The sequence below is a fragment of the Halomonas ramblicola genome, from assembly GCF_030409215.1.
GTDB lineage: Bacteria > Pseudomonadota > Gammaproteobacteria > Pseudomonadales > Halomonadaceae > Halomonas > Halomonas ramblicola.
In genome coordinates this window covers 12,504-69,489 of record NZ_JAUFPL010000005.1, presented here as the reverse complement: position 1 = coordinate 69,489, position 56,986 = coordinate 12,504, and the positions used below count along the sequence as shown (strand labels likewise).

The following is a 56,986-nucleotide window of genomic DNA, read 5'->3' as shown; positions in this document are numbered from 1 at the left end:
GTACCAGGCGCAGGCCGCTGCCCTGGTAGTCGCCGAGCACGGCGGCCAGCCAGGCCCGGGCCTCGGCACCCTCGTCCAGGGCCTCGCAGCGGTCGTCCCAGACGTACACCGACAGGCGCTCCTGCCCCTCGCGGGCCAGCGGCACGCGCAACGCCTCGGCCTGCGGGTGAGTGAGCACCAGCGCATCGTCCTCCAGCGTCACCCCGATGCGCGCCATGGCCGGCAGCTGACGCTGGGTGACGAAGCGGCCGACGTCGTCGACCACCATCCAGCGGCGATCCCAGGCCAGCCCCTCGACGGTGAGGCGCGCCTCGCGTAGCGCGATGCCGCCCAGCGACTTGACCGGATAGATATTGAGTGCGGTGATCTGCATCCTCGACTCCCTGGATGGCGACGGCGTGAGCGTCGGTAAGCGGCTAGTCCGACAAGGCCGCCGCCACGGCACTGGCCGCGTGGAGGGCGGTGGTGTCGTAGAGCGGTACCTCGGTATCGGCCTGGCCGACCAGCAAGGCAATCTCGGTGCAACCGAGGATGACGGCCTCGGTGCCGCGACGGCGCAGCCCCTCGATGATGGCCAGGTACTCGGCCCGTGAGGCGGACTCGATCCTCCCCAGGCACAGCTCCTCATAGATGACCCGATGCACGCTGTCGCGCTCGTCCGCCTCGGGCACCAGTACCTCTATCCCGAAGCGTTCCGTCAGGCGATCCTTGTAGAAGGCCTGCTCCATGGTGAAACGCGTGCCCAGCAACCCCACGTGCCGGATGCCGTCCTCACGCAGGCGTTTGGCGGTGGCGTCGGCGATATGCAGCAGGGGGATCCCGACGGACGCCTCGATGGAGGGCGCCACCCTGTGCATGGTGTTGGTGGCGAGCACCAGGAAGTCGGCCCCCCCGGCCTCGACGCGCCGCGCCGCCTCGCCGAGGAGCTCCGCCGTGTCGTCCCAGCGCCCTTGGTGTTGCAACGCCTCGATCTCGGCGAAGTCGACGCTGAGCATGGCGACCCGCGCCGAATGCAGTCCCCCCAGCGCCGCCTTGACGCCCTCGTTGAGGGCACGATAGTAGCTCACCGTGGATTCCCAGCTCATCCCGCCCAGCAGGCCGATGGTCTTCATGGATGACGCCTCCGTGTCGACTGCCAGGCCGAACGGCCGGGCCTTGACGTACCTCGTTGTGCCTCGAACGCTACCGGCTGGTGGTGACCAGGGTGCCCCCGGCCGCCATGAAGAGCCCACCGGTGGCCCGGTTGAAGGCCCGCACCCGGCCGGGGCGATCGAACCAGCGCCCGACGCCGGACCCCATGGCGGTATAGATCGACATCAGGGTGATGTCGATCACCAGCCAGGTCAGCGCCAGGACGACGAACTGCATCGCCTGGGGTTCGCCCACGGTGACGAAGTTGGGAAACAGGGCGGCGAAGAACAGCAGGTCCTTGGGATTGCTGATGCCGACCGTGAAGCCGTGGCGAAACAGTCGGGTTACCGGGGCGTGGTGCCGACACTCTGCCGCCGGCCCCTGCGGCCCCCGGGCGGGCGACTGCGGCTGGGCCCGCCACGCCTGCACGCCGAGGAAGATCAGGTAGGCGCCGCCGACGAGCTTGAGCACCAGGAAGGCCGTTTCCGAGGTCGCCAGGACGGCGCCCAGCCCCAGCGCCGAGAGCAGCATCATCACCAGCGAGGCCAGGGTGCCGCCCAGCACCGTGGCCAGGGCCCGCTGGCGACCGAAACGCAGGCCATGCGTGGTGCACAGCAGCGCCACGGGGCCGGGGAAGCTGATCAGCGCCGTGATCACCCCGACATAGGTCATCCAGGTCCATAGCTCCACGAGGTCCCCCTTCCCTGCCGGTTGCCAACGTTGGCCGAGAGGCACTCGGCCGAACCCCCGAGCATAAGGGAGTCAGCATGGAATGGCGATAGCCAAGGGGGGCGAGTCCGGAAGCGGACGCTGCCCTAGCGGGGAGACGCGGCCGGGAGGGGACTCAGAGCCGGCGGGTCTCGACCACATAGCCGATGATGGGGTAGCCCGCCTTGCGGGCGGCCTTCTCGGCCTCCAACTGGGCCTCGATCTTGGAGATGCTGGAGGAAACATGCTCGAAGACGGTATCCATCTCGAGCTGCTTGGTGCGCACCGCCAGCTTCACCAGGTGGCCGGTCCTGGGGGCACCGGCCGGCTTGCTGCGCTGTGTCTTGTCGGCGGTGCCCATCTCGCCGGGCCATTCGGGGGGCGTATCCCGGGCCTTGCGCCGGGTTTCCTTCTCATGGGTCATGAAGGAATCGATTTCGCGGCGCATCTGCCGCTCGAACTCACTCAGTTCCGTTTCCATCGTGTCTCCGTCAACCACAAAGATGGCGAGAGTGTACCAGAACTCGCGCCGTTGCCATTACCTGCGGCATCATCCGGCGTGCCGCCGTTAGTGATACTAGCCCTCGGTGACAGGCGTCAGGTGGGTCAGCACGCCCTGGTCCACGGCCTGCAGGAATCTCTCTCGAGGTACCGGCCCCGCCTCGGGCGTCACCAACACCCAGTCCTCGGAGAGACAGGCGGATATCCGTTCTGCGTTGTTTGATATGACAGCTCGATTGAAGGTTTGCTCCACGGATTCGAGTTCCTGGAGAAGTGATTCCTCCCTCATATCGCCCTCCCTTGAGCGCCACGATGAACCACCCCCACTTCCGGGTTCATCGGTCACCAGCCTAGCCCATTGCCTGGCAGGAGTCGGGAGAGGCACTCCAGCGCCGGTTTGGCCAGAAGCGAACGTTCCGCAAGACCTGATTTAACGCCGAGCTTACCGGTGCGACGCCAAGAGTATCCAGTAGAGCGAATTGTTAAGAATCAGATGCTCTTGCAGAGCGTATTTTATAGAGCACTTGATCACCTCCCCCAAGATTCAGGAACACAATATCGTCAGACATGGTGAAACCTAACGGCCAAGCGCAGGCGCGTTGCCGCGTCAGAGCGACATCGGCCGGAGCGCCTGGCTGGGCCGCCGTTATGGCTTGCGCCCTCGAACGGCCCATGCACGGGCAATGAGGTGGATCGACCCATCCTTCGAAAGGGGGAGTTCGGCTCGAATCCGCTCCCGGAGCACCGCGCGGCGATCGTCGCTCAACGATACTGCGTAGCCAGGCGCCGGCCCTTGTCCCCCGAGAAATGGGGACCAATAATCGTCGAAATCGCGGAAGTCGGTGGCGACATCGATCGGACATACCTCGACTTCGCTCAATCCGGCCTGCGCGAACAGTTCGGTAAGCGGTGGCGGTTGGCAAATCGGAAAGCGACGGCCTTCATCGAGGTCAATTGCCGAAGCGTCCAAGGCAACCACCGCATTCCAGAAGTAACGCATCAGCTCCATTTTCCCAGCGTAATCCCAGACATACGCCGCAACGACCGCGCCCGGGCGCACAACCCGAGCCATTTCCGCAACCGCCCGGGGCGGCTGTGGCACGAAATTCAAGACGAGGCCTGAAACGGCGGCGTCCAGACTCGCTGTATCCATGGGGAGTGACTGGGCGTCCCCGACCTCGAAGCGTACGCATGGACTCGCGATGCGCGCCTTGGCATACTCGATGTAGCCGGGCGAAGAATCCATACCTATGACCGAGCTTGGATTTCCAGTCTCGATGATGGTTTGGGTCAAGGCTCCGGTTCCACACCCGACATCCAGCCAGGCCTTTTTTTCTGGCACCGCTAGCCAGCCCAAAAACGCCTTGGCCACCTGTCGGCTCCAGCGCCCCACATAGGGTTCATAGAGGTCGCCAGCGGCCCAGACATCTTTCCGCTCAGACTGTTTCATGGTTATCTCCCACTTTGCCTGTAGGATGAGGCCCGACAGGTATTACGCTTTGTCTGAAAACTGCCTGTGCTCGTCCATACGGCGTTAAAAATCGGCTCAAAGTACTCATTTACAGCTCGTAAACTCCGTCTTTTCGCCAATTTTTGCCTTGTCTGCCATCGCTCGCCGACTTTTCAGACAAAGCTTAGACGGCGTCCTATGCGGTGGCATCGAACACCTGCTTGACCAACTCGGCGAGGGTCGGGTGAACGTGGATGCTGTCGCGCACTCGTTGCGCCTTGGCCCCCGGGGTGTTCATGGCGACCACCACCTCGTGAATCAGGTCGGCTGCCTGGGGGCCGATCAGATGGAAGCCCAGGATCCGGTCGCTGCCCTTCTCGACCAGGAGTTTCGCAAAGCCCGGTGGTGAACCGACGATCTTGCCCTTGGCGAAATCGGCGTAATGCTTCCGGGCCACGGTGTAATCGAGGCCCTGGTCGCGGCAGGCGCGCTCGGTCAGCCCGACCGAGCCGATCTGCGGATTGCTGAACACGGCGTGCGGGTTGGCGGTGTAGTCGACAGCAAGGGAGGCACCGTGCGCGTTGCGGTAGGCAAGCTCACCTTCGTAGCTCGAGGTGTGCTTGAACATCCCCTGCCCAATGACGTCGCCATAGGCATAGATGTCGGGGTGCGTGGTCCGCAGCCCGTCGTCGACCACCACGAAGCCGCGGTCGTTAAGCTCGACCCCCGTCTTCTCCAGTGAGAGCCCATCGGTGTTGGGACGCCGACCGGTGGCCAGCAGGAGCTGATCGCCCAGCACGGTACGTTCGCCGTCGTCGGTGGCAACGATCAGGCCACACTGCCCGTCGCGCACCAGCGCCTGGCGTGCCTCGGCTTGCAGCACGAGCTCCACCCGCTTGGCAAGCTCCTGCGTGAACAGCGCCCGCACGTCGTCGTCTTCGGCCAGCAGGCATTCGGAATGGTCGATCACCGTGACGCGGGTGCCCAGGGCGGAGAAAAAATGGGCAAACTCGCAGCCGATGTAGCCGCCTCCGAGGATGATCAGGTGTTCGGGCTGCTCGGTGAGGTCGAAGATGACGGACTCGTTGGTGAGGAACCCGCTCTCCGCCAGCCCGGGGATCGGCGGGATCGCGGGTCGCGCGCCCGCCGCGATGAAGATCCGCTCGCCGGTCAGCCGGCGCCCGTCCTCCATCTCGATCAGCTTGTCGTCCACAAAACGCGCCTGGCCATAGTAGGGGGTGAAGGCGCTCTCCACCCAGCGACGCACGGCAGCGGCGTCGTCCTCGCGCCGGCGGCGGACCGTGTCGAGAACGGCCTGGAAGTCGACGCGAACCGACGACTGATCCAGGTGGATCCCAAAGTTCGCGGCGTGCCGGATCGTCTGCATCACCTCGGCGGCCTGAATCAGGCCCTTCGTCGGGATGCAGCCGCGGTTCACGCAGGTGCCGCCGAGCTGGTCGGGACGGTCATCGACCAGCGCGACCGACTTGCCGTCCTGCTGCGCGTAATAGGCGGCAGTCAGACCGGAGCCGCCGCCGATGCAGATCACGTCGTAGCGCTCAATCGCAGCCATGGTTCCTCCCCGCGTCACTGCGCGGCCCGACACGTCGGACACCAAGGCGACATCCGCCCCCTGCGCCGCGTTCGATGTGGTCCGGCCGGCCCTGTCGAGGTCGGCGATCAGGCTATTAGCGTAGTCCACTTCAGGCTCGCCCCGGGCACAAGGCTTCGGCGAACCTCGCCTGTCGACGGAGGCTCGGCCGCGGAGGCTCATCTGGCGACCTTCCTAGCTTGCAAGATAGCCCTGAGCAATAGAAAAATGACCACAGCTGATCGAATCGACGATGATCAAAGTCTATAACTGAATTCAATCATGTGGAAATCTGCCCCGGTCGTGTCAGACCCATTAACGCCGGCATCGGAATAGTGAAGAAACCGATAACCTAGTCCCAGATTTTTATATAGCGGAACACCGACGCCCAAGGTCAGGGCAAACTGGAAAGGCCCGCCATAATCCTGCGTCCCAAAGCGATACCTACTGAACAGTGCCCCACCTGCTCCCAAATCCAGGGTGAACCGTCCGTCTTCACTCCCCAGGGTCAACTCGGGGATGAGAGAAACGACGAGAGCATTTTCCCCCGCTCCCCGCAAAACTCCGGTGCTCGCCATCAAACGCGTGCCCATACCCCAGCCTGAAGGGGAGTAGCTCTTCCATGGTAACCCGAAGTTCGCCGACACGTCGTACTCCTCAAAATCCTCCGGCGCATCTTCTCCAAGCAAGGTCTTCTCTGAAAGGCGTGCTCGCATGCTGAGACTCTGTAATCTCAGGTCTTCGGAGTAGCTCAGGCTGGGAGCGAGAAGAAAACATATTATGACCAGCCACAATCCGAAAGAAATGCAGTGGTGTGGAAAACCGATTGCTGGCAGCATATCCCCTCCTGAAAGCAAGGTTTTTATTCCAGCCATGCTCATGTTCACTTAACGCTTGCGTGACCGGTTGCCTTGGATCGCCAGCTGCCGAGCCCTATTCATCAGCATAGACTCACATCCGTCATTCGGACAAAAGCGGATCTTTGTCACATTCTTATTGTACGGGCCGCCGTTTGCAAACCGCCGCACAGCTTGAAAAAGGTCGGCCTCCAGGCGCTGCGGATGATCATCGGGCGGGAGAGTAACGACCTCGTCAACAGGGCCTGTCTTCGGTTAGATTCGTCTCAAGTGACATCCGTCCCCGACGACATCCATTCGCCATCGACAACCCGGAGCCCATTCATGTCTCGTGCTATCGAAATCCCCGCTGCCGACGGCACCATCGACGCTCATGTCTTCACGCCCGGGAACGCCGACCGCCCCCTTCCGGCCGTGGTGCTGTTCACCGATATCGGCGGTCTGCGCCCCTGCTATCACGAGAAGGCCCAGCGGATCGCGGACAACGGCTATGCCGTGTTGATGCCCAATGTCTACTACCGCGATGCGAACGGCCCGGTCGTGCCGGAGGGCAAGTCCTTCCGCGACCCGGACGTGCGACCGACGCTGTTGGAGTATGCCGGCCGACTCACGCCCGAGGCACAATCCCGCGACTTCGCCGCCCTACTGGGCTGCATCGATAACGAGGCCGAGTTCGCGGACGGCAAGATAGGCGTGGTCGGCTATTGCATGACCGGGGCCTTCGCGCTGCGCATGGCGGCCGAACACGCCGACCGCGTTGCCGCCGCGGCCGGTTTTCACTCGGCCCGGCTGGCGGAGGCCGACGACCCGAACAGTCCCGTGCACCTGGTCGGCACCATCGAGGGGCGCGTCTATTTCGGCCACGCCGACAAGGACGAGTTGCTGCCCCCCGAGCAGATTGCCCGCATGGACGAGGCGCTGGCCGCAGCCGGCGTGCACTTCACCACCGAGTTCTACAAGGGCGCAGCCCACGGCTTCACGGCCAAGGACGCCCCCTCCTACGACGCGGCCGCCGACGCCCTGCATCACAAGCGACTGTCCCTGCTCCTGGAAGAGACGCTGTAACGGGAGCGCCCCCTCGCTCATCAGCGGCCCCGCTGGCGGGGCAAGATCCACCTTTGGCAAGGGTCAACGGGAGCCGGGCGGAGGCATCCGCCCGGCCGTGGCGCGCGTCAGGACACCTCGAGGGCGACCTTGAGCACGCCGTCGCGCTGATGGGAGAAGAGCTCGTAGGCCTCGACGATCTGCTCGAGCGGGAAGCGGTGGGTGACCATGGGGCCAAGGTCGAGGCGGCCGCTGTCGATGATCTGCATCAGGCGGCGCATGCGCTCCTTGCCGCCGGGGCACAGCGAAGTAATGATGCGGTGGTCGCCCAGGCCGGCGCAGAAGGCGTCCAGCGGGATGGTGAGGTTCTCGGAGTAGACGCCGAGGCTCGACAGGGTGCCGCCGGGCTTGAGCACGCGCAGCGAGGACTCGAAGGTCTGCTGCAGGCCCAGCGCCTCGATGGAAGCGTCGACGCCGCGGCCGCCGGTGAGCTTGTGGATCTCGGAGACCACGTCCACCTCGCGGAAGTTGAGGGTGACGTCGGCGCCCATCCTCCGGGCCATGGCCAGGCGTTCCTCCACACCGTCCACGGCGATGATCAACCCGGCGCCGCGCAGCCGCGCCCCGGCGGTGGCGCACAGGCCGATGGGTCCTTGGGCGAAGATGGCCACGCTGTCGCCGATCCGGATGTTGGCGGATTCGGCCCCGGCGAAGCCGGTGGACATGATGTCGGGGCACATCAGCACCTGGTCGTCGGTGAGGCCGTCGGGCACCGGGGCCAGGTTGGCCTGGGCGTCCGGCACGCGCAGGTATTCGGCCTGGGCGCCGTCGATGGTGTTGCCGAAGCGCCAGCCGCCCATGGGCTTGTAGCCGTGGGCATGGTGGCCACCGTCCTGGGCGCTGCAGCCGTCCTGGCAGGCGTAGGAGGTGAAGCTGGGACAGATCGCCCCGGCGATCACCCGCTGCCCTTCCCGGTAGCCCTGGACGTTGGCGCCCAGCTTCTCGATCACTCCCACCGGCTCGTGGCCGATGATCAGCCCCCGCTCCACCGGGTACTCGCCCTTGAGGATGTGCACGTCGGTGCCGCAGATGGTGGTGGTGGTCACGCGGATCAGGGCGTCATTGGGGCCGATGTCGGGCATCGGGCGGTCGTCGATCTCGATGCGGCCGGGTTCGACGAAGACGGCGGCTTTCATCATGGTCGGCATGGGGCTGGCTCCTGGCGAGTGGCGGGGGATGCCACCAGCTATAGCAGGCCCTGGCGACGAGCGCTTGATCCAGGTCAATCCTGCGTGCTGTCCCCGATCGGGCGGATGACGCGGCAGGGGTTGCCGGCGGCGAAGACGTCGGCGGGTAGGTCCCGGGTCACCGGCGCCACGTCCAGCACCACGCAGTCGAAGTTGAAGAAGACGCCCAGCCTCCTAACTGTTCAGCATTTCTTCGATCACTTCCAGCCCCTCAAGAGGCTGCTCATAACTCCACGCCACATCGGCGTGATCGCCAAACGAGAAGTAGCTGACATCGCCCTTGAACGGGCAGTGAGACACGGTGCTGGAGGGCCTCAGCAGGTCCATCCGCACGTCGTCGCGGGGGAGGAGGTACTGGCGCGGCGGTTAGCCGCGTTCGCTGAGCTCGATGATATTGCCCAGCAGCATCGCTTGTCCCGCATCAAGCCAGTCCGTATGCGACCTTCCGCGCTATTGTCGACACCCTCGGTTCCACCTATGGTCCTATGCCAGACGATGTCGTGACGAACCAGGAGACGCATGCGATGGGGACCGAACCGCCGGCCTGGCACAGCCTGAGCGCCGAACAGGCGCTTGCCTCGGTGCAGACCGACAAGCACGGCCTCCACGCAGAAGAGGCACAGGCACGGCTGCAGCAATACGGCCGCAACGAACTGCCGCCGGCCCGGCAACGCGGCCCGCTGCGGCGCTTTCTGAGCCAGTTCAACAACCTGCTGATCTACGTACTCCTGGTGGCGGCGGCGATCACGCTGGCGATCGGTCACGTCACCGATGCGGTGGTCATCGTGGCCGTGGCCCTGCTCAACGCGGGGATCGGCTTCCTGCAGGAGGGCAAAGCGGAGAAGGCCCTGGGGGCGATCCGGCAGATGCTCTCGTCCCAGGCGTCGGTGTTGCGTGACGGCGCCCGCACCACCGTCCCCGCCGCCGAGCTGGTACCCGGCGACATTGTATTGATCGAGTCCGGCGACCGGGTGCCCGCCGACCTGCGCCTGCTCAAGTGCAAGGGCCTGCAGATCCAGGAGGCCGCGCTGACCGGCGAGTCGGTCGCCGTGACCAAGGACGGCGCAGCGGTCGATGCCGCCGCTGAGCTGGGCGACCGTCGCGGCATGGCCTACTCGGGCACCATGGTCACCTTCGGCCAGGGGGTGGGCGTGGTGATGGCCACCGGCGCCGCCACCGAGATCGGCAAGATCAGCCGCATGCTGGCGGAGACCGAGACCCTGCAGACACCGCTGCTGCGGCAGATGGACAGCCTGGCGCGGCGGCTCACCGCCATCATCCTGGTGGTGGCCGCGGCAGTCTACGCGGTGGCCGTTTATGGGCGTGACTATGCCTTTACCGAGGCCTTCATGGCGGTGGTCAGTCTGGCCGTGGCCGCCATCCCCGAGGGCCTGCCGGCCATCCTCACCATCACCCTGGCCATCGGCGTGCAGCGCATGGCCGCCCGCCGCGCCATCATCCGCCGCCTGCCGGCGGTGGAGACCTTGGGCTCGGTGTCGGTGATCTGTTCGGACAAGACCGGCACGCTGACCCGCAACGAGATGACCGTGCGCGGGCTGGTCACCGCGGCCGCGCATTACCAGACCACCGGCGTGGGCTACGCCCCCCACGGCGATGTGCGCCTGGACGGCGTGGCGGTGGAGTCGGAACGACACCCGGTGTTGGTGGCGCTGATCCGCGCCGGCATGCTCTGCAACGATGCCGCCCTGCGCCAGGATGAGGGCGGCGATTGGCGGGTCGACGGCGACCCCATGGAGGGCGCGCTGATCACCGCCGCCCGCAAGATCGGCCTGGAGGAAGCCTTCGAGCGCAAGGCCCGCCCCCGCAGCGACGAGATCCCCTTCGACGCCGCCCACCGCTTCATGGCCAGCCTCCACCACGATCATGAAGGGCATGGCGAGATCTATCTCAAGGGCGCGCCGGAGCGGGTGCTGAGCATGTGCGATCAGGGCGAGGTGGCACTGGACGCCGATTACTGGCATCGCCGCGTGGCGGAGCTGGCGGCCGAAGGCCAACGCGTGATCGCCGTCGCCGCCCGCCCGGCCGAAGCGGAGCAGTCGACGCTCAGCTTCGAGCACGTGGGGGATGGCATGGTGCTGCTTGGCCTGGTGGGCCTCATCGACCCGCCCCGCGAGGAGGCCGTGCAGGCCGTGGCCGAGTGCCACGAGGCCGGCATCCAGGTGAAGATGATCACCGGCGACCACGCCGGCACCGCCCGTGCCATTGCGGCTCAGTTGGGTCTGGCCAACACGGAGCGGGCGGTGACCGGGGCCGAGATCGAACAGGCCGATGACGAGACCCTGCGCCAGTGGGTGGACGAGGTGGACGTATTCGCTCGAGCCAGTCCGGAGCACAAGCTGCGCCTGGTGCAGGCGTTGCAGGCCAACGGCCGGGTCATCGCCATGACCGGCGACGGCGTCAATGACGCGCCGGCACTGAAGCGAGCCGATGTGGGCATTGCCATGGGGCACAAGGGCACCGAGGCCGCCAAGGAGGCCGCCGAGATGGTGCTGGCCGACGACAACTTCGCCTCCATCGTCAACGCGGTGCGGGAGGGTCGCACCGTCTACGACAACCTGAAAAAGGCCGTCACCTTCCTGCTGCCCATCAACGGCGGCGAGTCCATGGCGGTGATCGCCGCCATCCTGCTGGGCCTGGTCCTGCCGATCACGCCGCTGCAGATCCTCTGGGTGAACATGGTCAGCTCCATCGCCCTGGCGCTGGCGCTGGCCTTCGAGCCCACCGAGCCCAATGTGATGCGCCGTCCGCCCCGTCCCGCCGACGAGCCCATGCTCACCGGCTTTCTGCTATGGCGGGTGACGCTGGTGTCCGGTCTATTCCTGGCCGGCATCTTCGGCATGTTCCAGTGGGCGCTCGCCGCCGGGGCCAGCCTGGAGAACGCGCGCACCGTGGCAGTGAATACGCTGGTGGTGATGGAGGTGTTCTACCTATTCAGCGTGCGCTACATCCACGGCGGCTCACTGACCTGGCAAGGCGTGATAGGCACGCCGGCGGTGCTCTATGCCGTGGGCGCGGTCAGCGTCCTGCAGCTGCTGTTCACCTACACGCCGCTCATGGCGACCTTCTTCGCCACCCGGCCGGTGACGCCGCAACAGGGGGTGTTGATTGTCCTGGTGGGCATGGCCCTGTTCGCAGTGCTTGAAGTGGAGAAAGCCCTGCGCCAGCGACTTGGTTTCACCCGGCCCAGTGAGCGCTGACACGATCGACACCGCCAGCCAGTGAATCGCCCCACGCCTCCTCATGCGCGCCGCCGTCGGCTGGCGATCGCTCAGGAGACCTCGAGGGCGACCTTGAGCACGCCGTCGCGCTGGTGGGAGAAGAGCTCGTAGGCCTCGACGATCTGCTCGAGCGGGAAGCGGCTCTGCCTGGTCGCGCGCCTGGACAACCTCGGCGAGGGCACAGCCGACATTGCGCAGTACGCGATGGTCGCTAGAAGAAGGCCAGCGTGCGGACCTCGATGCTCTCCCGGGGCGGGGCATCCGGCGGCGTTCGGGGGTCCCGGAAGGCGGTATGGGGGGTGAAGCGCACGCGGCCGTCGCAACGCGAGTCATACCCCTTGATCAGCAGGAATTCGTCACGCCGCATGTCCGGGAAACAGTACCAGCGCTGATTGGGGTTGTAGGCCAGGTGGTAGATCTCACCGGTGCGATCCGGGTAGACGAGATCGGTGGCCATCAGGTCATCGAGATCGAGCGACGAGGCATCGAGCAGCGCCAGTGGCGAGCGCTTGACCGGCCCGCTGATCGGCCGCCACAGGTTGATCTGGGCCACCGACACATCGCCCAGCTCAGCGGCCCGGTCCTCGCCCAGCACCTCCCGGATCCTCTCGGGGCCCGAGCGCTCGGTGTAGTCATTGTGCACGCGACTGGCGGGGCCACGAATGGTGCGCTGCTCGGCGTCGCTGCGCCGGGTGTGGTCGAAGATGACCACGCGGCTTGCCCCCGTCAGCTCCCGGATCAGGGTCTCGACCTCGGCATAGTAGGCGCTCTCGACCGCCGCGTCGTCATAGAGATCGTCGACCGCGGTGTCCCGCGCATGCAGCTCGAAGCCCTGCCGGTCAAGCGACAGGCGGTCTGCCAGCGGACGGCCGTCGTGGATGGTGACCTCGCGCTCCTCCTGCTCGGCGAAGTAGTGCGGCTCGCTGTCCCCGGTCAACGCCTCGGTATGCACATAGGGTTTCTCCGCGCACTTGACCAGGTAAGTGAGGGTCGTGGTGACACTCGCGAGCCTGTCCGTCCCGTGCTGCATGGGATACCTCCTCGCCCTCCGGTTGCCTCGAGTATGAGGCTGCTGTAGTTCCACAGTAGCTTGGACGTCGCTGCGCCACCAACCTACGCTGCTCGAAGAACCGCGCGGCGGGTGCGCGGCTACCGTCAAGATCGTGGGCCGCTGGGGCTCTGGGTGCAAGGCGCTTGGGATCGCCCCCGCGTCGACGATGGCTCCCTGGCCGACGACCTGGAACGGGTCATCGAGACGGTGGCCATCACGGCGGGGGAGGAACCCACAAAAAACCGCTGAGGCATGACAGCCAAGAAAAACTATCGACGGCGCTGATCAGCCGTTATCGATCGGGCGGATGACGCGGCAGGGGTTGCCGGCGGCGAAGACGTCGGCGGGCAGGTCCCGGGTCACCACGCTGCCGGCGCCGATCACGCTGCGCGCCCCGATGCTGACGCCGGGGTTGATCACCGCCCCGCCGCCGAGCCAGCAGTCGTCGCCGATGGCGATGGGCCTGCCGGCTTCCAGGCCGCTGCGGCGGGCCGCGGCATCCAGCGGGTGGGTGGCGGTGTAGAGCTGCACCGCCGGGCCGAACAGCACGTGGTCGCCGATGGTCACCGGCGCCACGTCCAGCACCACGCAGTCGAAGTTGAAGAAGACGCCCCGCCCCAGGCGGATATGCGCGCCGTAGTCGCAGAAGAACGGTGGCTCGATCCACAGCCCCTCGCCGGCGTGGGGCAGCAACTCGGCCAGCAGGCGCCGGCGCTCTGCCTCGGCATCGTCGCGAGAGGCGTTGAGTTCATGAATCAGCAGGCGGGCGCGGCGGCGCATACTCTGCAGCTCGGGGTCGCGGGCGTCGTAGAGTTCGCCGGCGAGCATCTTCTCGCGTTCGGTCATCCCTGGCTCCCTGGAGGATTGGCGAAAGCGTCGGAGGACGTCAGACTGTCACGGCAGTATCCCATCCGCAGACAGCCGAGATAAGGAGATTCCCATGACGATTGCCACCGGCGACCGGATCCCCGACGTGACCCTCAAGACCAACGGCCCGGACGGGCCCCAGGACATCTCCACCGGCGAGCTGTTCGCCGGCAAGAAGGTGGTGCTGTTCGCGGTGCCCGGCGCCTTCACGCCCGGTTGCTCCAACACCCATATGCCGGGCTTCGTGGTGAACGCCGACAAGATCCTCGCCAAGGGCGTGGACACCATCGCCTGCCTGTCGGTCAACGACGCCTTCGTGATGGGCGCCTGGCAGAAGGACCAGAACGCCCAGGCCATCACCATGCTGGCCGACGGCAACGCCGAGCTGACCCGGGCCCTGGGGCTGGAGAAGGACGCCACCGCCGGCGGCATGGGCCTGCGTTGCAAGCGCTTCGCCATGATCGTCGACGACGGCGTGGTGAAGACCCTGGGCATCGACGAGAAGGGCGTGGCATCGAGCAGCGCCGAGACGGTGCTCGAGCAGCTGTAGCTGCCGCTCAGCTCCGCGACTCGTTTAGCCGGAAGACGTTGGCGGCCTGGGAGCGGTGCAGGCAGATATCCACCAGCAGGGTGCGATGGGGCTGGAAGAACTCCGCCAGTTGGGCGTCGTCCAGGTAGAGGTCGTCGATGTCCTCGTCGGCCAGGGTGCGGAAGCCCACCGGCGTATGGCGCGCCGACTGCTCGTCCTCCTCGAGCATGGGCTCGGCGGTGATCGACATGCCCAGTTGGGTGCCGGCGCGGGCGACGGCGTCGCACAGTCGGGCGGTGTCGATATAGAGGCTGCGCAGCGAGGCATCGGCCTGGCAGGGATGCACCTTGCGGATCGCCTCCTCGTGGATGGCGCGGGCCAGGCCGCCGCCATCGGGGCGGTTGTCGCGGGGGTCGTAGAACTCGATCAGGTAGTCCTCGACGGGCACGTCGAACTGGTCGCGCACCCGCACCACGGTGTTCTGGAAACCGGGCTTGCCGCGGCGCTCGCCGGGCTGGCGGGTCAGCCGCCGATTGGCCTGCTCGCACTCGTCGCAGAAGTCGTCGAAGGCCGCGTCCTCGAGGTTCAGGGCGCGCTCGATCAGGCCCAGCGCCTCGCGCCGGGCCTGGCTCAACTGGCCATAGGGGTCGTCGAGCTTGATCGCCGAGTGGTGCAGGCCGTCGAGGATGCGGAAGGCGGTGCGCCCGCTGGACGGCCGGTAGTCGACCACCTTCGGCACGGTGACCCAGCCTTCCTCGCGGGCCTCCTCGCGGAAGGCGATGCGCACCTGGGCGCAGTTCAGGTTGGCGGTGGAGAGCCGCACGGTGCCGTCGCCCCCCTCCTCGTTGGCCACCGACCGGATGCCGCCGTAGCCGCTGTTGCCGCACAGCACGGTGCACAGGACGCGCCCCGGGGCGTACATGCCATCGTCTTCGGCGAAGCGGTCGCGCATCGCCAGCTCCCAGCTGTAGGGGCTGGCCAGCTCCAGGCCGTGCAGGATGCCGGCCCCGGTCTCCATCACCGCCTGTCCCGCCTGGCGGCTGAAGAAGCCGTTGGCGATGCGCCCCAGCATCGAGCGGCCCAGGTGGGCCAGCGGCGAGCCGAAGTTGGCCGGGGCCAGCATCACCAGGTGCTTGACCGGGGCGGCGTCGGGGGCGAAGTGGCGCGCCAGCCAGTCGCGGATCACCAGGCCGCCGGTGGAGTGGACGATGACGTCCACGCTGGCGGTGTCGCGCGGCAGGTTGCGCGCCGTCCAGGCGCGGTCCAGGGCGGCCTGCAGGTCGTCGAAGCGCAGGGCGTCGTCCTTGGAGAGGTAGTCGCCAATGGCGATGCGCTGGACGCGCGCGGCGCCCAGGCGAGTGCGCAGGTGCCCGGCCAGCCGCTCGAAGGAGCTGCCCTCGTCGTTCCAGCCGTGCAGCAGGATCAGGGGACGGTCGGTCATGGCATAGCCTCCCGCTGGTAGCGCCGCCCCCGCTGGGGCGTCCCGGCCCATCTCAAACGGCGCCTCACGCCGATCAATACTGCAAGGGTAGTCGCTCAGCCGGAATGCGGTGGGCAAGCGGCGCCGACCGCATCGCGCGCGCCACTCACCCCTCCTGCCGGATCGCCGTCAACCATGCCTCGGGGCGATGCCCGCGGAGCCAGGCGGCATAGTCGGCCTCGGGCAGGGCCCTGGTATAGAGGAAGCCCTGCGCCTGGTCGCAGCCCAGCCGGCACAGCGCGCGGTGCTGCGCCAGGGTCTCGACGCCTTCCGCCGTGACCTCCAGCTCCAGGGCATGCCCGACATCGACCAGGCAGGCCATCAGGCGCTGCGCTCGGGCGTCTTCGGCCACGCCCCTGACGAAGGCCCGGTCGATCTTGAGGCCGGTGATCGGCAGGTGCTGCAGGTACTCGAACGACGAGAAGCCGGTGCCGAAGTCGTCGATGCTGACCCGGATGCCGAAGCCGCGCAGTCGTTCCAGGGCCCGCTTGGCGACGAAGAGGTCGTGCATCAGGGCGCTCTCGGTGATCTCCACCTCCAGGCGTTGCGGAGCGATCCCCTGGCGCTCCACCAGGGCCTGGAGCGCATCGAGCAGTTCGTCGTCGTGCAGGTTGCGCACCGAGAGGTTGATGCTGACGCTCCCGTCGCTGCGGCCGGCGAAGCGGCAGGCCTCGCCCGCCACGAAACGGGTCACCGGCCCGATCAGGGTGGTGTTCTCGACCTTGGGCATGAAGCTGCCGGGAGGGATCAGCCCGCCCGCCTCGTCGTGCCAGCGGATCAGGCCCTCGCAGCCGCACACCCGACCATCGGCCAGGCGCAGCTTGGGCTGGAAGTGCAGCTCGAACTTGCCCGCCTCGAGATCGCGCCGCACCCGCGAGATCAGCTGGATCGTTTCCAGCCGGTGCTGGGTCAGGTCCGCGGTGTAGTGGCAGTGGGAGCGATGCTTCTCGTTGGCCGCCAGCAAGGCGACGCGAGCCTCGCGGATCATGTCCTCCGGGCTCATCGCCTCCGAGGCCTGCCAGCTGCTGCCCATGGCCAGTTGGACCCTCAGCGGCACATCTTGCACCACCAGGTTCTCCTCGCCGGCCTCGGCGAGGCGCAGGGCGATTCGCCGGATCGCCGGTGGGTCGACCGCCTCCAGCAGCAGGAACAGCTCGGCATTACTGTAGCGGAACACCTCGACGATGCGGGCGTCCTGCCGGCGCAGGCGCTCGCCCATGGCCACCACCAGGGCATCCGAGGCCTCCGGACCCAGGGCCTCCAGCACCTCGGCGATATCGGTGATACGCACCAGGATCAGGCCGACCCGTCGGCGCTGGCGCCTGCGGCGCGACAGGCAGCGCCGCAGGGCTTCTTCCAGCGCCACCTGGTTGGGCAGGCCGGTGCGCGGATCGCTGCGGGCGATGATCTCGCTGTCGGAGTGGGCGCGCTTGAGCAGGCTGAACAGCCCACCGGCTACGCCCCCGATGGACAGGTAGAGCCCCAGGCGGATCACCCAGTTGAGGGTGGACTGCGGCTGCTGGGTGACGACGTCGAGGGGCATCGCCGCCATCAACCCCCCGGCCACCACGGCGGCTATCAGGGCCCCGATCAGGCCATAGCAGGCCGCGGCCATCAGCACGGGTACCAGCATCAGGTAGGGGTAGGCGTAGCGTGTGCCGCCGGTGAGATAGACGACCAAGGTGCCCAGGCCCAGCGCGGCTCCGAGGGCGACCAGGATCAGGGTATGTCTCAGCCAGCCGGGCAAGGTACGAAGACGGGATCGGCCCGGACCTCGTCCCCGCCATGCTTCGAGGGCTCTCTCCATGACTTGTCCCCTGCGAATAGAGCGTTATTGTGTTTATAAGCTAGTTAAACACAGTCACCGGCAGTTGACAGGTGCCCGAGGCGATTCCCGGAGTGCGCATGCCCAGTGCCGAGTTCCGCTTCCATGGCGAGCTGAACGACTTCCTGGCGCCGGTGCGGCGCCGGCGTCCCTTCGCCCAAGCCGTGACCCGCCGCGCCTCGGTCAAGGACGTGATCGAGGCGCTGGGCGTGCCCCACACCGAGGTGGACGTCATCGTCGTCGACGGCGTCTCGGTGGGCTTCGACCACCGCCTGGAGGCCGGGGCGTGTCCGCGGGTCGCGGTCTATCCCTGGTCGCTGGCACCGCCGCTGGCCGAGGTGCACCACCTGCGACCGCGGCCGCCGAGGCCGCCGCGCTGGGTGCTCGACGTCCACCTGGGGCGGCTGGCCGGCTACCTGCGCCTGCTGGGCTTCGACTGCCGCTACCGCAACGACCTGCGCGACCCGGAGCTGGCCGCCTGCGCCGCCGAGGAGGGTCGGGTGCTGCTGACCCGCGACCGCCGACTGCTGCAGCGCCGCTGCGTGACCCTGGGCCACTTCGTGCGCGCCGACGCGCCCCGCCGCCAGCTCGAGGAGGTCTGCGCGGTCTTCGACCTCTACGATGCCTTCGCCCCCTTCAGCCGCTGCACACGCTGCAACGGCCGGCTCGCCCCGGTGGAGAAGGCGCGGGTGGTCCACCGCCTGGAGCCGCTGACCCGGCGCTACGTGGAACGCTTCCTGGAGTGCCGCGACTGCGGCCAGCTCTACTGGCACGGCAGCCATATGGGGCCCATGCGCGAGCTGGTGGCGCAGCTGCGCCGAGGCCGCCCCGACAACGATGCACGAGGTCGGTATGTCCCATGATGCACCCCCCGACGACACCGTGACCCTGGCCCTGGCCGGAGACGTGATGCTCGGCCGCGGCATCGACCAGGTGCTGTCCCATTCCGTCTCCCCCGAGCTCCACGAGCCCTACGTGCGTGACGCCCGGGACTATGTGCGCCTGGCGGAACACACCAACGGGCCCATCCCGCGCCCCGTCGACCCCGCCTACCCCTGGGGCGAGGCCCTGGCGGAACTGCGCGAGGCCACGCGGCGCCTGATCAACCTGGAGACCGCCGTCACCACCAGCCCGGCCCCCTGGCCCGACAAGGGCATCAACTACCGGATGCATCCCGCCAATATCGGCTGCCTCGCGGCGGCGGGCATCGACGCCTGCAGCCTGGCCAACAACCATGTGCTGGACTGGGAGCGGCCGGGGCTAACCGAGACCCTGGCGACACTGGACGCGGCGGGCGTCGCCCGTGCCGGCGCCGGGGCCGACGCGGCCGAGGCCGCCCGCCCCGCGGTCGTGCCGCTGCCCGGCGGCGGCCGGCTGCTGGTGTGGGGCCTGGGGCTCGCCGACAGCGGCATCCCCGAGGCCTGGCGGGCCGGCACCGGGCGTTCGGGGGTCAACCTGGTCGAGGCCGACGATGACGGCGTGGCCGGGGCCATCGCCGCCGAGAAGCGCCCCGGGGATCTCGTCGTGGCCTCGGTGCACTGGGGCGGCAACTGGGGCTACGCCGTGCCCGACGCCCATCGCCGCCTGGCCCATCGCCTGATCGACGCCGGCGCCGACCTGATCCACGGCCACTCCTCCCACCACCCCAGGGGGCTGGAGCGCTACCGCGGCCGGCCGATCCTCTACGGCTGCGGCGACCTGATCAATGACTACGAGGGGATCCACGGCCACGAGGGCTACTTCCCCGACCTGGCGATGCTGGTGGGCTGCCGCTGGACGGCCGATCGAGACACCCCGCAGGCGCTCTGGCTGACGCCGCTGCGCCGCCGGCGCTTTACCCTGGAGCGCGCCGCGCCGGAGGAAGCCGACTGGCTGGCCGAGACCCTGAATCGCCACGGCCAGGGGGCCTGCCCGCCGCTGGAGCGGCGGGAAGACAATCGCCTCTGGTGGACGCTCGACTAGGATTCCTCCTCGCGCGGCCGGTAGGCCTCCACCAGGCGCTTCTGCACGTTCTCCGGGGCCGCCTCGTAGTGGCTGAAGCGCAGGTTGTAGGTGCCGGCGCCGCCGGTCATGGCGTTGAGGCGGCTGGGGTAGTCGAGCACCTCGGCGAGCGGCACCAGCGCCTGGAGGCTGACCTGGTCGCCCAGGGTCTGGGTGTCGAGGATGCGTCCGCGACTCGCCGAGAGGTCGGCGGTGAGATCGCCCATGCAGCCCCCGGGTGCCTCCACGCTGAGCTCGGCCAGGGGCTCGAGCAGCAGCGGCCGCGCCTTGCGCACGGCGTCGAGGAAGGCCTTGCGCCCGGCGATCACGAAGGCGATCTCCTTGGAATCCACCGGGTGGGTCTTGCCGTCCAGCACGGTGACGCGCAGGTCCTGCAGCGGGTAACCGGCCAGGGCGCCGCCGGCCAGGGCCTGGCGCACGCCCTTCTCCACCGCCGGCAGCAGCGAACCGGGAATGGCGCCGCCGCGGATGGTATCGGTGAACTCGAAGCCGGCGCCGCGGGGCAACGGCTCCACCCTGAGAAAGACCTCGCCGAACTGGCCGGCGCCGCCGGTCTGCTTCTTGTGGCGGCAGTGGCCCTCGGCGCTGGCGGCGATGGTCTCGCGGTAGGCGATGGAGGGGGTACTGGTCGCCACCTCCACCCTGAAGCGCTGGCCGAGCCGCTCCAGGGCGGTGCGCAAGTGCAGCTCGCCGAGGCCGCGCAGCACCGTCTCCTGGGTGACGGCATCCTGTTCCACGGCCAGCCCCGGGTCCTCCTCCACCAGCCGGGCCAGGGCCTCGGAGAGGCGCTGCTCGTCGCCGTGGCGGGTGGCCTCGATGGCCAGGCCGAACACCGGCGCCGGCAGCGCCACCGGGCGCAGGTGGATGTGGTCCTCGTCGTGGGAGTCGTGAAGCACGCTGTCCAGGGTCGCCTCTTCCACCTTGGTCAGGGCGCACAGCTCGCCCGGGCCGCAGCGCTCGGTCTCCTCGGGGCGGCGCCCGTTCAGGCGGAACAGGGTCCCCACTCGGAAGGCCTTGCGGGCGTCACCGGCGAACAGCCGGGTGTCGCGGGTCACGGTGCCCTGATGGACCCGGAACAGCGCCACCTTGCCCAGGTAGGGGTCGTGCTCGATGCGCACCACATGGGCCAGCACATGGGCCTCGGGGTCCGGCCGGGCCTGGAACTCCGTCTCGCCCCCGGCCTCCTGGCGCAGGAAGGGCGGCGGATTGCCCTCCAGGGGGTTGGGCATCAGCCGCTCGAAGACGCCGAGCAACTCTTGTACCCCGGCACCGCTGGCCGCCGAGGCGAAGCAGACCGGCACCAGGTGGCCCTGGCGCAGGGCCGACTCGAAGGGATCGTGGAGCTGGGCCGGGTCGAGCTCCTCGCCCTGTTCCAGGTAGAGCGCCATCAACTCCTCGTCGAGTTCCACCACCTGGTCCACCAGCCTCTCGTGGGCCTCGGCCACCGAGGCGAAGTCCGCCTCCCCCTCGGGGGTAAAGAAGCAGTCCGCCACCCGGCTGCCTCCCTGGGCCGGCAGGTTCAGCGCCAGGCACTGCGGGCCGAACTGCTCGTGCAGGGCCTCCAGCAGGGCCGGGAGCCGGCCGGGGGCGGCATCGATGCGGTTGACCACGAGCAGCCGGCACAGGCCGCGCTCCTCGGCCCACTGCATCATGCGCCGGGCCGTGGCGTCGATGCCGCGCTCGGCATCGATCACCACCGCCACCGTTTCCACGGCGGGCAGGATGGAGAGCGCCGCGCCCTGGAAGTCGGCGTAGCCAGGGGTATCGATCAGGTTGATCCAGGCCCGCCCCCAGGGGAAGCCCAGCGGGGTAGCGGTGATGGAGTGCTGCAGCGCCTGCTCCTGGGCCTGGGTGTCGCCCAGCGGGGCGCCCTTGCCGCCCTGGTGATTGGTTTCGTCGACCCCGGCGGCGAGCATCAACGCCTCGGCCAGTCGGGTCTTGCCCACCCCGGCCTGGCCCACCAGGGCGATGTTGCGGATCCGCTCGGGGCCCTTCTCGCTCTCGGGCATCGACTCTCCCTCCAGGCGTTGATGACCTTGATAAGGGTAGCAGGCAGAGCGGCGGCGCATCCCTTATCATGGGCCTGACACGACAACCAATGAGGAGCTCCCCATGAGTCTATGCCCCTTCCACCTGGCGATTCCCGTCCACGACCTGCCCGCGGCCCGCGCCTTCTACGGCGAGGTGTTCGGCCTGGAGGAGGGCCGCTCCAGCGACCAGTGGGTCGACTTCAACTTCTTCGGCCACCAGTTGGTCATCCACGAGCACCCCAGGACGCCCGCCCAGGAGCAGGCGCACACCAACCCGGTGGACGGCCACGACGTGCCGGTGCCGCACTTCGGGGTCGTGCTGGAGTGGGACCAATGGGAGGCCCTGGCCGAGCGGCTCGAGTCCCGCGGCACCGAGTTCGTGATCGAGCCCCATGTGCGCTTCAAGGGCCAGGTCGGCGAGCAGGCCACCATGTTCCTGCTCGATCCCTGCGGCAATGCCCTGGAGTTCAAGGCCTTCAAGGACATGAGCCAGCTGTTCGCCAAGTGAGCCCATCGGTGGTGCTGGCGCTCAGGCGGCCCGCAGCGCCCGCTCCTGCTCCCCCTTCAACGCCTCGAAGACCAGGTCACGCACCCTGGCCTCGCCCATGGCCGCGGCCTCGGCGGGGTCGTGCAGGCTGTGCAGCAGGCGCACCACCGCGCCGTGCATGCCGCTCGTCATCGACATGGCCTCGCTGAAGGACGGCGACACGGCCTGACGCATGGACGGCGATGCCGCCCTTCGCCTGGTCGACAAACCCGAGCATTGGGCAGCAGACCGTTCCTGATGAAATCTCTACTTATCAGTGTGTTGAAAGCACCCGTGACGATGAGATAGCCACCTCCGCCCGGCTCTGCCAAGCGGGCCCTCCTTGCCGCTGGCAAACACATGGATCCGTGCCCTTGCGCTGGTACGAGCTCTGGAGTAGGCTTCTTATTGTACATTTGAATTGAAATAAGCAATTATGGTCGTTACCGCCGACTTGTACGACACGCATGCAGCCATGTCACCAGCAGCACACTGCAATTCCAGCAGTTCGGGGCGATAACCGGCTTCGCGGGACACATCAGGACGGTACGGTGCGTCAACGACAATATGCTGATCAAGAAGACGCTACAGGAAGACGCCGACGGCGAGGTACTGATCGTTGACGCAGGGGGCTATTGACGAGGACGGGATCCTGGTAAGCAAAACGGCGCTGTCCTGATACCCAACCAGAGTACTCCATGACAAAGATTTCACTGATCCATGCCACCCCCCTGGCCATCGAGCCAATCCATCGTGCCTTCGAATCCCTATGGCACGATGTCGAGCTCATGAATCTTCTGGACGATTCGTTATCGAAAGATCGTAACCGTATCCTCGATAATGAAGCCTTCTTCGACCAGCGGATCGATTCGCTATCACGCTATGCCATGGACTGTCACGCGGACGGTATCCTGTTCACATGCTCGGCCTTTGGACAAGCCATCGAAAAGGTGGCCAGCGGGCATACGATTCCGATACTCAAACCCAATGAGGCGATGTTCCGACTGGCCCTGGAACAGGGCACCAGAATCGGGCTAGTGGCCACCTTCAAGCCGGCGCTACAAGGAATGATAGAAGAATTTGAAACGATGAAACGGCAATTGGATAAACCGGATGCCGTGCTCGAGACATCGCTGACAGAGGAAGGGCGCTGGGCCCTGGATGAGGGCGATGCCGAGCAACACAATCGACTGGTTGCCCTGGCAGCGGCGGGCATGCCCGAATGCGACGTCTACATGCTGGCGCACTTTTCCACCGCCTGCGCCAAACCGTTAGTTGAAGAAGCAATCGACAAGGTGGTGCTATCCAGCCCGGAAAGTGCCGTATTATTTTTGCGACAACATTTTTCAAAACGCCAATGATGGCGCGGCGAAACTTACAGAGACTCCACTAGCATTTACACCCAACATCAGTCATTTAATCGGTCATGACAAATATTAAACCACCAATCTTCTCATAAAGAAGAAAAAGAAATAACCGATGAAAAAATGCGCACTTTCCCCACTCTCCCGAAACACCATCCATGCCCTACCGCTACGCCATAGGTTGGACATGAATGCCCCCTGTTGACATCCTCCCCACCTACTGCCCTTCCCTTACCCGAGCATGCATGAGGCCGCCTGATGCCAGCTGAGCATCCGGCAGCCGAGATGCCATTGGCCATACACGCCGCAGCATTTACATCTATACATATAATTAAAATTAATATCATCAATAACTCATAGAGACAGACCCAAAAATCCATCCATTCACCAATTAAATCAATATAAACAATGGCTTGATGTTGTATCTGGCGAGAGACAACCCCACATGGATGCGACCAAAGTATAAAATATAATTGCTCTTTTTTGACCAGAAGTACATTGACAGCGAGACACAACACCCCTAGATTGTACATATTGCTCAACAAAGACATTCAATGATTGGGTCCTTGCATCATCAGAGTGCTCGGCATGTGATGCACCTCTGCAACCTGTACAAAGGAGAAGAATTGCAATGAAGCTTCTTGTACTGCCATGTGACGGGATTGGTCCGGAAATCATCCAGGCATCGATGACGGTTCTTGACCGGGTAAACGACCTGTTCTCCCTTGGCTTGGAATACGAATATGACGAGGTAGGTTTTTCCAGCCTGGAAAAATATGGCATCACATTGCGTGATGAAGTTCTGGAAAAAGCCAAGAGATATGATGGCATTATCCTCGGCACACAGTCACACGCCGACTATCCAGAACCCGAGAAAGGTGGCCGGAATGTATCGGCAGGCTTCCGAATCGGACTCGACCTGTATGCCAATGTGAGGCCTGCACGGACACGCCCTTTCCTCGAGTCAAATATGAAACCTGGCAAGAGCATGGACCTGGTGATCATGCGTGAGGCGACGGAAGGTTTCTATCCGGACCGGAACATGACCCGGGGCTGGGGCGAGGTGATGCCGTCCCCGGACATGGCACTATCGACACGCAAGATCACTCGCCACTGCAGTGAACGAATCGCCCGTCGCGCCTTCGAGTTGGCCATGCAGCGCCGCAAGAAAGTGACGGCGATTCACAAGGCCAACAGCTTCCACATGACCGACGGCCTGTTCCTTGAGTCGGTGGCCGATATCTCCAAGGAGTATCCCGAGGTGGAGGTCGACGATCTGCTGATCGATGCCTCTACCGCACACTTGGTGCGCAACCCAGAGCAGTTCGATGTGATCGTGGCCACCAACTTCTACGGCGACATCATCAGCGACCTGGCCAGCGAATTGAGCGGCAGCCTCGGTCTCGCCGGTTCGATGATGGCCAGTGATGTCGCCTGTTGTGCACAGGCGCAACATGGCTCGGCCCCCGATATTCAGGGACAGGACAAGGCCAACCCGACCTCGATGATCCTGTCAGTTGCCATGCTCATCCACTGGCTGGGCGAGAAGAATAAGGAAAACAGGCTGATCGAGGCTGCTGCGAGCATGACACAGGCCGTCGATTCGGCGCTGGAGAATCCGGCAACTCGTACCGCTGACCTCGGCGGAACCATGGGATGTCAGGGATTCGCCGGCGAAGTTGCCAATCATCTGGAAAACAACCGATAAGTCGAAAATTGATTCAACGAATTCCCGGATAGCAGGTAGTGAAGTGTAGGTTTTAATGAGATGGCCACTACCAGGCTTCACCGGAAAGCCGAGCTGCTATTCCTGGCTAAAGAGATGCGCCCTAACCAATATCTAGAAGTTCCCTATGGACTGATCGATATGATAAGAATGCCATCTCCCTAAGAACAAGGACGCTACGAAAACTGCTCTTGTCAACATGGCATCATCGAAACAGGGCACTATCTTCAGTGCAAGTCGATGAGCTGAAGAAAAAACTTCCAGTGATACGTAACACGGGAGGTGATTCACAACACACAAAAGCTTCAAAACCACTCAAACAAGATCAATCATGTTAAATCGATAAGGAAACACTACGATGCACAAGCTCAAGATTATTACGCCGATCGCTACTATCGCCGCACTGTCTATCGCAGGGCATGCCACCGCACAGCAAAATGGGGACATTGCATATCCGGAAGAGACCCTGAACTGGACCGTTGCCTTTGGCCCCGGTGGTGGCAATGACCTGATGTCACGCACGGTAGTAGAGATTCTCAACAAGTATGACCTCTACGGTGACCAGGATATTATCGTGGAAAACCGGGAAGGGGGCAGTGGTGCCGTAGGCTGGAGCTTCGTCAAGAATCAACAAGGCAACAACTATCATATAACTTCGACGAGTGGCAACTTCATTGCGACTCCACTGGTTTCCAACACGGACTGGAACTACGCAGACTTCACGCCTGTCGGCTTGCTGGCGAATGACGCCATGTTCTTCGTGGTACCCGAAGATTCCGAGTTCGAGACAATGGAGGACTTCGTCGAGGCTGCCGAGTCAGAACGCTTGACGGTGGGTGGCATCGGCGCCGCCGGCCCGGACCGTGTCGTGGCGGGCCTGCTGATGGAGTCGGCAGACATCGAATTCGAATACGTCCCCTCCCAGGATGGAGGCCAGGTCGTCACGTCCCTGACATCGGGCAGCGTCGACGCCATCGTCTCCAACCCCTCCGAGGTGGCCGGTCAGATCGAAGCCGGCAACTTCAGGGCGCTGGGCTATACGGAAGCCGAGCGGAGCGATATCTATCCGGATGTTCCGACCTTCGTGGAACAGGGCTATGACTTCTCCTTCTCCCTTCCTAGAGGCGTGGTGCTACCCGGTGGCGTCGACGAGGAGGTTCAGGAGTGGTGGATAGACACCATGAAAGAAGTCGTAGAAACGTCCGAGTGGAAGGACTATCTGAAGACGAACGGCCTGTCCGGCAACACCATTTGGGGTGACGACTTCAGCGACTATCTGGAAAACACCAGCGGTCAATTCGAAAAAACCCTTAAGGACATCGGGGCTACCGAGTAAATAGACAATGGGCAAGGGCGCTTGCCCTTGCCCATATGCAATCCAGGACATACCCATGCGAATCTGGTTTTCACTGACACTATTTGTTTTATCCATATTATATCTAGCGTATGGACTAAGCACTCTATCGATATTCACTTCTGCGGGCCGCCCTGGGCCGGGATTTTTCCCTACCCTTGTAGGAGCGGGCCTGGTCATCTTTACGGCGATCAACTGCTACAAGGATTTCATGGAACGTAGAGCATCTGCCGCCAAGGCACAGCAAACGGCCATGGAAAAGCAGTTATCAAAATTTGATGATGATGATACAAATGACCAAGAAGAAAAAGGCACAAACAGTCAAGGTGAACTATCGGGTCAGAGGTACACAAAGGATGTCGTTTGGGCGATCGCCCTGATAACACTATTCATTGCCGTTCTCAAACCTCTTGGCGCCATTCTTTCCATGGTGGTCTTCATGCTCATCCTTCTCTGGAAATTCAACCCCAAGAGAATGAAATTCAATGTGCTATATAGCGTATTGTTTCCGCTGGGCATCTACCTGCTTTTCGAGGTATGGCTTCGTGCAGGGCTACCCGAAGGCATCCTCGGCTACTAAACTTGTGTAGGAGAATTCGGAAATGATCGCAGACATATTCGGCAACCTCGGCATGGGCCTATCGGTTGCCATCACTCCAATCAACTTGCTTTTCTTGTTCATCGGTGCCTTCGTGGGAATGATCGTCGGGTTGTTTCCCGGATTCGGGCCAGCCGCCGGCATCGCAATTCTACTTCCTTTGACGTTCGGTCTCGACCCCACCACGGCCATCATCATGCTCGCGGGCATCTATTATGGCGCGATGTATGGCGGTACTATCACGTCCATCCTCATCAATACTCCTGGAGAGTCGGCGACGGTAGCCTCCACTCTGGACGGCTATCCATTAGCCCAGCAGGGACGGGCCGGCCCTGCCCTGGTCATGCAGGCCATCGCCTCCTTTGTGGGCGGAACGACCGGCGTCATCCTTATCTGTGCCCTGATTCCCACTCTGGCGAATTTGGCCGCCTCCTTCGGCCCTTCCGAATACTTTCTGATCATTCTCTTCGGTCTACTCCTGCTGGCCACCGTGATGGGTGACAACAAGATCAATGGCATCATCTCCGCCCTGATCGGCTTCGCGGTCGGTATGGTGGGTGTCGATGTTATCAGCGGTTCGCAGCGCTTTACCTTCGGATCCCCTGAACTGATCGGTGGCATCTACTTCGTTCCTGTCGCCATCGGCCTGTTCGGGATCGGCGAACTCCTTTACTGCATCTATATCGGCCAACACAAGATCGAACTCAAGAAGCTTCGGCTCTCGTTTCGCAGCGAAAATTTTTGGCCGACTCGCAAGGATTACTCGGAGTCTAAGTTCACCTTTATCCGTGGTTCAGTGATTGGCTTCATAGCCGGCTTGCTACCGGGTTCCGGCGGCACCCTGGGCTCGATCATGGGTTATTCGATCGAGAAGAAAGTCGCCAAGGACCCCGAGAAATTTGGAAAAGGCGAGATGCGCGGCCTGGTCGCTCCGGAGTGTGCCAACAACGCCGCATCGGCTGGTTCGATGGTCCCCCTGCTGTCCCTGGGGATTCCCGGATCAGGTTCTACGGCCGTGTTGCTGGGTGCCTTCATGATGTGGGGCCTGCGTCCCGGGCCGATGATGATCGTCAACGACCCGGAATTCGTATGGGGCCTGATCGCCAGCATGTACCTGGGCAATATTGTGCTGATCTTCCTCTGCATCGCGGCAATTCCGCTTTTCGTCAAGTTCCTGGATATCCCTTATCGGCTGGTGATTCCCATCATCGTGGTACTGTGTGTGGTGGGTACCTATGCCTTGCATTCCAGTATCATCGAGACCTGGATGCTGGTAGCCGGCGGCCTGTTGGGCTTCGGAATGAAGCTGTATGGATACTCTCCTGCAGCCACCGTACTCGCACTCGTCCTGGGAGGCATGGCCGAGAATACCCTGCTTCAATCGTTGATTGCTTCTGACGGTAGTCTGATGGTCTTTGTGGAACGCCCCATCTCACTGTTTCTGACCTGTGCGGTTGCGGTTGTGCTACTGGCACCTTATGCGCTAAAGCTTTATCGGTACGTTACCAAACGCAATGTCGGGTTGGTCTGAAAGGAAGGACGGGCTCCTGGGCCCGTCCTTCGTTTCCTACGACATCAATTTACCCACCATGCACCTATCACCAATTTGCCTTTATCTGGATCAAGGGATAAAATATCCTTTATATTAAGCAAAATACGAGCCTTGTCTGTATGGAAAACATGATGCAAACTCGCAGATCATACAACAAGAAAGCCAGTTCATCCGAAGTCCTGGCACAGAGTATCTGCGCTCTTATTGTCAATGAAGGGATGATCCTGGGCGACCATCTCAGGGAAGTCCACTTCGCCGACAAGCTCAAGGTATCTCGCACCCTGATAAGATCAGCGTTCAAGATTCTCGAAGAGCAGGGTATCCTGGAGCGCCGTCCTAATCGCGGCTTCTTCCTGCGTGACGTAGATACCGCACGCTCTCAGCTACATGATAAAAACACTCCACAATCGACCGGCATCGATCTTCATCCTTTGTGCTATCAATTGGCACGCGACTATCTGAACAATAATTTGCCTGGGCAGATTACTGAGTCCGACATTGTCAGGAAGTATGATGAGAGTCGTCAAAATGTGCAACAGGCCCTCATCGAGATGGAAAAGGAAGGCTGGATTCAGCGTTTACTCGGCTATGGTTGGGAGTTCGGTGAATTTCTTACCTCATCAGTTTCGTATGAGCAGTGTTACCGGTTTCGCGCCCTGATCGAGCCTGCGGCCTTGCGTGAACCAAACTATCGGCCTGACAAACGAGTGCTGGAAAAACTGAAGCAGCAGCAACAGGAATTGCTCTACTCTACCGATGGCTATCCCCCTAGCCAGATATTCAATGCGGGAGTGGAGTTTCATGAGGCAATTGTAAGTTTCTCGGGCAACTTATTCTTGTTGGAGGGACTTCAAAAAGCCAATCGCCTTCGCCGTTTGCTCGAGTACAGTGTTCACCCGTCCAGGAGGCATCCGCAAAGAGAGTGCGAAGATCACTTGCATATCATTTCACTATTGGAACGCGGCGCCTACAAGGAAGCGGCAAGTTTTCTTGAAACCCATCTAGCGAAAGCAATGAAAGTGAAAACCGGCATCGTAAGAGACCTGCTCGGCTAAGGAGTAGTGTTTTCACATTAGCCACCTGAAGAAAACAATGACAGTCCATGCTGTATCTGCCAAGCGCCGGCCTCCTTACTTTGGCTCATCGGCAGTGGAAACTCCGTAGGCCTATCGTTTGGTCATTGTTTTCTCCTGAGTTCAGCCATGAGCGTTATCGCAGCACGAATACTCGATTGACGAGGCTCCAATAAGCCCGTTGAACCGATTGCTTTAATCTTGCCATGTATCGCGTCACCGTTCGACGCCCAAGGAGAGCCACTCGCATGATCCACTCACAAGCGGCGGTCGCCCCACGCAAGATGACGGTGGAGGGCCGTGAATATCGTTATATCGCCCTGACCGACTTGGCCGACGAGTCGCAGTTACAGCGGATGCCCTACTCGCTGCGCATCCTGCTAGAAAATGTGGCACGCCGTTCCCCCGAGGCCTTTCCCGAGTTTCTCGACTTCCTGGCCGGCCAGGCGACCGAGGGAGAAGTCGGTTACTATCCCAATCGCCTGATGTTTCATGACACCACCTGCCTGCCTGCCCTGGCCGATTTCGCCGGCATGCGCGACGCCGTCGCCGAGATGGGTGGCGAGCCGCAACGCATCAATCCAGCGATTCCCGCCGTGCTGGCGATCGACCACTCGGTGATCGTCGAGCACTTCGACCGCCCGGACGCCTTCGCCCGTAACCTGGACATCGACTTCCACCGCAATGCCGAGCGCTATCGCTTCCTCAAGTGGGCCGAGCGCAGCCTGGACAACTTCAAGGTAGTCCCCCCGGGCACCGGGATCATCCACCAGGTCAACATGGAATCGCTGGCCGAGGTGGTGTGGGTCAGCGAGAGCGATGACGACGGTCCGTCCTGGCTGCACCCCGACAACATGGTGGCCACCGACAGCCATACGCCAATGATCAATGCCTTGGGGGTACTGGCCTGGGGCGTTGGGGGGCTCGAGGGACAGGCGGCGCTGCTCGGCGAACCCGTGACCCTCACCCTGCCCGAGGTGATCGGGATCCACCTCACCGGTCGGCTTGGCCCCTCGGTCACCGCGATGGACCTGGCCCTGCATATCGCCGAACTGCTCCGCGCCGAGGGCGTCGTGGGCAAGTTCGTCGAGTTCTGCGGCCCGGGGCTTGCCGGCCTCGACCTGGCGGCAAGGGCCACGGTGGCCAATATGGCACCGGAGTATGGGGCCACCGTGATGTTCTTCCCCTTCGACGACAGCACCATGGACTACCTCACCCTTAGCGGTCGCGATGCTTCCCTGCGTGCCCGCGTCACGGCCTATCTCGAGGCCCAGGGGCTGTGGCGACACGAGGACTCGCCGGAACCCCGCTTCGACCACTGCCTGGAGATCGACCTGTCACGCATCGAGCCTAGCGTGGCCGGCCCCCATCAGCCCCATCAGCGCCATGCGCTCAGCGAGCTGCCCCGCTCGTATCATGAGCTCGGCCGCCCGACCCGGCCGGCCGCCGACCTGCTGGCCACGACCCAGGGTGACGCCGCCGCTCTCCCCGACTGGGCCCGGACGCTCGACCACGGTGCCGTGGTGATCGCCTCCATCACCAGCTGTACCAATACTGCCAATCCCACCGAGGTGATCCAGGCCGGACTACTGGCACGTCGCGCGCATGAACGCGGCTTGACCCGCAAGCCCTGGGTGAAGACCTCGCTCTCGCCGGGCTCACGAGTGGTGGCGGACTACCTGGAGCACGCCGGCCTCCAGGACGACTTCGACGCCCTGGGCTTCTCCTTGGCGGGCATCGGCTGCATGACCTGCATCGGCAACTCCGGAAGCCTGATCCCGGCCGTCGAGGCACGCGTCGACGCCGGCCTCGACGGGGTCGCGGTCCTCTCCGGCAACCGCAACTTCCAGGGGCGCGTCAATCCGCGACTCTCGTCGGGCTACCTGATGTCGCCCGCCCTGGTGGTGGCCTACGCCATCGCCGGTGATGCGTGCCGCGACCTGACACGCGAGCCGCTGGCGACCGATACCGAGGGGCAGCCAGTGTACCTGGCCGACCTGATGCCCAGCGATGACGAGGTCGCCGCCATGATCCGCGAGTTCGTGACGCCCGAGGGTCATACGGCGCGCAACGCTACCCTCTGGGAGGGAACCGAACATTGGCAGACACTCGATGCCGAGGGCAGCCTGCTCTTCGACTGGCGGCCAGATTCGACCTATCTACGGCGGCCGCGCTACCTGGAAGGCATCGACGAGCGGCCACGCGATTCGTTGTCGCTGACTGATGCCCGCGTGATCATGCAGTTGGGCGACAACGTCACCACCGACCATATCTCCCCGGCCGGGGCGATCCCCGAGGACAGCCAAGCGGGACGCTACCTGATCGAGATGGGTGAGGATCCCGCCAACCTCAACCAGTACTCGACCCGTCGCAGCAACCATGAGGTGATGCTGCGCGGCGCCTTCACCAACCGACGCGTGGACAACCGGCTGCCTGGCATGCCGAGCGGGGACGGCGTCTGGGCCCGCCCCCTCGATGGGGGTGAGCCGCGCCCACTGTTCGATGCCGTGCAGGGCTATATCGAGAACGACATTCCCCTGGTGGTATTCGCCGGCATCAACTATGGCGCCGGGTCGAGCCGCGACTGGGCCGCCAAGGCCCAGGCGCTGATGGGCGTGCGGGCGGTGATCGCCGGCAGCTTCGAGCGTATCCATCGCAGCAACCTGATCGGCATGGGGGTGCTGCCGCTCCAGCTCCCCGAGGGCATCACCGCGGAGCGCTTGGCGTTGACCGGTGACGAAGGGATCGACATCGAGGTCGGCACGTCCCTGTCGACCGGCACGAACCCGGTGCTCCTGTGCATTCATCGACCCACGGGAGATGACACCCGGATCGAGCTGAATCTCCGGATCGATTCCTCCCAGGAGCTGCGTTACTTGATGCACGGCGGCATCCTGCCCTTCATGGTGCGCAAGACCCTGGAGACAGCGGGACACAACCGCTGATCGCGTTTCGCTATTAGGGGACATCTGAGCCTGACTCCCCCACCCCACCACAGCGGAGGTAGATCATGATCCCGCCGAATGACCAGACAGTGCGCCTGTTGGCACCATCGGGCACGCTGAGAGCCGCCATCAACCTGGGTAATCCGGTCCTGGCCCAACAACGCGACGACGGCGAGTTGGCCGGGGTATCCGTGGCCCTGGCCCGGTCCCTGGCCGACTGGCTCGGGGTGCCGCTGCGCCTGGTGCCCTTCGAGGCGGCCGGCCAGGTGGTGGCCGCGCGCGAGGAGGATGCCTGGGACCTGGCCTTCCTGGCCCGGGACCCCAAGCGGGCCGAGACGATCCGCTTCACCGAGCCCTATGTGCTCATCGAGGGTACCTACCTGGTGCCCCGGGACGCCCCCCAGACGAGCGTCGGGGACCTGGACCGCGATGGCACGCGCATCGCCGTGGGCCAGGGGGCCGCCTACGATCTCTTCCTGAGCCGCCACCTGCAGCATGCTTCGCTGGTTCGTGCGCCGACCTCCGCGGCGGCGGTCGAGTGGTTCATCGACCGGGGCCTCGACGCGGCCGCCGGGGTACGCCAGCCCCTGGAACGTTTCGCTCGCGAGCACGCCGGCTACCGCGTCCTGGCGGATGCCTTCACCCAGATCGAGCAGGCCATGGCCCTGCCACGCGAGCGCCAGGCGGTCGCCGAGGTCGTGGAAGACTTCCTCCGCGAGCACAAGGCGAGCGGCTTCGTCGCCGAGGCGCTGGAGGCGAGCGGGCAGGATGCGCGGGTCGCCCCGTGATCGCCCGGAGACCCCGACCCAAGCGGAGCCTCGGCATGCCGCGCGCGTCCTGGGTGGCGATGGGGCGGGCCCTGCTGCTGGGCGTACTGGGCGGCACCCTGTTCCATCTTGCGGCGCTGCCCCTGCCCTGGATGCTGGGGCCACTGGTCGCCAACCTGGCCGCCTCGATGGTGGGGGCGCGCATCGCGGTTCCCGACCGGTTACGCGAACTGGGGCTGGGCATCATGGGCCTGATGCTGGGTGGCCAAGTCACGACGGAACTGGTCGAGCGCCTCCCGGACTGGTCACTCTCCCTGCTGCTTCTCTCCGCCGGGGTAGCCGTGGCCACCTATGTGGTGACCCTCTGGTACCGGCGCTGCGGACTCGAGACCACCGCGGCCTTCTTCTCGGCGCTCCCGGGCGGGATGGCCGCGATGGTGATGCTGGGAGAACGCCTGGGTATCGATGCCCGGGGGATCGCCATCGGTCAGTCGCTGCGCGTGGTCTTCGTGCTGCTGGTGTTGCCGCCGCTCTTCTGGCTGCTGGAGGGCGGCCCCAGCGCGCCACCCGAAGGCGCCGCCGACGCGGGCTGGGAGGATACCTGGCTGCTGTTGCTGCTGGTCGTCGCGCCCCTGGGACGTCACCTTCTCCTGCCCGCCCCCGCCCTGCTCGTCCCCTTGATCCTCGGCGCCGTGCTGTCGGCGAGCGGCATCGGCAGCCTGCAGCTGCCCGACTGGGTCATGGCCGCGGTACTCGTGGTGCTGGGGAGCTCCATCGGCGCCCGTTTCAGCGGCACCTCCTTCTGGCAGCTTATGGCGTATGCCAAGTATGCCCTGGTCGCGACCCTGCTTACCTTGGCCGTGCTCGGCGTCTTCGCGGAGCTGATCCATCGGTTGCTGGGCATTCCGCGGGACATTGCCATGCTGGCGCTGGCCCCCGGCGGCATGGCGGAGATGGCGGTACTCGCCGTGGCCCTGGACATGGATCCCCTCTATGTCACCTTCCACCACCTGTTTCGACTGGTCGCCTTGATGCTGGTGGGCCCCTTCATCGCCCTGCGGATCGACAGGCGATCGGCACCACGCCATCGAGAGTGACAAGGCGTTCATGATGGGCAATCCGACCGGCGTGCGAACGGCCATCGATGCGAACCGGTCGCCTCTGGCGTATTCGTCCACATTGAAATCATGACGCTCGACCCCTACGTCCTCTACCAAGGCCAGCCCGCACGGAAGCGGCATCGCCTGCCCGTGCGGGCTGGCGCATCGAAAAGCCCTTGATCGAGCATCCATGACATTTGATATCTCGCCAACGATGACGGGGTGGCAAGCCGATGCACGCCCCGGAGGAGGCTCACATGATCGATCGCAACGACGCTTACCCCACTCGCCTGAGGGAGTATCACGAACCCTTTCCGCGGCGCGAACCAATCGTGCATGCACGCAAGGAGCGTCGCTGGGACGGCCCCCTGGATGAAGTGTCACTTTCGCGGTACGAACGCGATGGTTTCCTGTGGTTCGAAGGCTTCTTTTCCAAGGATCGTATCACTCCCTTCTTCAAGGAACTCCAGGAGATGGCCAAGGATGAGGCGCTGATGCGCTCCGAACAGGTCATCCAGGATCCCAACAGCGGTGCCATCCGTTCCGTGTTCGGCATGCACGAGTTGTCGGATCGCTTCGACCGGCTGACGCGGGACCCACGCATCCTGGGCATGGTGCGGCAGTTGCTGGGCAGCGAGGTCTACATTCACCAGTCGCGCATCAACGACAAATTCGGCTTTCAGGGCAGCGGCTTCGACTGGCACTCGGACTTCGAGACCTGGCACTCCGAGGACGGCATGCCGAAGATGCGGGCCGTCAGCGCCTCGTTGATGCTGACCGACAACAACGAGTTCAACGGCCCGCTGATGTTGATCCCCGGCTCGCACCGCCTGTTCGTGCCGTGCATGGGGGAGACCCCGGAGATGAACTGGCGGGAATCCCTCAAGGCACAGAGGATCGGGGTACCGGACAAGGACGCCCTGGCGATGCTCGCCGAGAATGGCGGGATCCAGGCGCCCAAGGGGCCGGCGGGGTCGCTGCTGCTGTTCGAGTGCAATACGCTGCACGCCTCGAACGAGAACATGTCCCCCTGGCCGCGCTCCAACCTGTTCTTCGTCTACAACAGCGTGGACAACGCCCTCGAGGAGCCTTTTGCCGCTCCCTCCCCGCGTCCCGAGTTTCTCGGTGCGCGTCGGAATGTTCGCCCCCTGGAGATGCACGACGACTACCCGGAACTCGCCGGGCAAGGCGTCAGCCCGCTGCGTTGAGTGCCTGCGGGTAGAGCCGAACGGCAGTGGCGCCGCCGCCACTGCCGTTGCGGTCTGGCCTGCGCCGTCGAATCAGAAGTTCGGCTTGCGCTTCTCGACGAAGGCGTTCATGCCCTCGGTCTGCTCCTCGCCGGCGAAGCAGAAGGCGAACAGGGCGTTCTCCAGCGCCAGGGCGCTGTCCAGGTCCTGGTCCATGCCGTCGTGAATAGCCTGCTTGGCGGCACGCATCGCCTGGGGGCCGTTGCCGCCGAGTTGCTTGGTGAGTTCCTCCGCATGGGCCTCGAGTTCGCCCTGCGCCATCACCCCGTTGACCAGGCCGATACGCAACGCCTCGGCGGCGTCGATCTTGCGCCCGGTAGTGCACAGGTCCAGGGCCATGGCCGGGCCGACGCGGCGCGGCAGGCGCTGGGTGCCGCCGAAGCCGGGGATCACGCCGAGCTGCACCTCGGGCTGGCCGAAGACGGCGTTGTCGCTGGCCACCGCCCAGTCGCAGGCCAGCGCCAGCTCGCAGCCGCCGCCCAGGCAGAAGCCGTTGACCAGCGCCACGGTGGGCACCGGCAGGGTCTCCAGGCGCTTGAAGGTGGCCAGCGCCTGGCGGGCGAAGTCACGCGCCTGCTCCGGGGTCTTGTCGCGCATCTCGGCGATGTCGGCGCCGGCCACGAAGGCCTTCTCGCCGGCACCGGTGATCAGCACGGCACGCAGGTCGTCGCGTCCCTCCAGCTCGACCAGCACGCGCTCCAGCTCGCCGATCACGGCGCTGTTCAGGGCGTTGAGCGCCTTGGGACGGTTGATGGTCAGGCGTACGATGCCGGCGTCGTCGACGACCTCGATCAGCTTCTCGCTCATGGGGGCTCCTGCAGTCGTTGTTCAGGGAGTACCGCCCAACCCTAGCGAACGCTAGGTTGGGCGGCAATCCCCTCTTTTGTCGGAGTGCGAGTCACTCGTACACGTGGAAACCGCGGCCCGTCTTGCGCCCCAGGTAGCCGGCGTCGACCATGCGCCTGAGCAGCGGGCAGGGCCGGTACTTGGGATCGCCGAAGCCCTCCTGCAGTACCTCCATGATCGACAGGCAGACGTCCAGGCCGATCAGGTCGGCGAGCGCCAGCGGGCCCAAGGGATGGGCGGCGCCGAGCTTCATCGCCGAGTCGATATCCTCGGCGCTGGCCACGCCCTCCTGGAGCAGGAAGGCCGCCTCGTTGATCATCGGCACCAGCAGGCGGTTGACCGCAAAGCCGGGGCTGTCGGCGATGGCCACGGCGGTCTTGCCCAGCGCTTGGGTGAGCGCCTCGATGCGCGCCACGGTGGCATCAGAGGTCTGCTCGGCGCGGATCACCTCCACCAGCTTGAGCACCGGCACCGGGTTGAAGAAGTGCATGCCCACCACCCGCTCGGGGCGCTCGCACACCGCCGCGAGCCGGGTCAGCGACAGCGAGGAGGTGTTGGAAGCGAGTATCGCATCCCGGGTCAGGCGGCTCAGGTCGCGGAACAGCTGCTCCTTGAGGGCCGGCTGCTCGGGGGCGGCCTCGATGATCACCGCACAGTCGCACAGGGCGTCCAGCGCGGTAGAGGTCGAGAGGCGCGCCATGGCCTCGCCCTTGTCGGCTTCGCTGAGTTTTTCCTTGGCCACCAGCTTGCCCAGTCCCTTGTCGATATTGCCCCGCGCCCGCGACAGCTGCTCGTCGGCCACGTCGTAGAGCTGCACCGCGAAGCCGCTGGTCACCAGCACCTGGGCAATGCCCTGGCCCATGGTGCCGGCACCCACCACGCCGATCGGTTGTTGACTCATTGCACTCTCCTTGATGTGTCGTCTTCACGCGGAACCCGTGACGTCGAATCGGCATACTATCTCAGCGGGCGGCGGGGTCGAAGGCGGCGAGGCTGGCCATGCCGGCCTCGATCACCGCGCGCTGGGCGCGGCCCACCGGCAGCCACTGGCGGATGGCGTAGTCGGCGGCCTGGCGCTTGGCCGCGTAGAAGGGATCCCGGCTGCCGGCCTCCTGGGCGGCCACCGCCCTGAGCGCCGCCCGGCCCATCTGCCAGGCACACAGCACATGGCCGGCGAGGCTGAGGAAGGGGCTGGCGTAGGCCTGGACGGCGTCGGAGCCGGTCTCGAGGTGGACGCCCTGCTCCAGCACGCTGGCCAGGGCGGCGGTGAGGTCGGCGGCGCCGGCGGCCAGGTGCTCGCCCAGCGGCGCCAGTCCGGGGGTGACGGCGAGCGCCCGGGCGGTGCCCTCCACCTCGTCGATCAGGCTCGCCAGCGCCGCGCCGCCGTCGCGCTGCAGCTTGCGCCCGGCCAGGTCGAGGGCCTGGATACCGTTGGTGCCCTCGTAGATGGGCGCGATGCGCGCGTCGCGCAGCAGCTGGGCGGCGCCGGTCTCCTCGATGTAGCCCATGCCGCCGTGTACCTGGATCCCCAGCGAGGCAATCTCCACCGCCTGGTCGGTGGAGAAGGCCTTGACCACCGGGATCAACACGTCCGCCCGTGCCTGGGCGGCGGCGCGCTCGTCCTCGTCGGCGGCATGACGCGCCACGTCGAGCTGGGCGGCGCAGTAGAGCGCCAGGGCCCGCAGGGCGTCGGTGCGGGTGCGCATGGCGAGCAGCATGCGTCGCACGTCCAGGTGGTCGGCGATGGGGCACGCGCCACCGCCGCGGCTGCCGGGGCGCTTGCCCTGCACGCGCTCGCCGGCGTAGGCGAAGGCGTGCTGGCAGGCGCGCTCGGCCACGCCGATACCCTGCACGCCCACCTTGTGGCGCGCCTCGTTCATCATGGTGAACATGTGGTTGAGACCACGCCCCTCCTCGCCCACCAGGTAGCCGATGGCGCCGTCCCGCTCGCCGAAGCTGAGGGTGCAGGTGGGCGAGCCATGGATGCCCAGCTTGTGCTCCAGCGAGGCGCAGGTGACGTCGTTGCGCACCCCCGGCGAGCCGTCGGCATCGACCAGGGGCTCAGACACCAAGTACTTCGGCACCAGGAACAGCGAGATACCGCGGTTGCCCTCGGGGGCGTCCGGGGTGCGCGCCAGCACCAGGTGGAGGATGTTGTCGGCGGCGTCGTGCTCGCCCCAGGTGATAAAGATCTTCTGCCCGAACAGGCGATAGTGATCCCCTTCCGGCACGGCCCGGGTGCGCACCTGGGAGAGGTCGGAGCCGGCCTGGGGCTCGGTGAGGTTCATGGTGCCGGTCCAGCTACCCTCCACCAGCCGCGGCAGGTAGGTGGCCTGCTGCTGCGCGCTGCCATGATGGGCCAGGGCCTCGATGGCCCCGGCGGTGAGCATCGGGCAGAGCCCCAGGGCCATGTTGGCGCCGTGGAGCATCTCCTGCACGGCGCTGGCTACCACCTCGGGCAGCCCCTGGCCGCCCAGCGCCTGGGACACCCCGATGCCGTTCCAGCCGCCCTCGGCATAGGCGCGATAGGCCTCGGCGAAGCCCTCGGGCAGGATCACGCCGCCGTCGTCGCGGCGGGTGCAGCCCTGGCGGTCACCGCCGGCGTTGAGCGGCCCCCACACCTCGCCGGCGAGCCGGCCCGCCTCCTGCAGCACGGCCTCCACCAGGTCGGGGCTGGTCTCCTCGAAGCCGGGCAGGGCCAGCGAGCCATGCTCGAGGAGCTCCTCGAGCACGAAACGCACGTCACGCAGGGGGGCGACATAGGTCGTCATGGGATCCTCCGGAAAGAATGGCACCGGCGATCGTAGATTCCCTGGTGGCTACAGGCCACTAGGCCAAGGTCTTAGGCCCGTCAGCCCCGACCGGGAAAGGGCTCGATCCCCGGCAGGACCTCCTGGTGAGGGTCGTCGGAAGCCTCGGGCTCGTCATAGTAGGCGATATGCGTCTCGTCCCGCGACGGCGGTCCCACCAGCGGCTCGGCCACCGCCACCTCGGGCACGGCGCCGGAGAGATCCTCCACGTGTTCGTGCTCGGTGGCGCCCTGGAACAGCGCCTCGGTGACCGCCAGCTCGGCGCCCACGCTGGACATGGGCGAGGTGGGCGCGAAGGGCGCCACCGGCACCGGCGCCGGGCGCACGCTGCGCCGCCAGGCGAAGAAGGCGACCAGGAAGAGCCCCAGGCCACCGAAGCTCCAGAACAGGCCGGCATCGCCCAGAACGGCCATCACCGGCGAGATCAGCGGCGGGCTGAGGGCCGAGCCGATGGCGTTGATCAGCAGCAGGCCCTGGCTCATGCGCACCAGGGCGCCGGCCGGGGCGCGGTCGGCGGCGTGGCCCACGGACACCGGGTAGAGCGAGAAGATGCCGCCGCCGAGAAGGAACAGCAGCCCCGCCAGCAGCCAGGGACTCATCGGCAGCCAGAGGATGGCGGCGGAGATCAGCGCGCAGAAGCCGCCGATGCCGATCAGTACCAGTTGGCGGTCGTGGCGATCGGACCAGCGCCCCACCGGGTACTGCAGCAGCATGGCCCCCAGCACCACCACCGCCATCATCTGGCCGACCCGGTCCACCGAGAGGCCGATGCGCTGCAGGTAGAGTGGCAGCAGGGAGTAGGCGGCGGCCACGGCGATGCCCGAACCGAAGCTGCCCATCACCCCGGTGGGGGTCAGGGTGATCAGCCGGTGGGGCGGCAGCGGCTCAGCCTTCTCGATCAGCGGCGAGACCCGCGGGATCATCGCCATGGGCAGCACCGAGAGCGAGGCCAGCATGCCGATCACCATGAAGGAGCTGGCCCCGCCCATGGCCTCGGTCACCCCCAGCAGCAGCTGGCCGAGCACGCCGGCGGCGTAGAGCGAGATCATGTAGAGGGCCAGCAGCCGGCCGCGCACCTTCGCCTCGCCGGCGGTGAGCAGCCAGCTCTCGATGACCAGATAGACCCCCACGGTGGCCCAGCCGCCGATCAGGCGCAGCAGGAACCAGGCCACCGGATGCTCGATCAGCCCCTGCAGCAGCACGGTCACCGCCACCAGGGAGGCGAAGCTGCCATAGGCGCGGATATGGCCGATGCGCAGCAGCAGGCGGTCGTTGAGCATGGCGCCCAGCGCCAGGCCGATGAAGTAGGCCGACGACACCCAGCCGATCACCACCGGCGAATAGCCGGCGACATCGAGGCGCAGGGTGATCAACGTGGCCAGGAAGCCGTTGCCGATGCCGAGGATGAACAGCCCCAGCAGGGGGGCCAGGGCCATGACCAGCAGTTGCCGCGACATGAGGGGCCTCGCGAAGCAGGATCGAAACCAGGAAAGGGTGGCAGAAGTGACGTGGGAACGCCTGCCCGGTCGGCGTGGGAGGGACGCGATCACCGACTCGGCGCGGGAATCATACGCCCGCCGGCGGCCCTGTCAATCGTCGTTACGGCCTGGCCGCACGGTGCCGGTGCTTCCCACTGGAAGTCCCGGCGAAAACGACAGGATCCTCCGCTTCCCGCGCCTACCACTTCTGCAACAGGGCCACATCGGCCGCCGGGAAGGTCACCGTCATGCCCAACTCGTCGGCGAGCCAGGCGAAGGAGGCCTCGCTGAAGAAGGCCACGTGGGTCGGGTCGAGGATATAGTGCCAGCGGGCGAAGGCCGCCGGGGTGGTGACCCGCTTGGTCATCACCCCGAGCCAGCCGCCCGGGGGCAGCAGGGCAACGAGCCGGGCGAACTCGCGGCCGGGGTCGAAGAGGTGCTCGGCGACCTCGGTGGCGGTGATGAAGTCGTACTGCCGCGCCAGTACCGAGGTATCCGGGGCGTAGAAGGGATCGTAGATGGCCATGGGATGGCCGGCCTCCTCGAACATCACCGACAGCGTCGGCCCGGGGCCGGCGCCGAAGTCCAGGCCACGAGTGCCGGGCGCCAGCCGTTCACGCAGCGGTTCGAACAGCCGCGACAGGAAGCGCCGGTAGCCGGCATCCTCCGGGGAGTTCTCGTGCCGGTCGTAGACCGCCCGCTCGTCCGCCGGCCCCAGGCGCCAGACCGGCGGCACATGGACCAGCGAACAGCAGCGGCAGCGCCGATACTCGCGCCGGGCGTCGCGGTGGAAGTCGGTGGTGTCCTGCGATCCGCATAGCGGGCAAGTCTGCATCGTCGTATCCTCTGTGCCAGATCCCCTTGACTCAGGATTCCCTGCTGTCTCCCGAACCCCTGCAAGGAGAACCGCATGCTGTCAGGTCTGGACCATCTGGTCATCACCGTGACCGACATTTCCCGTGCCGTGGACTTCTATTCCCGGGTGCTGGGGCTGGAGGTGCGCTACCGCAACCGCGAGCGGGTCGACCTGATGCTGGGCGACATCGCCCTGCGCCTGCACTGGACCGCCACCGACATCTCGCCGCGGGCCGCCACCCCCACCCCCGGCAGCCTGGACCTCTGCCTGCGCAGCCTGCTGCCGCTGGACGAGGTCCGCCGCCACCTCGAGGCGCTGGACGTGGACGTGGAACTGGGCCCCGTGGCCCGCCAGGGAGCCACCGGCCCCATCGAGTCACTCTACCTGCGCGACCCGGACGGCAACCTGATCGAGATCAGCCGCCCCCGACGCAACGCCGACGAGGACGCGACACAGGACTGACCCGGCATGGCCATGGGCCGTCCCATCCACCAGCGGATGGGCGGCGCCGGTGGCATTGTCGCCGCCGGCCGGTATCATGGGCGGCTCCATCTTCTCAGCCAGACCAATCCCATGAGCGACAACGTCCAGAACGACAACGTCATCGTCGAACCGCACCGGCCCGTGGATACCACCATCCCCATGGTGATCTACGCCCTGCACCTCGCCAGCATCGTCACCGGTGGCCTGACCGCCCTGGTCGGCGCGGTGATCGCCTACGTCTACCGTGGCCGAGGCCCCGCCTGGCTCGACGAGCACTATCGCTACCAGATCCGCACCTTCTGGATCGGCCTGCTCTACTTCTGCGTCTCCGGCCTGTTGACCCTGATCCTGATCGGCTTCGTGCTCTGGCTGGTGGCGGTGATATGGCTGGTGATCCGCTGCGTGAAGGGCTTCAAGGGGCTGCAGGAACAGCGCGCCCCGGAGAACGTGGACACCTGGCTGGTGTGAGCCCATGGCCGAGGCGAGTTCCCAGTCCAGTCCCCTCCAGGCCCGCGCCATCGCCGCCCTGTGGCAGGCACTGGCCGGCCGCCGCCTGGCCACCCTGTGGCGCCTGTCGCGCCTGGCCGGCCCCTTGGTGCACCGCCTCAGCCGGCGCGAGCGCGAGGTCACCGAGATCAATCTGGCGCAGGTCCACTCCGCGCAAGGCGAAGCCGAGCGCCGCCGCCTGGCCCGCGAGAGCCTGACCCACTCCACCGCCACCATGCTGGAGCTGGGCTTCGCCTGGATGGGCGCCCCCGAGCGGGTCGAGGCCGCGATCCTCGCCGTGCATGGCCGCGAGCTGCTCGACGAGGCCCGCGCCGAAGGGCGCGGGGTGATCGTGCTGGCGCCCCACTTCGGCAACTGGGAGGTACTCAACTTCTGGCTCTCCAGCCACTTCCCCTTCACCGCCATGTACGAGCCGCCCAAGATCGCCGAGCTCGACGCCGTGACCCGTCGGGGGCGCGAGCGCATGGGCGCCAGCCTGGTACCCACCAACCCGCGTGGCGTGGCGTCCCTGCTCAAGGCGCTCAAGCGCGGTGAGGCGATCGGCATCCTGCCCGACCAGGAGCCCTCCTGGGGCAGCGGCGTCTTCGCGCCCTTCTATCACCGCCTGGCCTATACCGCGACCCTGCTGCCCAAGCTGGTGGCGCGTACCGAGGCGCGGGTCGTCACCGGCGTGGCCCGCCGGCTGCCCGGGCGCGGCTTCGAGCTCCACTTCCTCGCCGCCGACCCGCGGGTCTACGCCACCGACGAAGCCGAGTCGGCGACCGGCGTCAACGCCTGCGTGGAGGCCGCCATCGCCCTGGATCCGGCCCAGTACCAGTGGGAATACAAGCGCTACCGCAAGACCCCCGAGGAGGGCGCAGGTCGGCCCGACTACAAGCGTTTCCGGCTCTACTGAGCCCCCTGTCGCCAGGTGGCAGCCGGTGCGGATGGCACCCAGGCGCTCGAGGACGGGCATCGGGAACTCAGCCCGGCCCGCATGATCAAACCGCCAGGTTTCAAGGCATGACAACACCAATGACCAACGACACGTCTTGAAGATCCAAGCTATCTCCTGGCTCGGCTTGCGCAGGGAGTGCCGGCGGGACCACATGGAGAAAGACGCACGTGACGACCGCGCTACGACGCCTCAGTCTCGCGTGGGGCCTGGCCCTGAGCATGGATGCCTCGGCGGCTGCCCCGGAGGAGCTGTTCGACCGGGTCGCTGACCGCGCCCGGCAACTCGCCGCCGAATCCTACCAGGCCCCCGAGTCGCTCTTGCCGCCCGAACTGGCGGAGATGGACTACGACCAGTACCGGGAGATCCGCTTCGAGCCAGAGGCGTCGATCTGGAAGGACGAGGGCCTCTTCGAGGTCCAGCTGTTCCATCCCGGCTTCCTCTACGACCAACCCGTCCGCCTGAACCTGGTCGATGGCCAGGGCGCGGTGCGTCCCCTGCCCTTCCGCCGGGAACGCTTCCGCTACGACGGCGACGCCTCGGCACTCGCCGACCTCGAGCTCGACGACATCGGCCATGCCGGCTTCCGGCTGCACTATCCGCTGAACCGTGGCGACTACCATGACGAGTTCGCGGTCTTTCTCGGCGCCACCTACTTCCGCCTCGTGGGGCGCCACCAGGGCTACGGGCTCTCCACCCGGGGCCTGGCCATCGACACCGCCGAACCCCATGGCGAGGAGTTCCCGGCATTCCGCGCGTTCTGGCTGTTGAAGCCGGAGCCGGAGGCGACGCGCATGACCGTCGTCGCCCTGCTCGACAGTCCCTCGCTGGCCGGCGCCTACCGCTTCGACATCGCCCCCGGGGAGCACACCACGGTCGACACCGAGGCACGGCTGTTCGCCCGCGAGGACATCGACAAGCTCGGCATCGCCCCGCTCACCAGCATGTACCTGCATGGCGAGATCGGCCACCGTCCCGCCGACGACTATCGCCCCCGGGTCCACGACTCCAATGGCCTGGTCATGCAGACCGGCAGCGGCGAGTGGATCCTGCGCCCGCTCAGCAACCCGGAGGAACTCCGGCTCTCTCGGTTCCAGGACCAGTCGCCGAAAGGCTTCGGACTCCTCCAGCGCCCCCGCGACTTCTCGGCCTTCCTCGACGCCGAGGCCCACTACGAGCGCCGCCCCAGCCAGTGGGTGCAGCCGCTGGAGGACTGGGGCCGGGGCAGCGTGGAACTGGTGGAGATCCCGACCCGGAGCGAGACCCACGACAATATCACCGCCTACTGGGTCCCCGACCGGCCGCTCGCCGCCGGCGAGTCGCGCCGCTACCGCTACCGCACCCTGACCTTCGGCGCCACGCCGCCCGGCGAGGAGGTCGCGCGGGTGATCCGCACCCGCCAGGGCTGGGGCGCGGTGCCCGGCCAGGACGACCCGCCGCCCGCCAGCCGTCGCCAGTTCGTGGTCGATTTCCGCGGCGGCGAGCTCGCCGGCCTCGATGCCAGCCAGCCGGTGGAGATGACCCTGGAGAGCTCGAGCGGCGAGACCCTGGAGTCCCGGGTACGGCGCCTCCCGGATGGCGAGACCTGGCGCGCCAGCTTCCGCCTGGCCCCCGAGGGTGACACGCCTGCCGACATGCGGCTGTTCCTGACGCTGAACGGCCGCCGCCTTACGGAAACCTGGAACTATGTCTGGTACCCCGATGAATTCGATTGACGCCCGACGCGCCGCGTCCCCGGCCCGGCCGCCCTGGCGCAAGACGCGGCGCCTGGTCTTCGCGCTGCTCTGCGCGGGCACCACCGCGCTGGGGGCCTGGGCCATGTTCCGGATCCTCTTCGTCGGGGGGATCTCGCCGCTGGAGCTGGTCATCCTGGGGCTGTTCTCGATCACCTTCGGCTGGATCACCCTCGCCTTCTGGAGCGCGGTGATCGGCTTCGTGCTGACGCTGGTCCGACGCGACCCGGTGACCCTGGCGAGGCGCCGCATGGCGAATCCGCCCGCCGGCCTGTCCTCGCGAACCGCCCTGGTCATGCCGATCCACAACGAGGACGTGGAGCGGGTGGTCGCCGGCCTGGAGGCCACCTGCCGCGACCTGCCGCCGCAGACCGCGGAGCGCCGGATCGAGGCCTTCGTGTTGAGCGACAGCACCGACGCGGCCATCGTCGACCGGGAGGCGGCCCAGGTAGGCGCCCTCCAGGCCAGACTGGCCGGACACTGCCGAGTGCATTACCGGCACCGGGACGGCAACGCCGGCCGCAAGGCCGGGAACCTGGCCGAGTTCTGCCGCCGCTGGGGGCGCCACTACGACTACCTGCTGGTGCTGGACGCCGACAGCCTGATGCGGGGAACCACCATCGCCTCGCTGATCGACGCCATGCAGGCCAACCCGCGCCTGGGCTTGCTGCAGACGGTGCCGATCCCGGTGCGCCAGGACAGCCTGTTCGGCCGGGCCAACCAGCTGGCGGCCTCCCTCTATGCCCCCATGCTGGCCGCGGGACTCAGCTTCTGGCAGGCCGATGCGGCCAACTACTTCGGCCATAACGCCATCCTCCGCACGCGCGCCTTCATGGCGCACTGTGGCTTGCCGACCCTGCCCGGCAAGCCACCGCTGGGCGGTGACATCCTCAGTCACGACTTCGTCGAGGCCGCCTTGCTGAGGCGTGCCGGCTGGGCGGTCCAGATGCAGACGGACCTCGCCGGCAGCTACGAGGAGATGCCCAGCCACCTGCTCGACTACGCCAAGCGCGACCGTCGCTGGGTACAGGGCAACCTGCAGCACCTGCGCCTGCTCGCCGGCCGGGGCCTGCACACCCTGAGCCGGCTGCACTTCCTGTTCGGGGCCCTGGCCTACCTCTCCTCGCTGATCTGGCTGGGCATCCTGGCCGTCAGCACCCTGGACGCCCTGGTCCGTGCCCTCAGCGAGCCGAACTTCTTCACCGCCGACGCCCAGTTGTTCCCCGACTGGCCGCTCGCCCCGCCACCGCTGATCATGCCGCTGCTGGCCGGCACCCTGGCGATGCTGCTGATGCCCAAGGTGCTGGGGCTGGCGTTGGCGCTGCTGCGTCGCCCCGCCGACTTCGGCGGACCGCTGCGGCTGGTGGCCAGCGTGCTGCTGGAGGCGCTGTTCGCCATGCTGATCGCGCCGCTGATGATGCTGTTCCACAGCCTCTTCGTCATCAGCGTGCTGAGCGGACGCACCGTCGCCTGGGATCCCCAGGCCCGCGAGGGGCGTGCGGTCCCCTGGCGGGAGGCCTGGCGGCTGACCTGGCCGGCCAGCCTCGCCGGCCTGCTCTGGGCGCTCGTTACCTGGTGGTATACGCCGGTGTTCTTCTGGTGGCTGACCCCGGTCTGGCTGGGCCTGCTGCTGGCCGCTCCCCTGGTGAGGTGGAGCAGCAGCCTGACCCTGGGGCGCGCCCTGCGCCGAGCCGGCCTGTTGCTGGTTCCCAGCGAGACCCGCCCCCCTGCCGTGCTGCGCGAGCTGGCCGATCGAACGGCCACCCCCGCCGCGGCGCCCCCCTCGCCACCCCCCGAGGAGCTGCCCGGCGAGATGCCGGTACAATCCCTGTCGGCCTTCCGGCGCCCCTTGGCGTCAGGCGCCCGCGGGGAGCGGGCGGTCGGCGAGCGCGGGCCCTCCTGAGCCGGATGACGGGTGGCAAGACCTCGTCAAGCTGCTAGACTGGCCACGACGCTTGACGGGGTGCCGGTGAATCCGGCTGAGATGGCGCAGGTTCGAGAGAACGCAGCGCTGGTCCCGTGGAACCTGATCCGGTTGGCACCGGCGTAGGGAATCAGGCGATGGGCCGGCGCCGGCCGCTTCCCCGCGCAGCCCCTCTCCCCTTCCTCGCCCGACCTCCGGATCCCGACCCCTGACCGGAGGCATGATGGGTTACCGCTTCAGCGATCTGACCGCCGCCTGCCAGACCGACTGGCGCGCCTACATCGAGCACGACTTCGTGCGCGCCCTGGGCGCCGGCACCCTCGAGGAGGGCGCCTTCCGCCACTACCTGCAGCAGGACTACCTCTTCCTGATCCACTTCGCCCGGGCCTATGCCCTGGCCGCCTACAAGAGCCGCACGCTCGCCGACCTGCGCCAGGCCCATGACGGCCTCAAGGCGATCCTCGACGTGGAGCTCGACCTCCACGTCGGCTACTGCCGCGACTGGGGCATCGCCGAGGAACAGCTCGCCACCCTGCCCGAGGCCCGCGCCACGCTCGCCTATACCCGCTACGTCCTGGACGCCGGCAGCCGCGGCGACCTGCTCGACCTGCACGTGGCCCTGGCCCCCTGCGTGGTGGGCTACGGCGAGATCGCCGGCTGGTTGGGCGCCCAACCGTTCACGGTGCGCGGCGCAAACAACCCCTATGACGCCTGGATCGCCATGTACGACGGCGAGGAGTTCCAGGCCGCCATGCACGCCGAGATCGCCTGGCTCGACGCCCGCCTGGCCGAGGTGAGCCCGGCACGCTTCGAGGAGCTCTGCACGGTGTTTCGCGACGCCACGCGCCTCGAGATCGACTTCTGGCAGATGGGGCTGGACCGCGCGGACTAGCCCACTGCCGCCCCGCCCGCCGATGCCGGCGGGCACCACCACGCTTGACGGGGTGCCGTTGACGACGGCTGAGATCATGCAGCACCCAAGCATGGATCCCGTTGAACCTGAACTGGCTAGGACCAGCGTAGGGATCAAGCGTCCGGCGGGCCTCGCCCGCCGCGCCCCCTGACCGCTGTCCTCCCTGACAAGACCCTCTGACAACCCAAGGGAGAACACCCGATGAGCAAGACCGCCCACTTCCTCGCCGAGACCGCCCAGGTCGACGAAGCCGCCATCCAGCCGCTGCCCGGCTCGCGCAAGGTCTATGTCGAGGGCTCGCGCCCGGACATCCGCGTGCCCTTCCGCGAGATCAGCCTCTCGCCGACCCGCACCTCCGGCGCCGACGAGCAGAACCCGCCGCTGCTGGTCTACGACACCTCCGGCCCCTACACCGACCCCGAGACCAGCAACGACCTGCGCCGCGGCCTGCCCGAGCTGCGCCGCGCCTGGATCGAGGAGCGCGGCGACACCGAGTTCCTCGATGGCCCCACCAGCGAGTACGGCCAGCGTCGCGCCAACGACCCGACGCTGGCCCCGCTGCGCTTCGACCTGACCCGTACCCCGCGCCGCGCCAAGGCGGGCAAGAACGTCACCCAGCTGCACTATGCCCGCCAGGGCATCGTCACCCCGGAGATGGAATTCATCGCCATCCGCGAAAACCAGCGTCGACAGGCCCTGGGCACCGAGGAGGTCGAGCGGATCCTGGGCCACCAGCACCCGGGCGAGGGCTTCGGCGCCCGGCTGCCCGAGGAGATCACCCCGGAGTTCGTGCGCCAGGAGGTGGCCGCCGGCCGCGCCATCATTCCCAACAACATCAACCACCCGGAGTCCGAGCCGATGATCATCGGCCGCAACTTCCTGGTGAAGATCAACGGCAACCTGGGCAACTCGGCGGTGACCTCGTCCATCGAGGAAGAGGTCGACAAGATGACCTGGGGCATCCGCTGGGGCGCCGACACCATCATGGACCTCTCCACCGGCCAGAACATCCACGAGACCCGCGAGTGGATCATCCGCAACGCCCCGGTGCCGATCGGCACCGTGCCCATCTACCAGGCACTGGAGAAGGTCAAGGGCGTGGCCGAGGACCTCACCTGGGAGGTGTTCCGCGACACCCTGATCGAACAGGCCGAACAGGGCGTGGACTACTTCACCATCCACGCCGGCGTGCTGCTGCGCTATGTGCCGCTCACGGCGAAACGCGTGACCGGCATCGTCTCCCGGGGCGGCTCGATCATGGCCAAGTGGTGCCTCTTCCACCACCAGGAGAGCTTCCTCTACACCCACTTCGAGGAGATCTGCGAGATCTGCAAGCAGTACGACGTGGCGTTCTCGCTGGGCGACGGCCTGCGCCCCGGCTCGGTGGCCGACGCCAACGACGAGGCCCAGTTCGCCGAGCTCGAGACCCTCGGCGAGCTGACCCATATCGCCTGGAAGCACGACGTCCAGGTGATGATCGAGGGCCCCGGCCACGTGCCCATGCACCTGGTCAAGGAGAACATGGACAAGCAGCTCGAGGCCTGTGACGAGGCGCCCTTCTACACCCTGGGGCCGCTGGTCACCGACATCGCCCCGGGCTACGACCACATCACCTCCGGCATCGGCGCGGCGATGATCGGTTGGTACGGCTGCGCCATGCTCTGCTACGTGACCCCCAAGGAGCACCTCGGCCTGCCCAACAAGGACGACGTCAAGACCGGCATCATCACCTACAAGATCGCCGCGCATTCCGCCGATCTCGCCAAGGGCCACCCGGCCGCCCAGCGCCGCGACAACGCCCTGTCCAAGGCGCGCTTCGAGTTCCGCTGGGAGGACCAGTTCAACCTCGGCCTGGACCCGGACACCGCCCGCGAGTACCACGACGAGACCCTGCCCAAGGACTCGGCCAAGGTGGCCCACTTCTGCTCCATGTGCGGGCCCAAGTTCTGCTCCATGAAGATCAGCCAGGAGGTCCGCGACTACGCCAGGGACAAGGGCCTCGACGGCGATCAGGAAGCCGTCATGCGAGGCATGGAGGAGCAGGCGGAGAAGTTCCGCCAGGCGGGCGCGGAGCTGTACAAGGAGGTGTAAGCCTTCGCGATCTCCCGCCGCGATGTCACGCCGGCCCTCGGGCCGGCGTGCGTGTTCCGGGGCCACCGCTGGCACGCCCCCTGCATATGCAGGGAGAACGCACAGCACGGCGGCCGGCCCATGGACACCCCTGCCTTCACCCCCTCGCTCACCACGCCCCTCGACCTCGATGCCTTCCGCGACCGCGCGCGGCGCCACCTAGCCGTGCTCTACGGCCCGCGGGCCGAGGAGGTGCAGCGCCGGCTGCTCACCCTGCTGGCGCATCGCCCGCCGGCGATGCACCGCCGCGAGGCGGGCTCACCGCTGTGGAGCGAGCGCGACCAGTGGCTGATCACCTACGGCGACGGCCTGCTCGACGGCAAGCGGCCGCCGCTGGCGGTGCTGGCCGGCTTCCTCGACGAGCGGCTGGCGGAGACCTTCAGCGGGGTGCACGTCCTGCCCTTCTTCCCCTGGAGCAGCGACGACGGCTTCTCGGTGATCCACTACCGGGAGGTCGACCCCGCCCTGGGCGACTGGTCGCACGTCCGCGAGCTGGCCGGCAAGCGCGACCTGGCGGTGGACCTGGTGCTCAACCACGTCTCCCGGGAGTCGCTGTGGTTCGTCGACTATCTCGCCGGCAGCCAGCCGGGCCGCGACTACTTCCTCGAGATGGACCCGGCCACCGACCTCTCCGCCGTGGTACGCCCGCGCAACACCCCGCTGCTGGTGCCGGTGCCGACCCGCCGCGGCACTCGCCACCTCTGGGCGACCTTCTCCGAGGACCAGATCGACCTCAACTTCGCCAACCCCGACGTGCTGCTGGAGTTCATCGGCATCCTGCTGTTCTATCTCGAGCAGGGCGCCAGGGTCGTGCGCCTGGACGCCATCGCCTACCTGTGGAAGGAGCTCGGCACCCCCTGCATCCACCTGCCCCAGACCCACGAGGTGGTGCGCCTGCTGCGTGCCGTGGTCGACCATGTGGCCCCCGACACCCTGCTGCTCACCGAGACCAACGTGCCCCACGAGGAGAACCTCAGTTACTTTGGTCTCGAGCGTCTTGCGCACGGCGATGTTCCCGACGAAGCGCATCTGGTCTACCAGTTCCCCCTGCCGCCACTGCTGCTGCACACCCTGACCGGCGGCGACGCCAGCCTCCTCGCCGCCTGGCTCGACGGCCTGCCCACCCTGCCGCCGGGCTGCAGCTACCTCAACTTCACCGCCAGCCACGACGGCATCGGCGTGCGCCCCCTGGAGGGCTGGCTGCCGCCCCACGAGATCGAGGCCCTGCTGGAGCTGATGCACCGCTTCGGCGGCTTCGTCAGCATGCGCGCCAACCCCGACGGCAGTGACAGCCCCTACGAGATCAACATCACCTGGTTCGACGCCATGAAGGGCACCCGCCGCGGCGCCGACCCCTGGCAGATCGAGCGCTTCCTGTGCAGCCAGCACCTGATGCTGGCCCTGCAGGGCATCCCGGCCCTCTACCTGCACTGCCTGACCGGTACCCTCAACGACCACGAGGGGGTCGAGCGCAGCGGCCGGCTGCGCTCCATCAACCGCCGCCGCTGGCAACTCGACGAGCTCGAGGAACTGCTCGACAGCCGCAACACCCCCACCCGGGAGGTGTTCCTGGCCATCCGGCGACGCCTGGCGGTACGCCGTGCCGAGCCCTGCTTCCATCCCGACGCCCCCCAGCGGGTGCTGCCCACCCCGCCGCAGCTGCTGGTACTGGAACGCGGTCCGCTGGCCTGCGGCCGGCGGCTGCTGGCGATCCACAACGTCACCGACCGCCGCCAGCCGCTGGCCCTGGAAGCGCTGGCCGAGGGGGCCTGGTACGACCTGCTGGAGGAGGCGCCCTGGGCGCCGGTGGACAGCCTGGCGCCCTACCGCAGCCTATGGCTGGTGAAGAAGTCATAAGAGAAAAGAAGGAAGAGCATGGGTTTCTTTCCTCTTCCAGGTGCGAAGCACCGGTCTTCCTTCTTCAAGCGGCGCAGCCGCGCTCTTCAAGCTTCGGGAGTAGCCCGGCTTACCGCTCCCCGGAGGGGTCGTTGTCGGCCTCCACCGCGGCGAAGAGCCGCTCGGGGAGGTCGGGGATGGCCGCGCGTACGCGGTTCCAGCTGGGAATGAAGGGGCGCTCCCGGGGGTTGTCGAGGAAGGCGCTGCCGGCCTCGAGCAGGTTGGCGGCGAACAGTTCCACCGAGCGCTCCTCGCGGTGGCGGTCGAGGCTCAGGCCATTCATCTCGGCGTCGTGGGCATAGGCCTCGATCAGGTCCAGGGCCAGGCGGTAGTAGGTGGCCTTGAGGGTGCGGAAGCCCTCGGCGCTGAAGGTCACGCCCTGGGTCGCCAGCTTGCGGTAGAGCGCCTTGGCGATATCCAGGCTCATGCGGTTGAGCCCGGCGGAGGCGTTCGCCTCGGAGACCGGCTGGTGCTTGTGGTCGTAGGCATCGGCCAGGTCCACCTGGCACAGCCGCTTGGTGGAGTAGTTGCGGTGCACCTCGGAGAGCACACCGATCTCTAGCCCCCAGTCGGCGGGGATGCGGATGCCATCGAGCACCTCGGCGCGCATGGAGAACTCGCCGGAGAGCGCATAGCGGTAGCTGTCCAAGTACTCCAGGTAGGGCAGTGGCCCGTGGATCTGCTTGAGTGCGCGCAGCAGCGGGGTGACCAGCAGCCGCGACACCCGGCCGTTCAGCCGGCCCTCGGCGATGCGCGGATAGTAGCCCTTGCAGAACTCGTAGTTGAAGTGGGGGTGGGCCACCGGGTAGAAGAGCCGCGCCAGCATCCCGCGATCATAGGTGAGGATGTCGCAGTCGTGCAGGCCGACCACGGCGCCGCGGCCCGAGGCCTGGACGAAGCCGGCGCAGAACCAGACGTTGCGCCCCTTGCCGGGCTCCTGGGGCGAGAGCCCGCGCTCCTCGAGCTCGGCGTCCAGGGCGCGCAGGCGCGGCCCGTCGTTCCACAGGATGCGGTGGTGCTGGGGCAGGCGGGCGAAGAACTCCCGGGCCTGCAGGAACTGCTCGCGGTCGGCGCGATCGAGGCCGATCACCACCTCGGCCAGATAGGGCACCCGACTGAGCTCCTCGACGATATGCGCCAGCGCCGGTCCCTCCAGCTCGGAGTAGAGCGAGGGCAGGATCAGGCTCATGGGCCGTCGCCGGGAGAAGGCGACCAAGTCGGCCTCCAGCTCGGCCACCGGGCGGCGGGTCAGGTTGTGGAAGTCGGTGACGATGCCGTTCTGGTGGAAGTCGCTCATGCCGCCGCCTCCCCGCCGGCCGGTTCACGGCATGCCGCCGGGATCACCCGGCGGTCGGCTCGCCCCCACCAGTGGGCCACCCCCTCGGCCCAGCCGGCGGGACCCGTGGCCTCACTGCGATACAGTGCCGGTTGCTCGGGCTCGACCGCCAGGCCGTGACAGCCGCGGATCACCACCGCCTGGTCCACCGCCTCGAGCATGGCGATGTCGTTGGGGCCGTCGCCCAGCGCCAGCGTCAGGGGTTGGCGGCCGCGCAGCGCCCGATGGCGCGCCACCAGCCAGGTCACGGCGTTGCCCTTGTGGGACTCCCCGGTGACGTGCCAGAAGCGCCCGCCGCGCACCAGGCAGAGGCCGTCGCCGGCCAGGCCACGGCGAAAGGCCTCGAGGCGGGCCTCGTCGTCCCGCCAGAGCAGCGGCTCGCTGCCCTCGCGCAGGCGCGCCAGCCGCGCCTGGGGTTCCGGCAGGCCGGTGAAGGCCACCAGCTCGTCCAGGGGCATCTCGCTCATGGTGGTGAAGCCCGCACCCAGTCGCTGGCGCCAGATCGACAACCGCTTGCGGATAAAGCCGATATCCACCCCGAGCGTCTTGATCACCAGGCCGTCGGGACCGGCGTCCCGCTCCAGGCGGGCGTGGCACCAGGCCGGCGGCAGGCCCACCACGGCGCCGTTCTCGGCGATGAAGGGAGTATCCTCGAAGCCGAGCTCGCGGCGCAGGGCCAGCAGTTCGCTGCGGGTCTTGCTGGTCACCGGGATCACCGGCACCCCGAGCGCTTTCAACCGGGCGAGCCAGGGCCGCGCCGGCGCCCAGTCGTAGCTGTGGTGGTCGAGCAGCGAGCCGTCCAGGTCGGTGAACAGCAGCCGCGGGGTCAGGGCGGCATCCCGCTCCGGCGTGGCGTGATCGGTGGTCATGGCGGCACCCGTGTCAGACAGTCGTATCCCTGCCTTGCACGCGGCGTGCCAGCCCGCCCGATATTCTCACCTTATGTCCCGGGCTATCGCAGTTGCCTACGGCGAGGGGCGCCGGGGACAAGCCGAAGAGGAGGTCCTACGCCAGGGATGGCGTCGGTAGCGCCCAGGGAGGGGTTCACAGCGCCTCCTCGCAGGCTTGTCGTCGGATCAGCCCCGAGCGATGGAAGCTATTTGCAATAGCCCTGACCGCATCGTCGCCGGGCGAACGAGCGCTCCCTACCGGGGCGGCCATGCACCATGCGAGTGCGGCGCTGCGCCCCAGGACGGGGCGCACGCCTCGCCGTCACCGCCCGGCCTTGACGGGATCGTCCGGCATCACGGCGTTGCCGCCCGGCAGTTCGCGCTGGCTGTACAGGAACTGCAGGTGCTGCTCGTACTGGTCGAGGATATCGGCGATCAGTTGCTCGACGTTGTAGCCGTAGACGTCGTAGCCCTGGCCCCCCTCGAGGATGTGCACCTCCAGCCGGTAGTAGTGCGAGCCCGCGTGGGTATCGCGGATCGTGAAGGCGGGCATCGACGCCCGGCGCGGCCAGATCTGGTAGGTGAAGTCCTGCTCGCCGCCCAGGTCGACGTTGAGTGCCAGGTGTTCCCCGTCGCCGCTGCCCTCGACGACCTCGACGCTGAAGCCCTTCTCGCCCAGTACCTCGCGGATCTGCTGCATGGCCGGACGCCCCACCTCGGCAAGGAAACGACGCGCCTGCGCATGGTCCGGGAAGCTCACGGCACGCACCAGCCGCTGGCGCCAGCCACGCCCCTCGCCGAGCGTGGTCCGGGCCGAGAGCTGGCCCGCCATGCTGTGGCGCAGGCTGTCCTCCTTCATGCCCTCGACCTTGAGCGCCTTGAACAGCCCCAGCATCATCAGGAAGAGCACCACGGCAAAGGGCAGCCCCATGATCACCACGGCCCCCTGCAGTGCCTCCAGGCCGCCGGCCATCAGCAGCGCCAGGGTCAGCATGCCGATGATGGCGGCCCACAGGATGCGCATCCAGGAGGGCGCATCGTGGTTGGGGTCGGTCAGCACCGAGGTGAGGTTGGAGAGCACCAGCGAGCCCGAGTCGCCCGAGGTGACGAAGAACACGATGGCCAGCACGGTCACCACCACGGTGGTCAGGCCCACCCAGGGGATGCCCTGCAGGAAGAGGTAGATGGCCGAGCCCGGGTTGTTCATGGCCTGCTCGCCGAAGTCCGCCACGGCCGCGGTGTCGTTCATGATCATGTCGATGGCGCTGTTACCCATGATCGACATCCAGGCCATCATGAAGGTCAGCGGCAGGATCAGGGTGCCGGCGACGAACTGGCGCAGGGTGCGGCCCCGGGAGATGCGCGCCAGGAAGAGCCCGACGAAGGGGCCCCAGGCGATCCACCAGGCCCAGAAGAACACCGTCCAGGCATTGAGCCAGTCGGCGGGCGGGTCGAAGGCGTAGGTGTGGAACGACAGTGAGAGGAAGTTCGACAGGTAGTCGCCGACGTTCATCACCAGGGCATTGAGCAGGAATACCGTCTGGCCGCTGAACAGCACGAACAACATCAGCAACAGGGCCAGCAGCATGTTGAACTCGGACAGGCGGCGGATGCCCTTGTCGACGCCGGTGACCGCCGAGATGGCCGAGAACACCACGATCAGGATCGCCAGGGCCGCCTGGGTGAGGGTGCTCTCCGGGACGTCGAACATGTAGTTGAGGCCGAAGTTGAGCTGGATGATGCCGATGCCCAGGCTGGTGGCGATGCCGAACACGGTGCCGAGCACCGCGGCGATGTCCACGGTGTGGCCGATGCCGCCCTTAATGCGCTTGCCGAACACCGGATAGAGGGCCGAGCGAATGGTCAGCGGCAGCCCGTGGCGATAGCTGAAGAAGCCCAACGCCATGCCCACCAGGGTGTAGATGCCCCAGCCGGAGAGCCCCCAGTGCAGGAAGGTCAGCTCCATGGCGTGGCGTGCCGCCGCCACCGTGCCGGGGTCACCCTCGGGCGGGGCCAGGAACTGGGCGACGGGTTCGGCGATGCAGAAGAACAGCAGGTCGATGCCGATGCCGGCGGAGAACAACATGGCCGCCCAGGTCACCATGTTGAAATCCGGCCTGGAGTGGGCGGGCCCCAGCCGCAGCTTGCCGAAGCGCGACAGCCCGATGGCGATGACGAACACCAGGTAGAACACCACCGACAGGAAGTAGAACCAGCCGAAGGTGTCGGAGATCCAGCCCAGCACGGCGAAGATGACGCCGCTCGCCTGCTCGGTGAAGATCATCGTCCACAGCGCGAAGACCACAATGCCGGTGGCCGAGCCGTAGAAGACGATGGGATTGATGCGGTCCTGGGGGACCTCTTCGCGGGGGGAGGAAGGGGTCGTCGCCATGTCGCTCTCCTTTCGAGGGGTGTGACCGACGTCCATCACCGGCAGGCACACTCGG

The 56,986-nt window shown here is 66.4% G+C and carries 47 protein-coding genes, 1 pseudogene and 2 riboswitches (1 of these 50 running past the window's edge); of the genes and pseudogenes, 25 read left to right on the top strand and 23 right to left on the bottom strand.

Annotation, left to right across the window (positions count from 1 at the left end; all coding sequences use genetic code 11):
* The 7 genes from QWY80_RS01480 to QWY80_RS01450 form a co-directional block, all read right to left on the bottom strand.
* Window positions 1-373, bottom strand: partial view of an MOSC domain-containing protein gene (locus tag QWY80_RS01480; protein WP_290228896.1) — the 5' end (the start) only. It extends 491 nt beyond the left edge of the window; only the first 373 of its 864 coding nucleotides appear in the window; the start codon lies at window positions 371-373; its stop codon lies beyond the left edge, outside the window.
* Window positions 374-416: 43 nt separating this feature from the next.
* A complete protein-coding gene (locus tag QWY80_RS01475) occupies window positions 417-1,112 on the bottom strand; it encodes an aspartate/glutamate racemase family protein (protein ID WP_290228895.1) in 696 nt (231 codons plus the stop codon).
* A 70-nt stretch (window positions 1,113-1,182) separates the two neighbouring features.
* Window positions 1,183-1,821, bottom strand: coding sequence for a LysE family translocator (locus QWY80_RS01470; RefSeq protein WP_290228894.1), 639 nt, complete (start codon window positions 1,819-1,821; stop codon window positions 1,183-1,185).
* A 154-nt stretch (window positions 1,822-1,975) separates the two neighbouring features.
* Window positions 1,976-2,320, bottom strand: coding sequence for a hypothetical protein (locus tag QWY80_RS01465; RefSeq protein WP_290228893.1), 345 nt, complete (start codon window positions 2,318-2,320; stop codon window positions 1,976-1,978).
* Window positions 2,321-2,986: 666 nt separating this feature from the next.
* Window positions 2,987-3,790, bottom strand: a complete 804-nt coding sequence (locus QWY80_RS01460) for a class I SAM-dependent methyltransferase (protein ID WP_290228892.1) — start codon at window positions 3,788-3,790, stop codon at window positions 2,987-2,989.
* A gap of 196 nt (window positions 3,791-3,986) precedes the next feature.
* Complete coding sequence (locus QWY80_RS01455; protein WP_290228891.1) at window positions 3,987-5,492, bottom strand: dihydrolipoyl dehydrogenase family protein; 1,506 nt, start codon at window positions 5,490-5,492, stop codon at window positions 3,987-3,989.
* A 146-nt stretch (window positions 5,493-5,638) separates the two neighbouring features.
* Window positions 5,639-6,220, bottom strand: a complete 582-nt coding sequence (locus QWY80_RS01450) for an acyloxyacyl hydrolase (RefSeq protein ID WP_290228890.1) — start codon at window positions 6,218-6,220, stop codon at window positions 5,639-5,641.
* A gap of 342 nt (window positions 6,221-6,562) precedes the next feature.
* Between QWY80_RS01450 and QWY80_RS01445 the strand changes: the two genes are divergently transcribed.
* Window positions 6,563-7,303 carry a dienelactone hydrolase family protein gene (locus QWY80_RS01445; RefSeq protein ID WP_290228889.1) on the top strand — a complete coding sequence of 247 codons (741 nt, stop codon included), beginning with the start codon at window positions 6,563-6,565 and terminating at the stop codon, window positions 7,301-7,303.
* Window positions 7,304-7,410: 107 nt separating this feature from the next.
* On the opposite strand, the gene QWY80_RS01440 is transcribed toward QWY80_RS01445, so the two are convergent.
* Together QWY80_RS01440 and QWY80_RS01435 are read right to left on the bottom strand one after the other, a co-directional pair.
* Window positions 7,411-8,490 carry an NAD(P)-dependent alcohol dehydrogenase gene (locus QWY80_RS01440; protein ID WP_290228888.1) on the bottom strand — a complete coding sequence of 360 codons (1,080 nt, stop codon included), beginning with the start codon at window positions 8,488-8,490 and terminating at the stop codon, window positions 7,411-7,413.
* A 213-nt stretch (window positions 8,491-8,703) separates the two neighbouring features.
* A pseudogene (locus tag QWY80_RS01435) lies at window positions 8,704-8,883 on the bottom strand (DUF427 domain-containing protein); the annotation flags it as partial.
* Window positions 8,884-9,053: 170 nt separating this feature from the next.
* On the opposite strand from QWY80_RS01435, the gene QWY80_RS01430 reads away from it, so the two are divergent.
* Window positions 9,054-11,747, top strand: coding sequence for a cation-transporting P-type ATPase (locus QWY80_RS01430; protein WP_290228887.1), 2,694 nt, complete (start codon window positions 9,054-9,056; stop codon window positions 11,745-11,747).
* A 232-nt stretch (window positions 11,748-11,979) separates the two neighbouring features.
* Here the strand turns inward: QWY80_RS01430 and QWY80_RS01425 are convergent, their stop codons facing one another.
* Both QWY80_RS01425 and QWY80_RS01420 read right to left on the bottom strand, forming a co-directional pair.
* Complete coding sequence (locus tag QWY80_RS01425; RefSeq protein ID WP_290228886.1) at window positions 11,980-12,798, bottom strand: CmcJ/NvfI family oxidoreductase; 819 nt, start codon at window positions 12,796-12,798, stop codon at window positions 11,980-11,982.
* A gap of 306 nt (window positions 12,799-13,104) precedes the next feature.
* Entirely contained in the window at window positions 13,105-13,665 is a 561-nt protein-coding gene (locus tag QWY80_RS01420) for a sugar O-acetyltransferase (RefSeq protein WP_290228885.1), read from the bottom strand.
* 94 nt (window positions 13,666-13,759) lie between these two features.
* Between QWY80_RS01420 and QWY80_RS01415 the strand changes: the two genes are divergently transcribed.
* Window positions 13,760-14,236, top strand: coding sequence for a peroxiredoxin (locus QWY80_RS01415; protein WP_290228884.1), 477 nt, complete (start codon window positions 13,760-13,762; stop codon window positions 14,234-14,236).
* A gap of 7 nt (window positions 14,237-14,243) precedes the next feature.
* On the opposite strand, the gene QWY80_RS01410 is transcribed toward QWY80_RS01415, so the two are convergent.
* Both QWY80_RS01410 and QWY80_RS01405 read right to left on the bottom strand, forming a co-directional pair.
* Window positions 14,244-15,656, bottom strand: a complete 1,413-nt coding sequence (locus QWY80_RS01410) for an esterase/lipase family protein (RefSeq protein WP_290228883.1) — start codon at window positions 15,654-15,656, stop codon at window positions 14,244-14,246.
* Between the two features lie 145 nt (window positions 15,657-15,801).
* Complete coding sequence (locus QWY80_RS01405) at window positions 15,802-17,442, bottom strand: putative bifunctional diguanylate cyclase/phosphodiesterase (RefSeq protein WP_290228882.1); 1,641 nt, start codon at window positions 17,440-17,442, stop codon at window positions 15,802-15,804.
* A gap of 158 nt (window positions 17,443-17,600) precedes the next feature.
* Between QWY80_RS01405 and QWY80_RS01400 the strand changes: the two genes are divergently transcribed.
* Both QWY80_RS01400 and QWY80_RS01395 read left to right on the top strand, forming a co-directional pair.
* Window positions 17,601-18,383 (top strand): Mut7-C RNAse domain-containing protein, encoded by a 783-nt coding sequence (locus QWY80_RS01400; RefSeq protein ID WP_290228881.1) that lies wholly within the window; start codon window positions 17,601-17,603, stop codon window positions 18,381-18,383.
* Window positions 18,373-19,482, top strand: coding sequence for a CapA family protein (locus QWY80_RS01395; protein WP_290228880.1), 1,110 nt, complete (start codon window positions 18,373-18,375; stop codon window positions 19,480-19,482). The genes QWY80_RS01400 and QWY80_RS01395 overlap by 11 nt, the downstream gene beginning before the upstream one ends.
* On the opposite strand, the gene fusA is transcribed toward QWY80_RS01395, so the two are convergent.
* Window positions 19,479-21,530 (bottom strand): elongation factor G, encoded by a 2,052-nt coding sequence (gene fusA / locus QWY80_RS01390; protein ID WP_290228879.1) that lies wholly within the window; start codon window positions 21,528-21,530, stop codon window positions 19,479-19,481. The two genes, QWY80_RS01395 and fusA, sit on opposite strands and share 4 nt — an antisense overlap.
* Before the next feature lie 103 nt (window positions 21,531-21,633).
* Between fusA and QWY80_RS01385 the strand changes: the two genes are divergently transcribed.
* On the top strand, window positions 21,634-22,059 hold the full coding sequence (locus QWY80_RS01385) for a VOC family protein (RefSeq protein ID WP_290228878.1): 426 nt from the start codon (window positions 21,634-21,636) through the stop codon (window positions 22,057-22,059).
* A gap of 21 nt (window positions 22,060-22,080) precedes the next feature.
* On the opposite strand, the gene QWY80_RS01380 is transcribed toward QWY80_RS01385, so the two are convergent.
* On the bottom strand, window positions 22,081-22,272 hold the full coding sequence (locus QWY80_RS01380; RefSeq protein ID WP_353960430.1) for an AraC family transcriptional regulator N-terminal domain-containing protein: 192 nt from the start codon (window positions 22,270-22,272) through the stop codon (window positions 22,081-22,083).
* A 225-nt stretch (window positions 22,273-22,497) separates the two neighbouring features.
* Here QWY80_RS01380 and QWY80_RS19380 point away from each other — a divergent pair, with 225 nt between their 5' ends.
* From QWY80_RS19380 to thpD, 11 genes are all read left to right on the top strand, one after another.
* Window positions 22,498-22,716 (top strand): RraA family protein, encoded by a 219-nt coding sequence (locus QWY80_RS19380; RefSeq protein WP_353960432.1) that lies wholly within the window; start codon window positions 22,498-22,500, stop codon window positions 22,714-22,716.
* A 59-nt stretch (window positions 22,717-22,775) separates the two neighbouring features.
* Window positions 22,776-23,438: a hypothetical protein gene (locus tag QWY80_RS01375; protein WP_290228876.1), complete on the top strand. Its 663-nt coding sequence runs from the start codon at window positions 22,776-22,778 to the stop codon at window positions 23,436-23,438.
* A 634-nt stretch (window positions 23,439-24,072) separates the two neighbouring features.
* Window positions 24,073-25,149 carry an isocitrate/isopropylmalate dehydrogenase family protein gene (locus QWY80_RS01370; protein WP_290228875.1) on the top strand — a complete coding sequence of 359 codons (1,077 nt, stop codon included), beginning with the start codon at window positions 24,073-24,075 and terminating at the stop codon, window positions 25,147-25,149.
* A gap of 376 nt (window positions 25,150-25,525) precedes the next feature.
* Window positions 25,526-26,503: a Bug family tripartite tricarboxylate transporter substrate binding protein gene (locus tag QWY80_RS01365; RefSeq protein WP_290228874.1), complete on the top strand. Its 978-nt coding sequence runs from the start codon at window positions 25,526-25,528 to the stop codon at window positions 26,501-26,503.
* 55 nt (window positions 26,504-26,558) lie between these two features.
* On the top strand, window positions 26,559-27,101 hold the full coding sequence (locus tag QWY80_RS01360; protein ID WP_290228873.1) for a tripartite tricarboxylate transporter TctB family protein: 543 nt from the start codon (window positions 26,559-26,561) through the stop codon (window positions 27,099-27,101).
* A gap of 22 nt (window positions 27,102-27,123) precedes the next feature.
* Window positions 27,124-28,650 (top strand): tripartite tricarboxylate transporter permease, encoded by a 1,527-nt coding sequence (locus QWY80_RS01355; RefSeq protein ID WP_290228872.1) that lies wholly within the window; start codon window positions 27,124-27,126, stop codon window positions 28,648-28,650.
* A gap of 140 nt (window positions 28,651-28,790) precedes the next feature.
* On the top strand, window positions 28,791-29,726 hold the full coding sequence (locus QWY80_RS01350) for a GntR family transcriptional regulator (protein ID WP_290228871.1): 936 nt from the start codon (window positions 28,791-28,793) through the stop codon (window positions 29,724-29,726).
* Between the two features lie 266 nt (window positions 29,727-29,992).
* Window positions 29,993-32,689 (top strand): aconitate hydratase AcnA, encoded by a 2,697-nt coding sequence (gene acnA, locus QWY80_RS01345; protein ID WP_290228870.1) that lies wholly within the window; start codon window positions 29,993-29,995, stop codon window positions 32,687-32,689.
* 65 nt (window positions 32,690-32,754) lie between these two features.
* The gene (locus tag QWY80_RS01340; protein WP_290228869.1) at window positions 32,755-33,477 is read left to right on the top strand and encodes an ABC transporter substrate-binding protein; all 723 of its coding nucleotides are present in this window, start codon (window positions 32,755-32,757) and stop codon (window positions 33,475-33,477) included.
* A 35-nt stretch (window positions 33,478-33,512) separates the two neighbouring features.
* The gene (locus QWY80_RS01335; RefSeq protein ID WP_290228868.1) at window positions 33,513-34,553 is read left to right on the top strand and encodes an AbrB family transcriptional regulator; all 1,041 of its coding nucleotides are present in this window, start codon (window positions 33,513-33,515) and stop codon (window positions 34,551-34,553) included.
* A 260-nt stretch (window positions 34,554-34,813) separates the two neighbouring features.
* Window positions 34,814-35,764: an ectoine hydroxylase gene (gene thpD / locus QWY80_RS01330; RefSeq protein ID WP_290228867.1), complete on the top strand. Its 951-nt coding sequence runs from the start codon at window positions 34,814-34,816 to the stop codon at window positions 35,762-35,764.
* 72 nt (window positions 35,765-35,836) lie between these two features.
* Here thpD and QWY80_RS01325 read toward each other — a convergent pair whose 3' ends face one another.
* The 5 genes from QWY80_RS01325 to QWY80_RS01305 form a co-directional block, all read right to left on the bottom strand.
* A complete protein-coding gene (locus QWY80_RS01325) occupies window positions 35,837-36,610 on the bottom strand; it encodes an enoyl-CoA hydratase-related protein (protein ID WP_290228866.1) in 774 nt (257 codons plus the stop codon).
* Between the two features lie 91 nt (window positions 36,611-36,701).
* Window positions 36,702-37,550 carry a 3-hydroxybutyryl-CoA dehydrogenase gene (locus QWY80_RS01320; protein ID WP_290228865.1) on the bottom strand — a complete coding sequence of 283 codons (849 nt, stop codon included), beginning with the start codon at window positions 37,548-37,550 and terminating at the stop codon, window positions 36,702-36,704.
* A 61-nt stretch (window positions 37,551-37,611) separates the two neighbouring features.
* Window positions 37,612-39,420, bottom strand: a complete 1,809-nt coding sequence (locus QWY80_RS01315) for an acyl-CoA dehydrogenase (RefSeq protein WP_290228864.1) — start codon at window positions 39,418-39,420, stop codon at window positions 37,612-37,614.
* A gap of 80 nt (window positions 39,421-39,500) precedes the next feature.
* Window positions 39,501-40,916, bottom strand: coding sequence for an MFS transporter (locus QWY80_RS01310; protein WP_290228863.1), 1,416 nt, complete (start codon window positions 40,914-40,916; stop codon window positions 39,501-39,503).
* Between the two features lie 220 nt (window positions 40,917-41,136).
* Window positions 41,137-41,772 carry a class I SAM-dependent methyltransferase gene (locus QWY80_RS01305; protein WP_290228862.1) on the bottom strand — a complete coding sequence of 212 codons (636 nt, stop codon included), beginning with the start codon at window positions 41,770-41,772 and terminating at the stop codon, window positions 41,137-41,139.
* Between the two features lie 75 nt (window positions 41,773-41,847).
* Here QWY80_RS01305 and QWY80_RS01300 point away from each other — a divergent pair, with 75 nt between their 5' ends.
* The 8 genes from QWY80_RS01300 to QWY80_RS01265 all read left to right on the top strand — a co-directional run bounded on the left by QWY80_RS01300 (window position 41,848) and on the right by QWY80_RS01265 (window position 52,274).
* Complete coding sequence (locus tag QWY80_RS01300; RefSeq protein WP_290228861.1) at window positions 41,848-42,255, top strand: VOC family protein; 408 nt, start codon at window positions 41,848-41,850, stop codon at window positions 42,253-42,255.
* A gap of 111 nt (window positions 42,256-42,366) precedes the next feature.
* Window positions 42,367-42,744 (top strand): DUF4870 family protein, encoded by a 378-nt coding sequence (locus QWY80_RS01295; RefSeq protein WP_290228908.1) that lies wholly within the window; start codon window positions 42,367-42,369, stop codon window positions 42,742-42,744.
* A 4-nt stretch (window positions 42,745-42,748) separates the two neighbouring features.
* Window positions 42,749-43,678: a lysophospholipid acyltransferase family protein gene (locus QWY80_RS01290; RefSeq protein WP_290228859.1), complete on the top strand. Its 930-nt coding sequence runs from the start codon at window positions 42,749-42,751 to the stop codon at window positions 43,676-43,678.
* A gap of 209 nt (window positions 43,679-43,887) precedes the next feature.
* Complete coding sequence (locus tag QWY80_RS01285; RefSeq protein ID WP_290228858.1) at window positions 43,888-45,432, top strand: OpgD/OpgG family glucan biosynthesis protein; 1,545 nt, start codon at window positions 43,888-43,890, stop codon at window positions 45,430-45,432.
* Window positions 45,419-47,353, top strand: a complete 1,935-nt coding sequence (gene mdoH / locus QWY80_RS01280) for a glucans biosynthesis glucosyltransferase MdoH (protein ID WP_290228857.1) — start codon at window positions 45,419-45,421, stop codon at window positions 47,351-47,353. Before QWY80_RS01285 ends, mdoH begins: the two co-directional genes overlap by 14 nt.
* Window positions 47,354-47,399: 46 nt before the next feature.
* Window positions 47,400-47,521: riboswitch (TPP riboswitch) on the top strand.
* A gap of 76 nt (window positions 47,522-47,597) precedes the next feature.
* The gene (gene tenA / locus QWY80_RS01275) at window positions 47,598-48,266 is read left to right on the top strand and encodes a thiaminase II (RefSeq protein ID WP_290228907.1); all 669 of its coding nucleotides are present in this window, start codon (window positions 47,598-47,600) and stop codon (window positions 48,264-48,266) included.
* Between the two features lie 38 nt (window positions 48,267-48,304).
* Window positions 48,305-48,417, top strand: a riboswitch (TPP riboswitch).
* 71 nt (window positions 48,418-48,488) lie between these two features.
* Window positions 48,489-50,378 carry a phosphomethylpyrimidine synthase ThiC gene (thiC, locus tag QWY80_RS01270; RefSeq protein ID WP_290228856.1) on the top strand — a complete coding sequence of 630 codons (1,890 nt, stop codon included), beginning with the start codon at window positions 48,489-48,491 and terminating at the stop codon, window positions 50,376-50,378.
* A 120-nt stretch (window positions 50,379-50,498) separates the two neighbouring features.
* Window positions 50,499-52,274, top strand: coding sequence for a sugar phosphorylase (locus QWY80_RS01265; RefSeq protein WP_290228855.1), 1,776 nt, complete (start codon window positions 50,499-50,501; stop codon window positions 52,272-52,274).
* A 109-nt stretch (window positions 52,275-52,383) separates the two neighbouring features.
* Here QWY80_RS01265 and QWY80_RS01260 read toward each other — a convergent pair whose 3' ends face one another.
* From QWY80_RS01260 to betT, 3 genes are all read right to left on the bottom strand, one after another.
* Window positions 52,384-53,610, bottom strand: a complete 1,227-nt coding sequence (locus QWY80_RS01260) for a glycosyltransferase family protein (protein WP_290228854.1) — start codon at window positions 53,608-53,610, stop codon at window positions 52,384-52,386.
* The gene (locus tag QWY80_RS01255; RefSeq protein ID WP_290228853.1) at window positions 53,607-54,518 is read right to left on the bottom strand and encodes an HAD-IIB family hydrolase; all 912 of its coding nucleotides are present in this window, start codon (window positions 54,516-54,518) and stop codon (window positions 53,607-53,609) included. Before QWY80_RS01255 ends, QWY80_RS01260 begins: the two co-directional genes overlap by 4 nt.
* A gap of 343 nt (window positions 54,519-54,861) precedes the next feature.
* The gene (betT, locus tag QWY80_RS01250; protein ID WP_290228852.1) at window positions 54,862-56,931 is read right to left on the bottom strand and encodes a choline BCCT transporter BetT; all 2,070 of its coding nucleotides are present in this window, start codon (window positions 56,929-56,931) and stop codon (window positions 54,862-54,864) included.
* Between the last annotated feature and the right edge of the window lie 55 nt (window positions 56,932-56,986).

What these genes read in the sequence shown, in the direction of transcription:
- QWY80_RS01475 (WP_290228895.1), bottom strand. Translation starts at nt 1,112, where the DNA reads ATGAAGACCATCGGCCTGCTGGGCGGGATGAGCTGGGAATCCACGGTG.
- QWY80_RS01465 (WP_290228893.1), bottom strand. Translation starts at nt 2,320, where the DNA reads ATGGAAACGGAACTGAGTGAGTTCGAGCGGCAGATGCGCCGCGAAATC.
- QWY80_RS01460 (WP_290228892.1), bottom strand. Translation starts at nt 3,790, where the DNA reads ATGAAACAGTCTGAGCGGAAAGATGTCTGGGCCGCTGGCGACCTCTAT.
- QWY80_RS01450 (WP_290228890.1), bottom strand. Translation starts at nt 6,220, where the DNA reads ATGCTGCCAGCAATCGGTTTTCCACACCACTGCATTTCTTTCGGATTG.
- QWY80_RS01445 (WP_290228889.1), top strand. Translation starts at nt 6,563, where the DNA reads ATGTCTCGTGCTATCGAAATCCCCGCTGCCGACGGCACCATCGACGCT.
- QWY80_RS01440 (WP_290228888.1), bottom strand. Translation starts at nt 8,490, where the DNA reads ATGCCGACCATGATGAAAGCCGCCGTCTTCGTCGAACCCGGCCGCATC.
- QWY80_RS01430 (WP_290228887.1), top strand. Translation starts at nt 9,054, where the DNA reads ATGGGGACCGAACCGCCGGCCTGGCACAGCCTGAGCGCCGAACAGGCG.
- QWY80_RS01425 (WP_290228886.1), bottom strand. Translation starts at nt 12,798, where the DNA reads ATGCAGCACGGGACGGACAGGCTCGCGAGTGTCACCACGACCCTCACT.
- QWY80_RS01420 (WP_290228885.1), bottom strand. Translation starts at nt 13,665, where the DNA reads ATGACCGAACGCGAGAAGATGCTCGCCGGCGAACTCTACGACGCCCGC.
- QWY80_RS01415 (WP_290228884.1), top strand. Translation starts at nt 13,760, where the DNA reads ATGACGATTGCCACCGGCGACCGGATCCCCGACGTGACCCTCAAGACC.
- QWY80_RS01410 (WP_290228883.1), bottom strand. Translation starts at nt 15,656, where the DNA reads ATGACCGACCGTCCCCTGATCCTGCTGCACGGCTGGAACGACGAGGGC.
- QWY80_RS01400 (WP_290228881.1), top strand. Translation starts at nt 17,601, where the DNA reads ATGCCCAGTGCCGAGTTCCGCTTCCATGGCGAGCTGAACGACTTCCTG.
- QWY80_RS01395 (WP_290228880.1), top strand. Translation starts at nt 18,373, where the DNA reads ATGTCCCATGATGCACCCCCCGACGACACCGTGACCCTGGCCCTGGCC.
- fusA (WP_290228879.1), bottom strand. Translation starts at nt 21,530, where the DNA reads ATGCCCGAGAGCGAGAAGGGCCCCGAGCGGATCCGCAACATCGCCCTG.
- QWY80_RS01385 (WP_290228878.1), top strand. Translation starts at nt 21,634, where the DNA reads ATGAGTCTATGCCCCTTCCACCTGGCGATTCCCGTCCACGACCTGCCC.
- QWY80_RS01380 (WP_353960430.1), bottom strand. Translation starts at nt 22,272, where the DNA reads ATGCGTCAGGCCGTGTCGCCGTCCTTCAGCGAGGCCATGTCGATGACG.
- QWY80_RS01375 (WP_290228876.1), top strand. Translation starts at nt 22,776, where the DNA reads ATGACAAAGATTTCACTGATCCATGCCACCCCCCTGGCCATCGAGCCA.
- QWY80_RS01370 (WP_290228875.1), top strand. Translation starts at nt 24,073, where the DNA reads ATGAAGCTTCTTGTACTGCCATGTGACGGGATTGGTCCGGAAATCATC.
- QWY80_RS01365 (WP_290228874.1), top strand. Translation starts at nt 25,526, where the DNA reads ATGCACAAGCTCAAGATTATTACGCCGATCGCTACTATCGCCGCACTG.
- QWY80_RS01360 (WP_290228873.1), top strand. Translation starts at nt 26,559, where the DNA reads ATGCGAATCTGGTTTTCACTGACACTATTTGTTTTATCCATATTATAT.
- QWY80_RS01355 (WP_290228872.1), top strand. Translation starts at nt 27,124, where the DNA reads ATGATCGCAGACATATTCGGCAACCTCGGCATGGGCCTATCGGTTGCC.
- QWY80_RS01350 (WP_290228871.1), top strand. Translation starts at nt 28,791, where the DNA reads ATGGAAAACATGATGCAAACTCGCAGATCATACAACAAGAAAGCCAGT.
- acnA (WP_290228870.1), top strand. Translation starts at nt 29,993, where the DNA reads ATGATCCACTCACAAGCGGCGGTCGCCCCACGCAAGATGACGGTGGAG.
- QWY80_RS01340 (WP_290228869.1), top strand. Translation starts at nt 32,755, where the DNA reads ATGATCCCGCCGAATGACCAGACAGTGCGCCTGTTGGCACCATCGGGC.
- QWY80_RS01335 (WP_290228868.1), top strand. Translation starts at nt 33,513, where the DNA reads ATGCCGCGCGCGTCCTGGGTGGCGATGGGGCGGGCCCTGCTGCTGGGC.
- thpD (WP_290228867.1), top strand. Translation starts at nt 34,814, where the DNA reads ATGATCGATCGCAACGACGCTTACCCCACTCGCCTGAGGGAGTATCAC.
- QWY80_RS01325 (WP_290228866.1), bottom strand. Translation starts at nt 36,610, where the DNA reads ATGAGCGAGAAGCTGATCGAGGTCGTCGACGACGCCGGCATCGTACGC.
- QWY80_RS01320 (WP_290228865.1), bottom strand. Translation starts at nt 37,550, where the DNA reads ATGAGTCAACAACCGATCGGCGTGGTGGGTGCCGGCACCATGGGCCAG.
- QWY80_RS01315 (WP_290228864.1), bottom strand. Translation starts at nt 39,420, where the DNA reads ATGACGACCTATGTCGCCCCCCTGCGTGACGTGCGTTTCGTGCTCGAG.
- QWY80_RS01310 (WP_290228863.1), bottom strand. Translation starts at nt 40,916, where the DNA reads ATGTCGCGGCAACTGCTGGTCATGGCCCTGGCCCCCCTGCTGGGGCTG.
- QWY80_RS01305 (WP_290228862.1), bottom strand. Translation starts at nt 41,772, where the DNA reads ATGCAGACTTGCCCGCTATGCGGATCGCAGGACACCACCGACTTCCAC.
- QWY80_RS01300 (WP_290228861.1), top strand. Translation starts at nt 41,848, where the DNA reads ATGCTGTCAGGTCTGGACCATCTGGTCATCACCGTGACCGACATTTCC.
- QWY80_RS01295 (WP_290228908.1), top strand. Translation starts at nt 42,367, where the DNA reads ATGAGCGACAACGTCCAGAACGACAACGTCATCGTCGAACCGCACCGG.
- QWY80_RS01290 (WP_290228859.1), top strand. Translation starts at nt 42,749, where the DNA reads ATGGCCGAGGCGAGTTCCCAGTCCAGTCCCCTCCAGGCCCGCGCCATC.
- mdoH (WP_290228857.1), top strand. Translation starts at nt 45,419, where the DNA reads ATGAATTCGATTGACGCCCGACGCGCCGCGTCCCCGGCCCGGCCGCCC.
- tenA (WP_290228907.1), top strand. Translation starts at nt 47,598, where the DNA reads ATGGGTTACCGCTTCAGCGATCTGACCGCCGCCTGCCAGACCGACTGG.
- thiC (WP_290228856.1), top strand. Translation starts at nt 48,489, where the DNA reads ATGAGCAAGACCGCCCACTTCCTCGCCGAGACCGCCCAGGTCGACGAA.
- QWY80_RS01265 (WP_290228855.1), top strand. Translation starts at nt 50,499, where the DNA reads ATGGACACCCCTGCCTTCACCCCCTCGCTCACCACGCCCCTCGACCTC.
- QWY80_RS01260 (WP_290228854.1), bottom strand. Translation starts at nt 53,610, where the DNA reads ATGAGCGACTTCCACCAGAACGGCATCGTCACCGACTTCCACAACCTG.
- QWY80_RS01255 (WP_290228853.1), bottom strand. Translation starts at nt 54,518, where the DNA reads ATGACCACCGATCACGCCACGCCGGAGCGGGATGCCGCCCTGACCCCG.
- betT (WP_290228852.1), bottom strand. Translation starts at nt 56,931, where the DNA reads ATGGCGACGACCCCTTCCTCCCCCCGCGAAGAGGTCCCCCAGGACCGC.